57 protein-coding genes (2 of these 57 running past the window's edge) are annotated in these 55,812 nt (G+C 73.2%); 23 read left to right on the top strand and 34 right to left on the bottom strand.

All coding sequences use genetic code 11. The features are described from left to right. The 4 genes from DQ239_RS00550 to DQ239_RS00530 form a co-directional block, all read right to left on the bottom strand. On the bottom strand, positions 1-1,182 hold the 5' portion of the coding sequence (locus DQ239_RS00550; RefSeq protein WP_158544747.1) for an ABC transporter substrate-binding protein. 357 nt of this gene lie to the left of the window's left edge; 1,182 of the gene's 1,539 nt are visible here — the first part of the coding sequence; it begins with the start codon at positions 1,180-1,182; its stop codon lies off the left edge, out of view. A gap of 347 nt (positions 1,183-1,529) precedes the next feature. Continuing rightward, on the bottom strand, positions 1,530-3,206 hold the full coding sequence (locus DQ239_RS00545) for an ABC transporter substrate-binding protein (protein ID WP_113832321.1): 1,677 nt from the start codon (positions 3,204-3,206) through the stop codon (positions 1,530-1,532). 253 nt (positions 3,207-3,459) lie between these two features. Continuing rightward, complete coding sequence (locus DQ239_RS00540) at positions 3,460-5,136, bottom strand: ABC transporter substrate-binding protein (RefSeq protein ID WP_158544746.1); 1,677 nt, start codon at positions 5,134-5,136, stop codon at positions 3,460-3,462. A 193-nt stretch (positions 5,137-5,329) separates the two neighbouring features. After that, positions 5,330-6,601: a PucR family transcriptional regulator gene (locus DQ239_RS00530; RefSeq protein ID WP_113832318.1), complete on the bottom strand. Its 1,272-nt coding sequence runs from the start codon at positions 6,599-6,601 to the stop codon at positions 5,330-5,332. Positions 6,602-6,706: 105 nt separating this feature from the next. Between DQ239_RS00530 and DQ239_RS00525 the strand changes: the two genes are divergently transcribed. After that, positions 6,707-8,020 (top strand): acyl-CoA dehydrogenase family protein, encoded by a 1,314-nt coding sequence (locus DQ239_RS00525; protein WP_113832317.1) that lies wholly within the window; start codon positions 6,707-6,709, stop codon positions 8,018-8,020. Positions 8,021-8,096: 76 nt separating this feature from the next. On the opposite strand, the gene DQ239_RS00520 is transcribed toward DQ239_RS00525, so the two are convergent. The 4 genes from DQ239_RS00520 to DQ239_RS00505 form a co-directional block, all read right to left on the bottom strand. After that, complete coding sequence (locus tag DQ239_RS00520) at positions 8,097-8,642, bottom strand: hypothetical protein (protein WP_113832316.1); 546 nt, start codon at positions 8,640-8,642, stop codon at positions 8,097-8,099. A 74-nt stretch (positions 8,643-8,716) separates the two neighbouring features. Continuing rightward, positions 8,717-9,235: a hypothetical protein gene (locus DQ239_RS00515; protein ID WP_113832315.1), complete on the bottom strand. Its 519-nt coding sequence runs from the start codon at positions 9,233-9,235 to the stop codon at positions 8,717-8,719. Continuing rightward, entirely contained in the window at positions 9,232-9,819 is a 588-nt protein-coding gene (locus DQ239_RS00510; RefSeq protein ID WP_113832314.1) for a hypothetical protein, read from the bottom strand. The genes DQ239_RS00515 and DQ239_RS00510 overlap by 4 nt, the downstream gene beginning before the upstream one ends. A 38-nt stretch (positions 9,820-9,857) precedes the next feature. Then, complete coding sequence (locus tag DQ239_RS00505) at positions 9,858-10,325, bottom strand: PPOX class F420-dependent oxidoreductase (RefSeq protein WP_113832313.1); 468 nt, start codon at positions 10,323-10,325, stop codon at positions 9,858-9,860. Between the two features lie 173 nt (positions 10,326-10,498). Here DQ239_RS00505 and DQ239_RS00500 point away from each other — a divergent pair, with 173 nt between their 5' ends. The 3 genes from DQ239_RS00500 (at position 10,499) to pabB (ending at position 14,570) form a co-directional block, all read left to right on the top strand. Further along, complete coding sequence (locus DQ239_RS00500) at positions 10,499-11,743, top strand: AI-2E family transporter (RefSeq protein ID WP_233488591.1); 1,245 nt, start codon at positions 10,499-10,501, stop codon at positions 11,741-11,743. A gap of 81 nt (positions 11,744-11,824) precedes the next feature. Beyond that, positions 11,825-12,784 carry a PAC2 family protein gene (locus tag DQ239_RS00495; RefSeq protein ID WP_199582424.1) on the top strand — a complete coding sequence of 320 codons (960 nt, stop codon included), beginning with the start codon at positions 11,825-11,827 and terminating at the stop codon, positions 12,782-12,784. Then, positions 12,771-14,570 (top strand): aminodeoxychorismate synthase component I, encoded by a 1,800-nt coding sequence (gene pabB / locus DQ239_RS00490; protein ID WP_233488589.1) that lies wholly within the window; start codon positions 12,771-12,773, stop codon positions 14,568-14,570. The genes DQ239_RS00495 and pabB overlap by 14 nt, the downstream gene beginning before the upstream one ends. Positions 14,571-14,625: 55 nt before the next feature. Here the strand turns inward: pabB and DQ239_RS00485 are convergent, their stop codons facing one another. From DQ239_RS00485 to DQ239_RS00460, 6 genes are all read right to left on the bottom strand, one after another. Continuing rightward, positions 14,626-16,287, bottom strand: a complete 1,662-nt coding sequence (locus DQ239_RS00485) for a catalase (RefSeq protein ID WP_113832310.1) — start codon at positions 16,285-16,287, stop codon at positions 14,626-14,628. Positions 16,288-16,377: 90 nt separating this feature from the next. Then, positions 16,378-17,259: a formyltetrahydrofolate deformylase gene (purU, locus tag DQ239_RS00480; protein WP_113832309.1), complete on the bottom strand. Its 882-nt coding sequence runs from the start codon at positions 17,257-17,259 to the stop codon at positions 16,378-16,380. A 5-nt stretch (positions 17,260-17,264) separates the two neighbouring features. Continuing rightward, positions 17,265-18,209 carry a non-homologous end-joining DNA ligase gene (ligD, locus tag DQ239_RS00475; RefSeq protein WP_233488588.1) on the bottom strand — a complete coding sequence of 315 codons (945 nt, stop codon included), beginning with the start codon at positions 18,207-18,209 and terminating at the stop codon, positions 17,265-17,267. After that, on the bottom strand, positions 18,206-19,666 hold the full coding sequence (ligD, locus tag DQ239_RS00470) for a non-homologous end-joining DNA ligase (RefSeq protein WP_113832308.1): 1,461 nt from the start codon (positions 19,664-19,666) through the stop codon (positions 18,206-18,208). Before ligD (DQ239_RS00470) ends, ligD (DQ239_RS00475) begins: the two co-directional genes overlap by 4 nt. A 1-nt stretch (position 19,667) precedes the next feature. Next, a complete protein-coding gene (locus tag DQ239_RS00465; protein ID WP_113832307.1) occupies positions 19,668-20,660 on the bottom strand; it encodes a Ku protein in 993 nt (330 codons plus the stop codon). Positions 20,661-20,789: 129 nt separating this feature from the next. Then, the gene (locus DQ239_RS00460; RefSeq protein WP_113832306.1) at positions 20,790-21,374 is read right to left on the bottom strand and encodes a DUF1360 domain-containing protein; all 585 of its coding nucleotides are present in this window, start codon (positions 21,372-21,374) and stop codon (positions 20,790-20,792) included. Positions 21,375-21,556: 182 nt separating this feature from the next. Here DQ239_RS00460 and DQ239_RS00455 point away from each other — a divergent pair, with 182 nt between their 5' ends. Further along, the gene (locus tag DQ239_RS00455; protein WP_113832305.1) at positions 21,557-21,997 is read left to right on the top strand and encodes a hypothetical protein; all 441 of its coding nucleotides are present in this window, start codon (positions 21,557-21,559) and stop codon (positions 21,995-21,997) included. 258 nt (positions 21,998-22,255) lie between these two features. Further along, positions 22,256-22,654: an STAS domain-containing protein gene (locus DQ239_RS00450; protein WP_113832304.1), complete on the top strand. Its 399-nt coding sequence runs from the start codon at positions 22,256-22,258 to the stop codon at positions 22,652-22,654. 63 nt (positions 22,655-22,717) lie between these two features. Here the strand turns inward: DQ239_RS00450 and DQ239_RS00445 are convergent, their stop codons facing one another. Together DQ239_RS00445 and DQ239_RS00440 are read right to left on the bottom strand one after the other, a co-directional pair. Beyond that, entirely contained in the window at positions 22,718-23,704 is a 987-nt protein-coding gene (locus DQ239_RS00445; RefSeq protein WP_113832303.1) for a DNA topoisomerase IB, read from the bottom strand. 79 nt (positions 23,705-23,783) lie between these two features. Beyond that, complete coding sequence (locus tag DQ239_RS00440) at positions 23,784-25,625, bottom strand: SpoIIE family protein phosphatase (RefSeq protein WP_233488587.1); 1,842 nt, start codon at positions 25,623-25,625, stop codon at positions 23,784-23,786. Between the two features lie 217 nt (positions 25,626-25,842). Between DQ239_RS00440 and DQ239_RS00435 the strand changes: the two genes are divergently transcribed. From DQ239_RS00435 to DQ239_RS00425, 3 genes are all read left to right on the top strand, one after another. Continuing rightward, a complete protein-coding gene (locus DQ239_RS00435; protein ID WP_113832302.1) occupies positions 25,843-26,334 on the top strand; it encodes an ATP-binding protein in 492 nt (163 codons plus the stop codon). Further along, positions 26,331-27,299, top strand: a complete 969-nt coding sequence (locus DQ239_RS00430) for an RNA polymerase sigma factor SigF (protein ID WP_233488586.1) — start codon at positions 26,331-26,333, stop codon at positions 27,297-27,299. Before DQ239_RS00435 ends, DQ239_RS00430 begins: the two co-directional genes overlap by 4 nt. 196 nt (positions 27,300-27,495) lie before the next feature. After that, positions 27,496-27,930, top strand: a complete 435-nt coding sequence (locus DQ239_RS00425) for a rhodanese-like domain-containing protein (protein ID WP_113832650.1) — start codon at positions 27,496-27,498, stop codon at positions 27,928-27,930. A gap of 1 nt (position 27,931) precedes the next feature. On the opposite strand, the gene DQ239_RS00420 is transcribed toward DQ239_RS00425, so the two are convergent. From DQ239_RS00420 to DQ239_RS00410, 3 genes are all read right to left on the bottom strand, one after another. Next, a complete protein-coding gene (locus tag DQ239_RS00420) occupies positions 27,932-29,101 on the bottom strand; it encodes an SPFH domain-containing protein (protein WP_113832651.1) in 1,170 nt (389 codons plus the stop codon). Between the two features lie 77 nt (positions 29,102-29,178). Continuing rightward, positions 29,179-29,616, bottom strand: coding sequence for an NfeD family protein (locus DQ239_RS00415; protein ID WP_113832301.1), 438 nt, complete (start codon positions 29,614-29,616; stop codon positions 29,179-29,181). A gap of 51 nt (positions 29,617-29,667) precedes the next feature. Further along, entirely contained in the window at positions 29,668-30,192 is a 525-nt protein-coding gene (locus DQ239_RS00410) for a hypothetical protein (RefSeq protein ID WP_147251930.1), read from the bottom strand. An 87-nt stretch (positions 30,193-30,279) separates the two neighbouring features. Between DQ239_RS00410 and DQ239_RS00405 the strand changes: the two genes are divergently transcribed. Then, entirely contained in the window at positions 30,280-31,017 is a 738-nt protein-coding gene (locus DQ239_RS00405; RefSeq protein ID WP_113832299.1) for a hypothetical protein, read from the top strand. 50 nt (positions 31,018-31,067) lie between these two features. Continuing rightward, positions 31,068-32,516, top strand: coding sequence for an argininosuccinate synthase (gene argG, locus DQ239_RS00400; protein WP_113832649.1), 1,449 nt, complete (start codon positions 31,068-31,070; stop codon positions 32,514-32,516). A gap of 109 nt (positions 32,517-32,625) precedes the next feature. Here argG and DQ239_RS00395 read toward each other — a convergent pair whose 3' ends face one another. The 4 genes from DQ239_RS00395 to DQ239_RS00380 form a co-directional block, all read right to left on the bottom strand. Then, positions 32,626-33,768 carry a ferrochelatase gene (locus DQ239_RS00395; RefSeq protein ID WP_113832298.1) on the bottom strand — a complete coding sequence of 381 codons (1,143 nt, stop codon included), beginning with the start codon at positions 33,766-33,768 and terminating at the stop codon, positions 32,626-32,628. Positions 33,769-33,817: 49 nt separating this feature from the next. Continuing rightward, positions 33,818-34,591, bottom strand: coding sequence for an enoyl-ACP reductase FabI (gene fabI, locus DQ239_RS00390; protein WP_113832297.1), 774 nt, complete (start codon positions 34,589-34,591; stop codon positions 33,818-33,820). Next, entirely contained in the window at positions 34,591-35,295 is a 705-nt protein-coding gene (locus tag DQ239_RS00385; protein WP_113832648.1) for a beta-ketoacyl-ACP reductase, read from the bottom strand. The genes fabI and DQ239_RS00385 overlap by 1 nt, the downstream gene beginning before the upstream one ends. 68 nt (positions 35,296-35,363) lie before the next feature. Next, positions 35,364-35,792 (bottom strand): hypothetical protein, encoded by a 429-nt coding sequence (locus tag DQ239_RS00380; protein WP_113832296.1) that lies wholly within the window; start codon positions 35,790-35,792, stop codon positions 35,364-35,366. A gap of 79 nt (positions 35,793-35,871) precedes the next feature. On the opposite strand from DQ239_RS00380, the gene DQ239_RS00375 reads away from it, so the two are divergent. After that, on the top strand, positions 35,872-36,660 hold the full coding sequence (locus DQ239_RS00375) for a crotonase/enoyl-CoA hydratase family protein (RefSeq protein ID WP_113832295.1): 789 nt from the start codon (positions 35,872-35,874) through the stop codon (positions 36,658-36,660). 4 nt (positions 36,661-36,664) lie between these two features. Here DQ239_RS00375 and DQ239_RS21240 read toward each other — a convergent pair whose 3' ends face one another. The 5 genes from DQ239_RS21240 to icmF form a co-directional block, all read right to left on the bottom strand. Continuing rightward, positions 36,665-37,720 carry a transglycosylase family protein gene (locus DQ239_RS21240; protein ID WP_304541133.1) on the bottom strand — a complete coding sequence of 352 codons (1,056 nt, stop codon included), beginning with the start codon at positions 37,718-37,720 and terminating at the stop codon, positions 36,665-36,667. 249 nt (positions 37,721-37,969) lie between these two features. Next, positions 37,970-39,073, bottom strand: a complete 1,104-nt coding sequence (locus DQ239_RS00365; protein ID WP_113832294.1) for a hypothetical protein — start codon at positions 39,071-39,073, stop codon at positions 37,970-37,972. Further along, a complete protein-coding gene (locus DQ239_RS00360; protein ID WP_113832293.1) occupies positions 39,070-39,612 on the bottom strand; it encodes a sigma-70 family RNA polymerase sigma factor in 543 nt (180 codons plus the stop codon). The genes DQ239_RS00365 and DQ239_RS00360 overlap by 4 nt, the downstream gene beginning before the upstream one ends. Positions 39,613-39,708: 96 nt before the next feature. Further along, on the bottom strand, positions 39,709-40,470 hold the full coding sequence (locus DQ239_RS00355; RefSeq protein WP_113832292.1) for a helical backbone metal receptor: 762 nt from the start codon (positions 40,468-40,470) through the stop codon (positions 39,709-39,711). Continuing rightward, complete coding sequence (gene icmF, locus DQ239_RS00350) at positions 40,467-43,715, bottom strand: fused isobutyryl-CoA mutase/GTPase IcmF (protein ID WP_113832291.1); 3,249 nt, start codon at positions 43,713-43,715, stop codon at positions 40,467-40,469. Before icmF ends, DQ239_RS00355 begins: the two co-directional genes overlap by 4 nt. Before the next feature lie 284 nt (positions 43,716-43,999). Between icmF and DQ239_RS00345 the strand changes: the two genes are divergently transcribed. Together DQ239_RS00345 and DQ239_RS00340 are read left to right on the top strand one after the other, a co-directional pair. Next, a complete protein-coding gene (locus tag DQ239_RS00345) occupies positions 44,000-45,505 on the top strand; it encodes an NAD(P)/FAD-dependent oxidoreductase (RefSeq protein ID WP_113832290.1) in 1,506 nt (501 codons plus the stop codon). Positions 45,506-45,556: 51 nt separating this feature from the next. After that, a complete protein-coding gene (locus DQ239_RS00340) occupies positions 45,557-46,489 on the top strand; it encodes an alpha/beta hydrolase (RefSeq protein ID WP_113832289.1) in 933 nt (310 codons plus the stop codon). Positions 46,490-46,502: 13 nt separating this feature from the next. On the opposite strand, the gene DQ239_RS00335 is transcribed toward DQ239_RS00340, so the two are convergent. Both DQ239_RS00335 and DQ239_RS00330 read right to left on the bottom strand, forming a co-directional pair. Beyond that, on the bottom strand, positions 46,503-46,922 hold the full coding sequence (locus DQ239_RS00335) for a nuclear transport factor 2 family protein (protein WP_113832288.1): 420 nt from the start codon (positions 46,920-46,922) through the stop codon (positions 46,503-46,505). A gap of 59 nt (positions 46,923-46,981) precedes the next feature. Further along, entirely contained in the window at positions 46,982-47,485 is a 504-nt protein-coding gene (locus DQ239_RS00330; RefSeq protein WP_113832287.1) for a MarR family transcriptional regulator, read from the bottom strand. A gap of 106 nt (positions 47,486-47,591) precedes the next feature. Between DQ239_RS00330 and DQ239_RS00325 the strand changes: the two genes are divergently transcribed. The 6 genes from DQ239_RS00325 (at position 47,592) to DQ239_RS00300 (ending at position 51,085) form a co-directional block, all read left to right on the top strand. Beyond that, complete coding sequence (locus tag DQ239_RS00325; RefSeq protein ID WP_113832286.1) at positions 47,592-48,383, top strand: SDR family oxidoreductase; 792 nt, start codon at positions 47,592-47,594, stop codon at positions 48,381-48,383. 80 nt (positions 48,384-48,463) lie between these two features. Then, positions 48,464-49,045, top strand: a complete 582-nt coding sequence (locus DQ239_RS20215) for a DUF4232 domain-containing protein (protein ID WP_348519315.1) — start codon at positions 48,464-48,466, stop codon at positions 49,043-49,045. A 102-nt stretch (positions 49,046-49,147) separates the two neighbouring features. Next, positions 49,148-49,555, top strand: a complete 408-nt coding sequence (locus tag DQ239_RS00315) for a VOC family protein (RefSeq protein ID WP_113832285.1) — start codon at positions 49,148-49,150, stop codon at positions 49,553-49,555. 133 nt (positions 49,556-49,688) lie between these two features. Then, the gene (locus tag DQ239_RS00310) at positions 49,689-50,300 is read left to right on the top strand and encodes a LysE family translocator (protein ID WP_113832284.1); all 612 of its coding nucleotides are present in this window, start codon (positions 49,689-49,691) and stop codon (positions 50,298-50,300) included. 246 nt (positions 50,301-50,546) lie between these two features. Beyond that, complete coding sequence (locus DQ239_RS00305) at positions 50,547-50,747, top strand: hypothetical protein (protein ID WP_113832283.1); 201 nt, start codon at positions 50,547-50,549, stop codon at positions 50,745-50,747. Continuing rightward, positions 50,744-51,085, top strand: a complete 342-nt coding sequence (locus tag DQ239_RS00300; protein WP_113832282.1) for a type II toxin-antitoxin system PemK/MazF family toxin — start codon at positions 50,744-50,746, stop codon at positions 51,083-51,085. Before DQ239_RS00305 ends, DQ239_RS00300 begins: the two co-directional genes overlap by 4 nt. Before the next feature lie 132 nt (positions 51,086-51,217). On the opposite strand, the gene DQ239_RS00295 is transcribed toward DQ239_RS00300, so the two are convergent. Both DQ239_RS00295 and DQ239_RS00290 read right to left on the bottom strand, forming a co-directional pair. Next, the gene (locus DQ239_RS00295) at positions 51,218-51,535 is read right to left on the bottom strand and encodes a DUF6518 family protein (protein ID WP_233488585.1); all 318 of its coding nucleotides are present in this window, start codon (positions 51,533-51,535) and stop codon (positions 51,218-51,220) included. Further along, a complete protein-coding gene (locus DQ239_RS00290; protein WP_147251928.1) occupies positions 51,499-51,918 on the bottom strand; it encodes a hypothetical protein in 420 nt (139 codons plus the stop codon). Before DQ239_RS00290 ends, DQ239_RS00295 begins: the two co-directional genes overlap by 37 nt. A gap of 272 nt (positions 51,919-52,190) precedes the next feature. Between DQ239_RS00290 and DQ239_RS00285 the strand changes: the two genes are divergently transcribed. Continuing rightward, the gene (locus tag DQ239_RS00285; protein WP_113832279.1) at positions 52,191-52,976 is read left to right on the top strand and encodes an SDR family oxidoreductase; all 786 of its coding nucleotides are present in this window, start codon (positions 52,191-52,193) and stop codon (positions 52,974-52,976) included. Positions 52,977-53,068: 92 nt separating this feature from the next. Here DQ239_RS00285 and DQ239_RS00280 read toward each other — a convergent pair whose 3' ends face one another. Together DQ239_RS00280 and DQ239_RS00275 are read right to left on the bottom strand one after the other, a co-directional pair. After that, on the bottom strand, positions 53,069-53,425 hold the full coding sequence (locus tag DQ239_RS00280; protein WP_113832278.1) for a nuclear transport factor 2 family protein: 357 nt from the start codon (positions 53,423-53,425) through the stop codon (positions 53,069-53,071). Between the two features lie 127 nt (positions 53,426-53,552). After that, a complete protein-coding gene (locus DQ239_RS00275) occupies positions 53,553-54,404 on the bottom strand; it encodes an EamA family transporter (RefSeq protein ID WP_233488582.1) in 852 nt (283 codons plus the stop codon). A 118-nt stretch (positions 54,405-54,522) separates the two neighbouring features. Here DQ239_RS00275 and DQ239_RS00270 point away from each other — a divergent pair, with 118 nt between their 5' ends. Continuing rightward, positions 54,523-55,425 carry a LysR family transcriptional regulator gene (locus tag DQ239_RS00270; RefSeq protein WP_199582416.1) on the top strand — a complete coding sequence of 301 codons (903 nt, stop codon included), beginning with the start codon at positions 54,523-54,525 and terminating at the stop codon, positions 55,423-55,425. Between the two features lie 223 nt (positions 55,426-55,648). Next, a protein-coding gene (locus DQ239_RS00265) for an MmcQ/YjbR family DNA-binding protein (protein ID WP_113832275.1) crosses the window boundary here: on the top strand, positions 55,649-55,812 show its 5' portion. It continues 337 nt past the right edge of the window; the window shows 164 of its 501 coding nt (coding positions 1-164); the start codon lies at positions 55,649-55,651; its stop codon lies off the right edge, out of view.

Raw genomic sequence — 55,812 nt, 5'->3', positions numbered from 1 at the left:
GCGGGTGAGCATCTTCTGGATCCAGGCCGCCTGCTCCACCTGCTCGAGCTCGACCTGCGCGCCCAGCGCCGCGTACAACGACTGCACCAGCTGGGCGACCTCGTTCAGCGTCGGGTCCGGGGGGCAGCTGTACGTGAAGGAGAGATCCGTGCCCACCGGCAGGCCGTCGGAGCGGTCCGGGTCGTTGACGTACTCGTCGTAGAGCTCCTGCGCCTTCTCCGGGTCGTAGGACGGGTAGGCGTCGGCGACCTCCTCGGAGTAGTACGGGCTGTCCTCGCTGTAGAACTGGGTCGTCGGCGGCGTGACGCCGGCTCCCCCGAGGACCCCGATGATCGCCTCCTGGTCGAGGGCGTACGCCAGGGCCTGGCGGACCCGGACGTCGTCGAACGGCGGCTTGCTGGTGTTGACCGTCCCGCCGCCGGAGTTGCTGCCGAGGTGCTCGTAGTTGTCGACGCCGTCGAGATCGCGGGCGCGGATCACGGTGCTCTGCCGCAGCGACTGCATCACGTCGATGTCACCGCTCTGCAGGCTGGCCAGCCGGGTGTCCTCGTCGGGCATCGGGCGGAAGGTGATCCGGTCCAGGTGCGGCAGCCCCTCCTGCCAGTAGTCCTCGTTCTTCTCGACCACCAGCTGACTGTCCCGCTGCCAGCTCACGAACCGGAAGGGGCCGGTGCCGACCGGGCTGGCGCCGGCGTCCTCACCGGCAGCGGCCGCGGCCGTCGGGGAGAACGGCCACCCGGGCGGGGACACCAGGAGCTCGGGGAAGGCGGAGTTGGCCTGCGAGAGCCGGTAGACGACGGTGAGGTCGTCGACGACGTCGAGCGAGGTGACCTCGGCCAGCGATGCCGCGGTGTTCGCTCCCGGCGCCTTGAGGTAGTCGTCGAAGATGGTCTTCAGCGCCTGGGCGTCCAGCGGCGTCCCGTCGTGGAACCGGACGCCCGGACGCAGCGTCAGCGTCCACTCGGTGAGCTCCGCGTTGGGCTCCAGCGACTCGGCGAGGTAGGGCTCGAGCGCACCGTCCTCCGTGCGGTGCACGAGCGGGTCGTAGATCGCGTAGGCGACGTTGACCCCCGGCTGGTTGAAGACCCCCGACCCGGGCAGCCAGCTGTTCGTCTCCGCCTCCAGGCCGACGGTGATCTCCCCGCCGTCGACGGGGTCCCCGGTCTCCGAGGTGTCGGTCACGGCTCCCGCCTGGGCGTTCCCGCCCTCGTCGCTGCCGCCGCAGGCAGCCCCGCCCAGCAGGACACCCACCAGCCCGACAGCGGTGACGGCCCTCGCCCAGGGACCTCTGCCCGGGCGCCGATGTCCTCGCATGCGTTGTTCTCCCCGTCCGAAGGTGCGAGCCGACCGGCCGGCCACCGGCCGTCGGCACACGCGCGCCTCTGCGCGCCGTCGGATTGTGGACCACGCAGTGGGCTGCGTCACCCCTGCCGCCGGGAGCCCACGTGCCGGCGCGGCGCGCACCGGCCGGACGACGCACGACGGCCCGGGCATCGTGCTCGCCCGGGCCGCCGTGGTTCCGCCTCAGCTCAGTCGGTCACCCACACGTGACCCCACATGACCTGCGCGCTGGCGGCGCCGTTGCCCTCGGTGCCGTCGGGGAAGACCCAGCCGTCCAGGTTCTTCACCGCGTCCCGCGTGGCCATGACGGTCAGCGTGCCCCCGGTGAACGTGTTGGGCACGTTCTCGTTGAGGACCTCGCCGATGGCCTCGACCGCCGCCTTCCGCTCCTCGATGTCGGTCGTCGTCCTGAGGACCTCCAGCTGCTCGTCGATCGCCGGGCTCTGGAACGCCGTCATGTTCAGCGGGTTCTCCTGGAAGGCCTGGCTGAAGACGATGTACGGGTCGCGGTCGGCACCGACACGGGTGCAGCCGGCCTCGTAGTCCCGCGCCAGCATGTCCTGGATCCAGGCGGCCTGCTCGGTCTGCTGGAGCTCGACCTCGGCGCCCAGCGCGGTGAAGAAGGCCTGGTAGAGCTGCGAGAGCTCGTTGAGGCTCGGGTCCGGCGGGCACTGGAACGTGAACGAGATCGGCTCGCCGACGGCCTTGCCGTCGGAACGCTCCGGGTCGTTGACGTACTCGTCGTAGAGCTCCTGCGCCTTCTCCACGTCGTACTTGGGGTAGCTCTCCTCGAGCGCCTCCGAGTAGTACGGGCTGTCGGAGCTGAAGAACTGCGTCTGCGGCGGGGTGACGCCGGCACCGCCGAGCACCTCGATCAGGCCCTCCTGGTCCATGGCGTGCGCCATGGCCCGGCGCACCCGGACGTCGTCGAACGGCGGCTTGCTCGTGTTCATCGTCATGCCGCCGGAGTTGCTGCCCAGGTGCTCGTAGTTGCTGACGCCGTCGAGCTCGCGGGCGCGCACGACGGTGCCCTGCCGCAGCGACTGCATGACGTCGATGTCGTTGCTCTGCAGGCTGGACAGGCGGGTGTCCTCGTCGGGGATCGGACGGAACGTGATCGTGTCCAGGTGGGGCAGCCCCTCCTGCCAGTAGTTCTCGTTCTTCTCCACCACGAGGTTGCTGTCGCGCTGCCAGCTCACGAACTTGAAGGGACCGGTGCCCACCGGGCTCGCGCCGGCGTCCTCACCGGCGGCCGCGGCCGCGGTCGGCGAGAAGGGCCAGCCCGCCGCGGTGACCAGTTCGTCCGGGAACGCCGCGTTGGGGCCGGAGAGGCGGTAGACCACGGTCAGGTCGTCGACGACGTCCAGCGAGGTGACCTGCTCCAGGCTCGCGGCCAGCCGCGACGCCGGCGCGGTGAGGTACTCGTCGAAGATGGTCTTGAGCGCCTGCGCGTTCAGCGGGGTGCCGTCGTGGAACTGCACGCCGGGCCGCAGCGTCAGCGTCCACTCGGTGAGCTCCGCGTTGGGCTCCATCGACTCGGCGAGGTAGGGCTCGACCGACCCCTCCGCGGTGCGGTGCATCAGCGGGTCGTAGATCGCGTAGGCGACGTTCGTCCCCGGCTGGTTGAAGGTGCCCTCGCTGGGCAGCCAGCTGTTCGTCTCGGCCTCCAGGCCGACGGTGATCTCGCCGCCCTCGACCGGGTCGCCGGCCTCGCCGACGTCGCTGACCGCGCCGGCCTCGACGTCGCCGTTGCCGTCCGAGTCGCCGCCACCGCAGGCTGCGGTGCCCAGCAGGAGACCCACGATCCCCACCGAGACGAGCGCGCGCTTCCACGGGCCCCGCATCGGGCGCCTGTGCTGTTGCATGTGTCTGTACCCCTCGACCTGTTGCTCGTGACGCCCCGACGCCGGGCCTGGGAGAGGGCACGCCAGGGCGCGGGCGCACGGAGGCGCCCGGTCGAAGTGTCCCCGGGGGCCTGCGGAGAGTCATTGGGCGGGCCGCCACCGTCACCGACGGTGAGACCCGGCGCCCCGCACAGGGGGGTCGGTGTGCTAGCCGCCACGCAGCACGGCGGCCCGGGCGAGGATCCGCCCGAGCCGCCGTGGAGTGCGGGACGTGCTACTCGGTCGTCCAGACGTGGCCCCACATCGCGGTGCCGTCGGGTGTCCCGTTGCCCTCGCTGCCGTCCGGGAAGACCCAGCCGTCGACGTTCTTCACGACGTCGCGTACCGCGACCACCGTGAGCGTGCCGCCGGTGAAGGTGACCGGCACCTCCTCGGCGAGCACGAGGCTGATCTGCTCGGCCGCCGCCTTGCGCTCCTCGACGTCGGCCGAGCCGCGCATCGTGGCCAGGGCCTCGTCGATCCGCGGGTCGGAGAACTCGGTCACGTTGATCGGACCGGGCGTGAAGGCGCGCTGGAAGACGTAGTACGGGTCCCGCGCGGCACCGTGCCGCGTGCAGCCGGCGTCGTAGTCGCGGGCGATGGCCTGCTGGGTGTAGGCCGCCTGCTCCACCTGCTCCAGCTGGACGTCCATGCCGAGCCCGTTCCAGAAGGACTGGTAGAGCTGGGACAGCTCGTTCAGGCTCGGGTCGGGCGGGCAGGTGTAGGTGAAGCTCACCGGGTCCCCGACCGCCTTGCCGTCACTGCGCGCCGGGTCGTTGACGTACTCGTCGTAGAGCTCCTGCGCCTCGTCGGGCCGGTTCGTCGGCCAGGCCTCGGCCGCCTCCTCCGAGTAGAAGGGGTCCTCGGGCCCGAAGAACTGGGTCGACGGCGGGGTGAGCCCGGTGCCGCCCAGCACCTCGATGAGCGCCTCCTGGTCCAGGGCGAGGGCCAGGGCCCGGCGCACCCGGACGTCGTCGAACGGAGGCCGGCTGGTGTTGAAGTTCGACCCGCCGCTGTTGTTGCCGAGGAACTCGTAGTTGTCGACCCCGTCGATCTCCCGCGCACGGGCGACGGTGCTCTGCCGCAGCGACTGCATCGCGTCGATGTCGCCGCTCTGGAGGCTGGACACGCGGGTGTCCTCGTCGGGGATCGGGCGGAACGTGATCCGGTCCAGGTGCGGCAGCCCCTCCTGCCAGTAGTCCTCGTTCTTCTCCACGACCAGCTGGCTGTCCCGCTGCCAGCTGACGAACCGGAAGGGACCGGTGCCGACCGGGCTGGAGCCGGCGTCGGGACCGGCGGCGGCCGCGGCGGTCGGCGAGAAGGGCCAGCCGGCCGGGTCGGTGAGCAGGTCGGGGAACGCCGCGTTGGGCGCCTTCAGCGTGTAGGTGACGGTGAGATCGTCGACGACGTCGAGCGACTGCACCTCGGCCAGGTTGGCCGCGAGGTTCGAGCCCGGGGCGACCAGGTAGGTGTCCCAGATCGTCTTCAGGGCCTGGGCGTTGAGCGGGGTGCCGTCGTGGAACACCACGTCGGGACGCAGCGTGAGCGTCCACACGGTGAGCTCCGCGTTCGGCTCCATCGACTCCGCGAGGTAGGGCTGCGGCTCACCCTCGGGCGTCCGCTTCATCAGCGGGTCGTAGATTGCGTAGGCCACGTTGTAGCCGGGGTTGCCGAAGTTCGCCGTGCCGGGCAGCCAGCTGTTCGTCTCGGCCTCCAGCCCGACGACGATCTCCCCACCGTCGACCGGGTCGCCGGTCTCCGAGACGTCGACGACGGCACCTTCCTCGCCGTCGCCACCCCCGCCGTCGGAACCGCAGGCCGCCGTCGCCATCAGCAGGCCCACGATGCCCGCGGAGACCACGGCGCGGCCCGGCCGGAGCCACCGGCTCCCGGGTTGCGAAGAACTGCGCATGTCCACCCCTCGACGTCGCTCGTCAGCGGGGAGACCAGGCGTGCGAGCGGCTGCTCCCCCGGCTGTGCGCGCTCTCCGCGCTGCCGGAAAGTGTCCTCCCTCACAGTGACCGGAGTCACTAGACGTGATGTCGCTGTCACGGGGTCCCCGGCTATGCGAACCGCACAACGGCCGCCGGTGGCGGGCCCTCCGGTCAGGCGCTGCCGGCGTTGCCCAGCACCGAGGGGTCCAGCAGCCGGAGGGCCTCGACCGCCACGAACAGCCGCGCCACGCTGCGCGGGTCCTCCAGCGACTGGCCGCTGAGCTGCTCCAGCCGGGCGAGCCGGTTGCGCACGGTGTTGCGGTGGCAGAACAGCAGCCGGCCGGTCTCGGTGGAGTTGCCGTTCGTGGCCAGCCAGGTGGCGAGCGTGGCCAGCAGCGTCTGCTGCTCGGCCTCGGGCAGCTCCATCACCGCCCCCAGCAGGAGACGGGACACCTCGGTCGAGGTCTCGACCGACGAGGCCAGCAGCGCCGCCACCGGGTCGTCGTCGATCGAGGTCACCCCCACGGCGCCGGCCGGCAGGCAGCGGCGGGCCACCACCGCCCGGGCCACGGCGACCGAGGTCTGCAGCGCGTCGGTGTAGGAGCGGCTGAGCCCGACCCGCCCCGTCGCCATGGTGCCCAGCAGCTCGCGGATGGAGGTGACGGTCCGCCACTCCCCGATCGCCACGACGCCGACGGTGCCGTCCACGGTGCTCCGCCAGGCGGAGCGGACGCCGTGGCCGGCCAGGAAGTCCTCCACGCCGGCCAGCGCGGGGGCGCCGGCGGCGTCCCGCTCGGCGGAGACCGCGACGTAGGGCCCCTCCTCGGGCAGGCCCAGCCGCGTCAGGCTGCCGCCGAGGCGCGACCACTCCCCCAGCCGGCCGTCGACGAGCGCGTCGAGCAGGAGCCGCCGGCGTTCGCGGTCGGCCTCGGTCAGCGCGGTCAGCCCCTCGTCGTACCCGGTCGCCAGCGCGCGGGACTGCTCGTCGAGCACCGTCCAGAGCGACCCCGCCTGAGCCAGGAAGGCGGCCGTCTCCGCGGGCGCCCGGACCGCCGCGCGCGCGGCCAGCTCCCGCCACAGGACGGCGGCCGCCGCGCGCAGGCCGCGGAGCGCCACCGGCAGCGGGACGTGCTGCTCGGCCCGGCGCCGGCCGACCGCGGCGCACCCCGCGTCACCGGCCGGGCCCCCGGACCGCTCGTCGGAGAGCCGGACCAGCATCGCGGCGAGGTGGGCAGCGACGTCGGTGGTCAGCTCGCCGTCCCCGAGGCGCCGGTAGGCCGGCTCCTCGCTCCGGAGCTGCTGGGCGACCGCGCCGGCCAGCGCGGCGAGGTCCGCGTCGAGGAGCTCCCCGGCAAGGGCGGCCAGCACCGGCGGCGACGCCGCGTCACCGGCACGGCCGGGAGCGCAGGGTCGCGACCGGTCGGCCTCGTTCCGCTCGGGCACTGCGCCTCCGGGGATGCGTCGGGCGAACAGCCCATTAGTTAGAGCCTTGCACTTTTCCAGAGGAGCACTAGGTTCGGGTCCATCCGAGCGCCCGAAGGAGTGCGTATGGCCACCGAGTCCGCCACGGCCGAACAACTGGACACCCCGAGCCAGGTCCGCAGCGCCGTCAGGGCGTTCATCGACGAGCACTGGGACACGTCGCTGTCGCTCAAGGACTGGCTGGGCCGGCTGGCCGACTCCGGCTGGGCGGTTCCGCAGTGGCCTGCGCAGTGGTACGGCAAGGGTCTGACCAACGACCTGGCCGCCGAGGCCTACGACGAGTTCAAGAAGATCGGCGCCGTCGGGCCGCCGCCCGGGCTGTCCCGCATGCTCGCCGCGCCGACGATCATCTCCCACGGCACCGACGAGCAGCGCACGGCCTACATCCGGCGGATCCTCGTCGGCGAGGACGCCTGGTGCCAGCTGTTCAGCGAGCCCGGCGCCGGCTCCGACCTCGCCTCCCTGCAGACGAAGGCCGAGCTCGACGGTGACGAGTACGTCGTCAACGGCCAGAAGGTGTGGACGTCGGGCGCCATGGGTTCCGACGTCGGCATGCTGATCGCGCGCACCGACCCGGACGCGGTCAAGCACGCCGGCATCACCTACTTCGCCATCGAGATGAACCAGCCGGGCATCGAGGTGCGTCCGCTGCGGCAGATCACCGGCGAGGCGCACTTCGCCGAGGTCTTCCTGACCGACGCCCGCGTCAGCGCCGACAACATCATCGGTGGCCTGAACAACGGCTGGAACGTCGCCCGGACCACGCTGGCCAACGAGCGCGTCGGCCTGGGTGGCGGCGGATCGCTCGGGTTCCCGCTGTCCGCGCCCGGCGGTCGTCGCTCGGCGCAGCTGCTCGAGCAGTCGGTCGGCGAGTTCATCGACAACCAGAAGCGCCAGGCGTCCGGCGGGCGCGTGCCCGCCATGATGATGGTGCGCAACGGCGAGGCCCTGGCCAAGCTGGCGAAGAGCATGGGCCGCGACCAGGACCCCTCCGTGCGCCAGGGCATCGCCCGGGTGCACGCGCTGACCTCGGTCAACCGCTGGAACACGCTGCGGGCGCGGGCCGCGGTCGAGGCCGGTGGCCGCCCCGGCCCGGAGGCGTCGCTGGGCAAGCTGATGGTCTCGCGCATCACCCGCCTGTCCCGCGACGTCGGCATGGAGATCGCCGGGCCCGCGGGGATGCTCGCCGGCGAGGACGGCCCGCTGAACGGCGCGCTGGCCCTCCAGTTCCTGGGCGCGCCCGCGCCCTCGATCTACGGCGGGTCCGACGAGGTCCAGCACAACATCATCGGGGAGCGGGTGCTCGGCCTCCCCCGCGAGCCCGACGCGTCCAAGGATGTCCCGTTCCGCTCGCTGCGCACCGGCACCCAGGCGCAGTAGGCACCGCGCACGAGCACGGAGACCCGTGGTCCGGCCCGCGAGGGCCGGGCCACGGGTCTCCTGCGTCCGGGTCCGCTCAGGTGTCCGCGGCGTCGCTGGCGGCCTCGGGGCGGCCGCCGAACACGTCGGCGGCGACCTCGCGACGGGCCTCGGCGAGCCAGGTGTGCTGGTCGTCGGCCTGGTCGATGAGCCGCTCGAACAGCGCGACGTCGATGCGCCGGTCGACCTCGCCGAGGGCACGCAGCGTCTCGAAGCCGGCCCGCTTGGCGAGCACGGCGGTCGCGATGAACTCGAACTCGATGACGTCGCTCAGCGGGGAGCGGGACACCAGCCGGCCGTTGAGCTTGGCGCGGGTCAGCTTCTCCCCCACCCAGGTGGCGAGCTGCTTGTACTGCCGGACCGGCAGTCCCAGCGAGGACATGGTGGCGCGCAGGCCGCTGCGCTCCTCGCGCAGCTCGTCGAGCAGCTTCTCCAGGTGCGGCTCGTACGGCGTGCCCCGCCAGCGGCCGAGCATCCGGCTGACCAGCTCGATGCCGCCGGTGGCGGCGGCGAGGTGGTCGTTGCAGTAGACGCCGAGCAATTCGGGGTTGCGCAGCGATCCACCGGTGGACGACTCGGTCACGGTGCCTCCTGACGACGACGGGCTCGGAAGCATTGTCGTCGCCGGACCGCGAGGCCGCTCGCGGGAGCCGCCGGTCAGCCGCGCAGGAGCAGCACCAGGCCGGCGCAGGCGGCCGCCCAGAGCGCACTGGCCAGGGTGCCGACGATGAACCGTTCGGCGGCCGCCGGGGAGCGCAGCTCGGCGAACCGGCCCAGGCCCTTCACGGCGAGGACGACGGCCAGCCCCTCGGGCCAGCCGGCCAGCAGCGTGCCGGTGAGCGCGGCCCGTTCCAGCACGCCGATCCAGGCTCCGCCGCGCAGGATGTCCGGGTCCTGGGCGCCGCCCCCGACCCCGACCGCCGCCGGGTCGGCCGCGTGCAGGACGCCGATGGCCACCGGGCCGCCGCCGGCCACGGAGGCGAGCACGGCCAGCACGGTGGCCAGCCCCAGCTCGGTGTCGGTGGCGTCCCCGCCGGCCCAGGCGCTGGCCGCCGCGGCCGCGAGGAGGACGGCCATGGCGGCCGCCCGCCCCTGCGGGGCACCGCGGCCCGCCAGCGCGAACGCCAGCCCGGCAGCGCCGGTGAGACCCAGCAGCACCAGAGCGAGGACGTTCATCCCACCGCCCGGGCCAGCAGGCGCGCCGCGGTCGGTCGCAGTTCGCGCTCCAGGTCCCACAGCCCGGCCGCCAGGCGCTGGCCGACCGCCTGGCGGGAGATGCCCAGCGACGCCGCCGCCTCGGCCTGGGTGCGACCGTCCGCGACGAGACCGATCGCCTCCCACGCCTGGGGGCTGCGCCGTTCGACGACGGCGGCCAGTGCGCTCAGCACCGCCTGCGCGTCCTCGGCGTCCGCGGCGTGCGCGCCGCGGACCGCCACGTGCCCGGGACGCTGCTTGGCCGCCTCCACCGCCCGGCGGGCGCTGAGGAACGCCGGACCGGCCGCGGCGCGCGTGCTCGCCGGGAGCGGCGTCTGCACCGGCCCGGCACCGACCCCCACGCTCCAGGTGCCCTCGCGCAGCAGCTGGACCACGACGTCCACGACGACGCCCGGGTCGTCGAGGACACCCTGGAACTCGTCACCCGCCGTCCGCTCGAAGGACAGCACGGCGGGCACCGCTGCCTCGAGGCGGCGCAGCACGTCGGCGACCCGGTCCGGGGAACGCCGGCTGGCACGCTGGTCGACGGTCAGCACGAACGGCACCGGGCAAGCCTGACAGCTTTCATCGCTGGATGCAAGCCTTAGAGCTTGTCGACGATGTCCGGCGGGAAACCGCCCGTCGCGATCGGACCCCATCCGGTGACGGTGATCCGCAGCAGCGACTTCCCCTGACGCTGCATCGCCGCGCGGTACTCGTCCCAGTCCGGGTGCTCCCCGCTGATCGCGCGGTAGTACTCGACCAGCGGCTCGAGCGCCTCGGGCAGGTCGAGCACCTCCGCCTCGCCGTCCACCTGGACCCAGGGCCCGTCGAAGTCGTCGGACAGCACGCACAGCGACACCGCCGACGTGCGACGGGCGTTGGTGACCTTGGCGCGCTGGGGATAGGTGGAGATGACGATCCGCCCCTCGCCGTCGACCCCGCAGGTGACCGGCGAGAGCTGGACGCCGGCCTCGCGCCGGCGGGTGACCAGCACCGCCTTGTGGCGCGGTCGGAGGAACTCCAGCAGGGCATCGCGGTCGACGCGGTCGACGGTGGCGGTCTTCGGCATGGCCCGACGCTACGACGGGGGTGTGACGATCGCCGTCCGACCGGTCGGTCCGCCGCGGGTGTGCTCTGATTTTCCCCATGAGGCTCCGTGTGCCAGGTCTGAAGCTCCCTCGCCGGGACGACGCCGCCCGCACGGCCGAGGCGCCCCACCCCCCGGCGCCCCACCCCACCGGCGTGACCGCCGCACCGGTGACCGACGGCGTGACCGGCGGACCCCGCACCGAGGCGCCCGCCCCGGACGAGGGCCGGGGCGCCCGGATGCAGGCCGCCTCCCGGGTCCTGGCCACCGCCTCGGCCCAGTTCCTGCTCATCACCGCCGCGGTCGTCGTCCTCGGCTACGTGCTGGGCAAGCTGTGGGTGATCCTGCTCCCGATCGTCCTGGGGCTCCTGATCGCCACGGTGCTCTGGCCGCCCACGCGGTTCCTGCGCCGGCATGGCTGGCCGCCGGCCCTGGCGGCCAGCGTGGTGGTCGTCGTCTTCCTCGGCGCGTTCGGCGGGCTCATCGCGGCCATCGCACCGTCGGTCGCCGACCAGGTCGTCGAGCTCGGGGACCAGGCCTCCGGCGGTCTCCAGGACGTCCAGGAGCGGTTGCAGGGCCCCCCGTTCAACATCGACGAGCAGCAGATCGGCGACGCCGTCGACTCGGTCATCAACAACATCCAGGGCAACGCGCAGAACATCGCCAGCTACGTGGTGTCGGGCGCCTCGGCGGTCGGCAACGGGCTGATCAACCTGCTGCTGGCGCTGCTGCTGTGCTTCTTCTTCCTCAAGGACGGCACCCGGTGGGTGCCGTGGCTGTCGGCGCAGACCGGGCCGCGGGCCGCCCGCCACGTCGCCGCGCTGTCGTACAAGACGTGGTCGACGCTGTCGGAGTTCATCCGGCAGCAGGCGCTGGTCGGCTTCATCGACGCGTTCTTCATCGGCATCGGGCTGTGGATCTTCGACGTGCCCCTGGTGCTGCCCCTCGCGGTGCTGACCTTCTTCGGCGCGTTCATCCCGATCATCGGGGCCTTCGTCGCCGGCGCGTTCGCCGTCCTCATCGCGCTGGTCGACGAGGGCCTCACGACCGCGCTGATCATCCTGGGCATCGTGCTGCTCGTGCAGCAGCTCGAGGGCAACGTGCTGCAGCCGATCATCCAGGGGCGGGGCTTCAACCTCCACGCCGGCGTGGTCATCCTGGCGGTCACCGCGGGCGGCAGCCTGGCCGGCATCACCGGGGCCTTCCTGGGCGTGCCGGTGGCCGCGCTCATCGCCGTGGTCTACCGCTACATCCGCGACGAGCTGGACGGCCGGAACCCGGAGGTGCATCCCGGCGGCACGCGCGCCCGGCTCGAGGGCGGCGAGAACGGGGCCGTGCTGACCTCCGAGCAGGCGCCACCCGACGCCGACGTCCCCACCGGACCGGCCACCTCCGGTTGAGCGGTACGGGTGGTACCGGGAATGCCGTGGCGCGCCGGGAGGCTGCAGCGAAAGTGGTTTCGACGACGGAGGTATGACCGAGTGACGCAGCGACCCGAGGACCTCGTCGAACTCCTCCCCGCAGCCGACCGCTTCCTCGCCCGCGAGGAGGCGGCCGGTGGGCCCGAGGGCCGCCGCGGGCTGGTGCTCGTGCACGACATCGCCGGGGACTTCGACGCGGCGCACGCCGGCGCGCTGGCCGGCTCGCACCTGCTGGCCGGCCTCCCGCACGAGGTCATCGCCCGCTTCGACGCTGACGCGCTGGTGGACTACCGGGCGCACCGCCCGCGGGTGACCTTCAGCGGTGACCGGTACGAGACCTTCTCCGCGCCGGAGATCCAGCTCTACGCCGTCGAGGACGACGGCGGCTCCCCGTTCCTGCTGCTGCACGGCACCGAGCCGGACTTCCAGTGGGAGCGCTTCGTCGCCGCCGTCGGCCGGCTGGTCGAGCGGCTGGGGGTGACCTCGGTGGTGGCGCTGCACGCCATCCCGATGCCCGTGCCGCACACCCGCCCGGTCACCGTCACCGCGCACGCCACCCGCCGGGCGCTCATCGAGCACTACCCGATCTACTGGGGCGAGATGAGGATCCCCGGCAGCGTGGCCTCGCTGCTGGAGATCCGGCTCGGCGAGGCCGGCGTGGACGCCCTCGGCGTGGCGGTGCACGTGCCGCACTACCTCGCCCAGGCCACCTACCCGGCGGCCTCCCTGACGCTGCTCGAGCACCTCGAGCAGCTCACCGGCCTGCACGTGCCGGTCGAGTCGCTGCGCGAGGCCGCCGAGGCCCACCGCACCGAGGTCGACGAGCAGATCGCCCGGTCGGCCGAGAACACCGCGGTGGTCGCCGCCCTCGAGCAGCAGTACGACGCGTTCACCAGTGCGCGGGAGAACAGCGACCTGCTCAGCGAGGAGGGCGCGGTCCCGACCGCGGAGGAGATCGGCGCGGAGTTCGAGCGGTTCCTGGCCGACCAGGACCGCAAGCACCCCCGTGGCGGCGAGTGACCCCGCCGCCCCGGACGACGCCCGCCTGACCGGACGGGTGCAGGCCCGCTTCGACGACCTGGTCACCGGTTCCGCGCTGGCCTTCCCGGACGCCGACCGGGTCCTGGTCGCGCGGGAGCCGGCCGACGTCGTCCCCGTGCTGGCCGAGGTGGAGCGGGCGACCGCCGCCGGGGCCTGGGCGTTCGGCTACCTGGCCTATGAGGCCGCCGCGGGGCTCGACCCGGGCGCCGCGGTGCCCGACCGCTCCCCCGGCGAGACGCTCCCCCTGGTGGTCTTCGGGCTCGCCGGGCGGGCGCAGACGGAGCCACCGATCGCTCCCCCACCCGGCCGGCGGCGGGACTACGCGGCCGGGCCGTGGCGACGCGGGTGGACCGCGGCCGGCCACCGGGACGCCGTCGCCGCCGTCCGCGCCTCGATCGCCGCCGGTGACACCTACCAGGTGAACCTGACCGTGCGGATGCACGCGCCGGTCACCGGGGACCTGGAGCAGCTCTACGCCGACCTGGCGTACGGCCAGCGCGGGTCGTGGGCGGCCTACCTCGACCTCGGCAGCCACGTCGTCGCCAGCGCCAGCCCCGAGCTGTTCTTCGACTGGACCGGCGACCGCCTGCTCACCCGGCCGATGAAGGGGACCGCCCGCCGGGGCGCCACCACCGCGGAGGACGACGAAATCCGCCGGACGCTGCTGGCCAGCGACAAGGAGCGCGCGGAGAACCTGATGATCGTCGACCTGCTGCGCAACGACCTGGGCCGCATCGCCGAGGTCGGCACCGTCGAGGTGCCCGCGCTGTTCCGGGCCGAGCGGTACGAGACGGTCTGGCAGCTCACCTCGGACGTGACGGCGCGGCCGCGGCCCGACGTGGGGCTGGTCGACGTGTTCCGAGCCCTCTTCCCCTCGGGCTCGGTGACCGGCGCGCCCAAGCACCGCACGATGCAGCTGATCCGGGAGCTGGAGGACGGCCCCCGCGGCGTCTACTGCGGGGCAATCGGCGTCGTCGCTCCCCCGGGCCAGGCCTTCCGCGCCCGGTTCAACGTGGCGATCCGGACGGTGACGGTCGAGCGGGCCACGGGCACGGCGGTCTACGGCACCGGCGGCGGCATCACCTGGTCCTCCGACGCGGACGCCGAGCACGCCGAGCTGCTGGCCAAGGCGGAGATCCTCGGCCGGCCGTACGAGGAGTTCGCCCTGCTGGAGACGATGGCCCGACTGCCCGGGGGCGCTCTGCGGAACGTCGAGGGACACCTGGCCCGGCTGGCGGGGTCGGCGGACTGGGCCGGCTTCGCCCTCGACCTCGACGAGGTCCGCCGCGAGATCGCCCGCGTCTCCGGGGACCCGGCGCCGGCCCGCGTGCGACTGGTCCTGCACCGCGACGGCCGGCTGGAGGTCGAGGTCGGACCGCCACCGGCCCCGGTGGACGGTCCCGTACGACTGGCCGTGGACCCCGAGCCGGTCGACGCCGACGACGTCTGGCTCCGGCACAAGACCACCCGGCGGGCCGTCTACACCGAGCGTGCCGCCCGGTGGCCCGACGCCGACGACGTCGTCCTGACCTCCTCGCGCGGGGAGGTGACCGAGACGACGATCGCCAACCTGGCCGTCCGGACGGGCGGCCGCTGGTGGACGCCGCCGGTGACCTCCGGGTGCCTGCCCGGCGTGGAGCGCGGCCGGCTGGTCGCCGCGGGCCGGCTGCACGAGCGCCCGCTCACGCCGCAGGACCTGGCCACCGCCGACGAGCTCGCCGTCGTCAACTCGCTGCGCGGCTGGCGCCCCGCCGTCCTCCTCTGAACGCACGACGGGCCGCGACCGGTAACCCGGTCGCGGCCCGCCCGCTCCGTGGCTGTCAGCCGACGGTGACGTGCTCGTTCGGCACGCAGTGCGTCATGTCCCTGCCGGCGACGTCCCGCGGGCCGTTCTTGCCGAGGTTGGCCGCGCGCTGCAGCTCCTCCTCCGACAGCGTCTGCGTCTGCAGCGGCTCCAGCCCCCGGACGTCGTCCGCGGTGATGCCCAGGGCGTCGCCGACCCGCTGGCCCCACTCGTCGTCGGCCATGAAGAAGTGCCACACCATCCGCTCCTGGATGTCGCGGCGGCACTGCTCGAGGGCACCGACGAGGTTGGCGACCAGCTCGTCCTTCTCCCACTGCTCGGAGAGCTGGTAGCGCTCCCCGGCCTGCTGGTAGTCGTTGGTGCGCGGGATGCGGGCGCGGGTGAGCCGGCCGGTGATCACCGGGCCCTGCTCGTCGTGCGTCGGGTACTCCGCCTCGCGCAGCCCACCGAGGACCGACGGCTCGTAGTTCACGTGCGGGTTGGTGCCCTCGGCCCGGTCCACGCCGTAGGCCATCTGCCCGTCGCGCTGGTTGGTGGCGACCTTCGCCTTCGGCTGGTTCACCGGCAGCTGCAGGTAGTTCGGGCCGATCCGGTAGCGCTGGGTGTCGGAGTAGGAGAACGTCCGGCCGACCAGCATCTTGTCGTCGGAGAAGTCCAGCCCGTCGACCAGCACGCCCGTGCCGAACGCGATCTGCTCGTTCTCGGTGAAGTTGTCCACCGGCATCCGGTCCAGCGTCATCGTGCCGACCTTGCGGACCGGGAAGAGCTCCTGCGGCCAGGTCTTGGTGTCGTCCAGCGGGTCGAAGTCGAGCTCGGGGTGCTCGTCGTCGCTCATGAGCTGGACGTAGAGGTCCCACTGCGGGTGGTCGCCCGCGGCGATGGCGTCGTGCAGGTCCTTGGTGTGCGTGCCCAGGCTCTTCGCCTGCGCGGCCGCGGCGTCCGCGGCTCCCCAGGACTTGACGCCCTCCTTCGGGTACCAGTGGTACTTGACCAGGACGGTCTCGCCCTGGGCGTTGACCCACTTGTAGGTGTTCACGCCGAAGCCCTGCATGTGCCGGTAGTTCGCCGGCGTGCCGCGGGGGCTGAAGACCAGCGAGATCATGTGCAGAGCCTCGGGGGTCTGGCTGAAGAAGTCGAACGCGCGCTCGGCGACGTTGGCCTCGAAGGTGACCGGGTCGGGCTTCTGCGAGTGGATGAAGTCGGGAAACTTGATCGCGTCGCGGATGAAGAAGACGCCCAGGTTGTTGCCGACGAGGTCCCAGTTGCCGTCCTCGGTGTAGAACTTCACGGCGAACCCGCGCGGGTCGCGGGCCGACTCCGAGGAGTCCCGGCCGCCGGCGACGGTGGAGAACCGCACGGCGACGTCGGTGCGCTTGCCCTTCTCCTGGAAGAGCTTGGCGCGGGTGTACGTCGCGATCGGCTCGTCGCCGACGGTGCCGTCGGCCTCGAAATAGCCGAACGCGGTGATCCCGCGGGCGTGCACGACGCGCTCGGGGACGCGCTCACGGTCGAAGTGGCTGAGCTTCTCGAGGAACTGGTAGTTCTCCAGGGTCGCCGGGCCACGGGCGCCCACGGTCCGCTGGTTCTGGTTGTCGTAGACCGGGTGGCCCTGGCGGGTGGTCAGGACGGGGCGGTCGGACTCGCTCGGAGCCGGGCCCTGCGATGCGACGTCGGTCATGCGGATGCTCCTCCTCGGGTTCGCATCCCACCCCACACCATTGTTTTGAACGAGTCAAATCAAGGTGACCCGGATCGCCCCCGTCCGGGGTCAGGCGAAGACGATGGTGCGCGGCCCCTCGACGATCACGCGGTCCTCGACGTGCCAGGTCACCGCCTGCGCGAGCACCTGCCGCTCGACGTAGCGGCCCACCCGGCGCATGTCCTCGACCGTGGCGCGGTGATCGACCCGGGCGACCTCCTGCTCGATGATCGGGCCCGCGTCGAGCTCCGGGGTCACGTAGTGCGCCGTGGCCCCGATGAGCTTCACCCCCCGGTCGTGCGCGGCCCGGTAGGGGTTCGCGCCGACGAACGCCGGCAGGAAGCTGTGGTGGATGTTGATCAGCCGCTCGGGGAACCGCGCGCAGAACCCCGGCGACACGATCTGCATGTACCGGGCCAGCACGACCAGGTCGACGTCGCCGATCAGCTCCAGGGCCTGCGCCTCGGCATCGGCCTTGGTCTCCGGCGTCACCGGCACGTGGTGGAACGGGATGCCCGCGGCCTTCGCCACCGGCTCGAGGTCGGTGTGGTTGGAGACGACGGCGGTGATCTCGGCGCGCAGGTCGCCGGCCCGCACCCGGTAGACCAGCTCCTGCAGCACGTGGTCGGTCCGGCTGACGAAGACGGCGACGGTCGGCCGGTGCGCGGCCTCGGTCAGCCGCCAGGTCATCCCCCACTGGCGGGCCAGCAGCTCCAGGGCGCCCTCGAGCTGCGGACGGCGCGCGGCGAGCTCGGGCAGCACGAACTCCAGGCGCAGGGTGAACGTGCCGCCGAGCGGGTCGGAGGAGTGCTGCTGGGACTCGGTGATGTTCGCGCCGACGTCGGCCAGCAGCCGCGACAGGACGGCGACGATCCCCGGCTGGTCCGGGCAGCGCACCACCAGCCGCCCGACGTCGGTGGTGCTGGGGTCGGGCGGGCCTGCGTCGGACATGGCCGTCATCGTCCCTCGCGAACCTCCGGCAACGCCGCGCGGGTGGCGCCGGCGACGTCGAACAGGTCGCCGTACTCCTCGACCCGGGCCAGGACCTGATCGGTGGTGAACCGCAACTCCGCCGGGTCCAGCGAGCCGTCCCGCACCGCGTCGACCTCGTCCCAGCCGATCGGCGTGGACACCGTCGCGCCGGCCCGGGCGCGCAGCGAGTAGGGGGCGACGGTGGTCTTGGCCGGGTTGTTCTGGCTCCAGTCGATGAGCACCTTGCCCGGGCGCAGCACCTTCTCCATCCGCCAGACGACGTCGTCCGGCGTCTCCGCGGAGAGCTCCTGGGCCAGCGCCTTCGCGTAGCGGCTCGGGTGCTCGCGGTCGGTGGGGGCCTCGATCGGCGCGTACACCTGCATGCCCTTGGAGCCCGAGGTCTTCACCACCGGGTCCAGCCCGTCGGCCTCCAGCCGCTCCCCCAGTCGCTCGGCGACGAGGCAGCACTCGTAGATGCCGGTGTCCGGCCCGGGGTCGAGGTCGAGGACGAGCAGGTCGGGCAGCTGCGGCACCCCGTCGTCGTCCACCCGCCACTGCGGGACGTGCACCTCCAGCGCGGCGAGGTTCGCCGCCCAGGCGAGGTCGGCCACGGACTCGAGCACGACCATGTCGAGGGTCTCGCGACCACGGGAGCTGCCCGGGCTGGGGATGGTCACGCTGCGCACCCACCCGGGCGCGTGCCGGGCGCTGTTCTTCTCGAAGAACGTCTGCCCCTCGACGCCGTCGGGCCACCGGGTGAAGGTGACCGGACGCCCCGCCACGTGCGGCAGCAGCACCGGGGCGATGCGCACGTAGTAGTCGATGACCTGCGCCTTGGTGAACCCGACCTCGGGGAACAGCACCTTCTCCAGGTTGGACACCGACAGCGTGCGCCCGTCGATCTCCACCCGCTGCTTCGCCGGACTCACGGCTCCCTCACCACGTCGTCGGGCTCCAGGTCCTCCCGCACACCCCGCCACGACGGGTGCCGCAACCGGTCGTCGGCCGTCCAGACCGCGTAGGCCACCTCACCGACCAGGTCCGGCTCCACCCACCGCGCGTCGCGGGTGACCTCCCGCGGCAGCGCGTTCTCGAACGGCGTCGACGCGCGGGGCGTGAGGGTGCGCTGCAGGTGCCGCAGGTCGGCGTCGCTGAAGCCGGTGCCGACGTGCCCCACGTAGACCAGCCGGCCCTCGTCGTCCGGCACCCCGACCAGCAGCGAGCCGATGGTCCCCTCGCGGCGGCCCTGCCCCGGCCGCCACCCGCCGACGACGACGGCCTGGGTGAAGAAGTTCTTGACCTTGCGCCAGTCGGGGCTGCGCACCCCCTCGCGGTAGGGGGACCCGAGCCGCTTGGCGACGACGCCCTCGAGGCCGTTCTCCTCGCTGGCGGCCCGCACGTCGGCCCCGCCGCCGCGGAACCACGGGGTCAGCACCCAGCGGTGCCCGGCCGGGGCCAGCTCGTCGAGCAGCTCGCGGCGCTCGGCGTAGGGCCGCGCCCGCAGGTCCTCGCCGTCGAGGGCAAGGAGATCGAAGACCAGGTAGGTGACCGGTGCGGCGGCCGCCATCCGCGGCACCTCCGGGCCCGTCCGGTGCATCCGGTTCTGCAGCGCGCCGAAGTCGGGGCGGCCGGCGGCGTCCATCATCACGATCTCGCCGTCGACGACGGCGTCGCGCCCGGCGAGCGAACCCGGCAGCCGGGCCACCTCCGGGTAGCGCACGGTGATGTCGGTGCCCTTGCGGGAGGAGAGGGACAGCACCCCGCCGCGCACCGTGGCCACGGCGCGCACGCCGTCCCACTTGAACTCGTAGCCCCAGCGGGCGTCCTCGTCGACCGCCGGGAGCGCCCCGGCGGTGGCCAGCATGGGCACCGGGGCGGGCGGCGGTTCCGGCGGCGCGGTGGCGTCGAGCTTGCGGATGTTCCAGCTGCCGTCGGCGAGGGGGAACAGGGCGTACCGCCCGGTCAGCCGGTGGCCGTCGAAGGTGACGATGACGTGCCGCTCGTCCCACTTCTCCGTCGCGTAGCGCCCGGCGTCCCAGATCGTCACGGCTCCCCCGCCGTACTCGCCGGCGGCGATCGTGCCGGCGAAGGAGGCGTACTCCAGCGGGTGGTCCTCGGTGGGGACGGCGAGCCGGTTGCTGCCCGGCTCCAGCGGCGGCCCCTTGGGCACCGCCCAGCTCTTCAGGACGCCGTCCCGCTCGAGCCGCAGGTCCCAGTGCACCCGCTCCCCCGTCCGGCCGCGGGGCGTGTGGTGCTCCTGGACGACGAAGGTGTCGTCGTTCCCCTCCGGCAGCGGCTGCCCCGCGGGCGGGACCGGCTCGGCGGTGCGGGCCGGGTCCCGCTTGGCGCGGTACTCGGCCAGCGGGTCGGACGACCGGCCCGGCACGTCAGGCGCTGCGGCGGGCGCGCTTGGCCGGGGGCTTGTCGGCGCCCGCGCTCGTCTTCTTCGCCGCGGTGGTCTTCGTGGCGGTGGCCTTCTTGGCAGCAGCCTTCTTGGCGGGCTTCTCCGCGGCCGCCTTCTTCGCCGGGGCGCGCTTGGCGGGGGCCTTGGTCGCCGGGGCGTCGTCCTCCGCCGTGGAGTCGTCGGCGTCGTCGTCAGCTGCTGCGCCACCCTTGGCGCGCTCGACGCTGCGGCGCAGCGCGCTCATCAGGTCGACCACCGCGGCGCCGTCGTCGGCGACCTCCGGCGGCTGGGCCACGTCCCCGCCGCTCTGCTTGGCCTCCAGCAGCGCGGTCATGGCCTCGCGGTAGTCGTCGGTGAACTGACCCGGGTCGAACTCGCTGGTCATGGAGCCGATCAGCGCCTCGGCCATCGTCAGCTCCTGCGGCCGGACGGCGATGTCCTCGTCGAGGAACGCGAAGTCGGGACGGCGGATCTCGTCGGGCCAGCGCATCGTGTGCATGACGAGGACGCCGTCGCGCACCCGCAGGACGGCGAGGGACTCCCGCTGGCGGATGGCGATCTTGGTGATGGCCACCTGGCCGGCGTTCTCGAGGGCGTCGCGGAGCAGCACGTAGGGCCGGGCGGCCGGGCCGTCGGGCTCCAGGTAGTACGACTTCTCGAACATGATCGGGTCGATCTCGTCCTGGTCGACGAACTCCAGCACCTCGATCTCGCGGCGGGTGGTCAGCGGCAGCTCGTCGAAGTCCTCGTCGGTGAGGATGACGACCTGGCCGTCGGGCAGCTCGTAGCCCTTGGCGATGTCGCTGTACTCGACCTCCTCGCCGTCGATCGAGCAGACCCGCTTGTACTTGACCCGCCCGCCGTCGGCGGCGTGCACCTGGTGGAAGCGGATGTCCTTGTCCTCGGTGGCCGAGTACAGCTTCACGCCGATGCTGACCAGCCCGAAGGACACGGCTCCGCGCCAGATCGATCGCATGCCGCCCCTTCCCGAGGGGGACCCGAGGTGGGCCCCGTGCGACCCGTTCCGGGTCAAGATCACACGATAGGTCCGCGGGGCCGGTCCCGGCAGGTCGACCGGCTCCTCGTCTCCCCCGGTCGGAGGACGTCAGGCCTCGACGCCGTCGGCCTCCGCCGACCCCTGGGACGGCGACGGCCCGCCGTTCTGGATCGCGTCGTAGACGAACTGCAGGACGTCGGAGCCGGCCACCATCGTCATCGTCAGGGCGGCCAGCCGGGTGGCCTTGGGCGCGGCGACGTAGCCGAACACGAACCCCGTGCCCACCCACTGCGCCAGGCAGAACGGGCAGGTGAGCAGCTCCCCGACCGCGTGCTTGACACCGCCGTGCTCGCGCACCTCCTCCGCGATCTCCGCGTGCCCCGACGGCCCCTCGAAGCGGACGAACGGCGCCCGCAGCGGCGCGGTCACGGGGTCCTTCGCGATCCGCCGGGCCAGCCGGAAGGTGGCCACGGTCATCAGCGCGGCGTCGCCGAACGGGATCCGCTCGGGCAGCTCGGCGCGCGAGGACCGCACCGCCGCAGCAGCCGCCGACACCAGGCCGACGTAGACGCCCATCGCGCCCAGGTCCGCGCCCAGTGGGCGGGCCTCGCCCTGGGTGTACTCGCGCTTCTGCGTGCGGGCCCACCGGCGGACCGGGGCCCCGATCCGCTGCACCTCGTCTGCGATCTCCATGGGGCGGCGCTACCCCCGCCGTCTCCCGGCGAACCCGGGGGCGCCGTGCCGCACCGCACATCAGGCATGTCGGCGGGGGTCACGGGTAGGGGCGAGCCACGACGCCGGCCCCCTGGACCGGCCCACCGTCCCCCCGGGGACGACGAGCAGCGGGTGCGCCCGCGCGACGAACGGAGACGCCCATGACCGACCCCGGCACCACCGACGGGACCACCCAGACCGAGGGCCAGACCGCCCGCGACATCTTCCCCGAGGACGACGGCATCCCCGAGGTGGCGCAGGACGACTCCCCCACCATGGAGCGCGCCGAGGACCCCCAGTTCCAGGCGCTGCCCGGGGAGAGCCCGACCGCGTCGGCCGACTTCGGCACCACCGCCGCCGAGCAGGCCGAGGGCGAGTCGCTCTCCGGCCGGCTGGCCCGCGAGATCCCCGACGACGTCCCCGACGTGCGCCCCGCCGAGGACCCGCAGCGCGCGGACGTCCAGCTCGAGCAGGACCTGAACACGACCCCGGACAGCGACTCGGGCACCAACCGCACGGCCGACGACATGGAGGCCACCGGGGACGCCGCGATCGGCGGCGAGGGCCCCGAGGAGTCCGCGGTCCACCTCACCGACGGCTGATCCCGGGGTCCGCCCCCGGACCGGCCTCTGGACGCGACACCCGCCCCGAACTGCCGGGGCGGGTTGGCGCGCGCCCTCGGCGTTGTCTACCTTTGGTCCGCGGTTGAGCAGGCAGCCGTACCGGGGACGGTTCCCACGAGGATCCGGCTCCGGCCGCGTCGACCATGCGCGGCGATCCGGCCGTCCGCGCGCTGGACGCGCAGCGGTAGATTGACCGGGCGGTGTGCCCCTGCGCCGCCGCCGAGAGGAGCACCGTCCGTGACCACTTCCGACCTGCCCGCCGAGGGGCAGCCCGACGTGTCGACCGAAGGCACCGAGGCGCCCTTCGACGACGTGATCACGCTCTCCACCTCCACCGACGAGGACGGCGTGGTGACGGTGAAGGTCGTCGGCGAGGTGGACACCTTCACCGCTCCCGTGCTGCGCTCGACGCTGGACAGCCAGCTGGAGCAGTCCCCGCGCGAGCTGGTGATCGACCTGTCCGGCGTCCAGTTCCTGGGTTCGGCCGGCCTGGCCGTGCTCGTGGAGACGCAGAAGTCCGCCCGCAGCCGTGAGGTCGCCCTGCGCCTCATCGCCACGACGCGCGCCGTCACGCGCCCGCTCGAGGTGACCGGCCTGATCGACCTCTTCACGATCGCCGACAGCACCGCCCGCTGAACGGGGGCCTCGTCCCGAGGCCGATGACGACAGGCTCCTGCTCCGCAGGGGCCTGTCGTCGTTCTACGCCGAGAGCAGCTGGCAGACGGCCTGTTCCAGCACGCGCTGCACGTCCCGGTCGGCCCGGGCCTGCTCCGCCTTCCCGAGCGCCGCGGCCACGGTCTCGCCGTGCTCGAACCGGTCCACCACCCGCGGGTCGACGTAGCTGGCCTTGCACACCGCCGGGGTGTTGCCCAGCTGCTCGCTGACCTCCTTGTAGGCAGCGCTCACGATCTTCTTCCGCGCGGTCCGCGAGCTGGCCGGCGGCGCCTCGGCCAGCTTCGCGGCCATGAGCACCGTGGCGTTCCAGGTCCGGAAGTCCTTGGCGGTGATCTCCGCGCCGCTGATCTCCTTGAGGTAGGCGTTGATCTCGCCGCTGGTGACGTCCCGCCAGGTGCCGTCCTCCACCTGGTAGGCCAGCAGCTCCTCCCCCGTGCCCTCGGGCCGCTCCACGAGCTGGCGCACCACCGTGGCCGTGGGCCGGTCGGTGAGCTCGACCTCGCGCTCGATCCCGCCCTTGGCGGTGTAGGAGAAGTAGGTCCGCTCCCCCCGCACCCGCACGTGCTCGCGGCGGAGCGTGGCCAGGCCGTAGGTGCCGTTCTCCTCCGCGTACTGCTCGCTGCCGATGCGGAAGGCGCCCAGGTCCAGCAGCCGGATCGCCGTCGCCAGCACGCGCTCGCGGTTGAGCCCGCGGGTCCGCAGCGCCGCCACCACCTCGTCGCGGACGTCGGGCAGCTGGTGGGCGATCTCCAGCACCCGCTCGTGCTTCTCCGCGTCGCGCCGGACCCGCCACTGGTCGTGGTAGCGGTACTGGCGCCGTCCCGCGGCGTCGACCCCGGTGGCCTGGATGTGGCCGTTGGGCCACGGGCAGATCCACACGTCGCGCCAGGCCGGCGGGATCGCCAGCCCGCGGATGCGGTCCAGCCGGTCGTCCTTGATCAGCGCGCCGTCGTCGTCGTAGTAGGCGAACCCCCGGCCCGCCCGGCGGCGCCGGTACCCGACTCCGTTCACGTCACTCCGCCGCAGCCTCACGGACCGAAGATGGGCACGCACGGCCGGGCGCAAACGCGGGACGGCGAGCCGTCACCCGTCAGCGCAGGTCGACCAGCCCGCCGAGGCCGCTGACCTCGAGGACGTGGCGGGTCACCCCGCGCTCGGCCGCGTGCACCACCAGCCGCCACCCCTCGTCGCGGGCGATGCGCGCCACGGCCAGCACCACGCGCACGGCGGCGCTGCTGAACAGCGTCACCGCCTCGAGGTCGAGCTCCACCCGGGCGGTCCCGCCGTGGCTGGCCTCGAGCAGCCGGATCCGTAGCTGCTCGGCGTCGGCCTCGTCCACCGGCCCGGCCGCGCGCACGACGGGGCGCTCGCCGGACCGGTCGACGACGATCGTCGTGCCCTCGGCGCCCCCGCCCGGGGCGGGCTCGTCGTCCGGGGCGTGCCGCAGCCGCACCGTGAGGGTGACCGTGGTGCCGTCCCGGTCGTCCAGCGCGACTCCGTCCACGAGCTGCCGCATGATCAGCAGCCCCCGCCCCCGGTCGCCGGGGTCGTGGTCCGGCGGCCGCCAGGTGCCGTCGTCGTGGACGGAGACGGTGAGGACGCCGTCGGCGTCGACGTGCGCGCGCACCGACATCGGCCCGGGCTCCGTCCCGCGGTAGGCGTGCTCCGCGGCGTTGGCGCAGGCCTCGCCCACGGCGGCCATGACGCCGACCCGGTCGTTCTCGTTGATCCCCAGCTCGGCGAGCCAGGCGCCGAGCCGCCGCCGGATGCCGGGGAGGGAGGCGGGGACGGCGAGCAGGTCCAGCCGGAGCGGCTGGAGGCTGGCCGCCCGCCGGTGGGCGACCAGCACGGCGACGTCGTCGGGCGAGTCCTGCGGCGGCCGCACCAGCTCGGCGATATCGACGGCAAGGGTCGACGCCGTGGCGGGGTCGCCCGCGCCGGGGCGCCCCAGCACCTCGCGGGAGGCGGCGACCAGCCGGTCGAAGGCGTGCGACCAGTCCTCACCGGCCCCGGCCAGGGCGCCGTTGGAGAACAGCACCAGCGTCGCGCCCTGCTCGAGCACGTACTCGTGCACCGGCGTCCCGGAGTCGGGGAGGCTGCCCAGGGGCGGCCGCGGCGTGACCGGCAGGAACGAGGCGGTGCCGTCGCTCCCCACGGCCAGCGGCGCGGGGTGGCCGGCGGTCGTGTACGAGAGGTGGCCGGTGGTGGAGTCCAGGACGCCGTAGAAGACCGAGGCGCCCTCGACGTCGTCCATGAGGGTGGCGAAGGCGTCCAGATCGGCGAGGACGGCCGGGGGCTCGGGGTCGCGCAGCGCCGTGGAGCGCATCGCGCCGCGCAGCCGGCTCATGGCGCCCGCCGCGGGCACGCCGTGCCCGACCGCGTCACCGACCACGAGGGCCAGCCGGCCGTCGCCGAGGGGCACCGCGTCGTACCAGTCGCCGCCGGCGGCCCGGATCGACGTCGCCTGGTGGTAGCTGCCCGCCAGTGCCAGGTCGGGGAGCATCGGGAGGAACGGCGGGAGCAACGAGGACTGCGCGGCCTCGACGGCGTGCGCGGCCGGTGCCGGCCAGGGGGCGGCGCCGTCGTGCTCGAGGATGACCAGCGCGCCGATCTCCCCGGCGACGGGCAGCGCCCGCACGACGACCGTCACCGCGGGCCCGCCCTCGCCCAGCGGGCCGCGCAGGATCTCGGCCAGGCCGGTGGCGGTCACCTCCGCCGCCACCGAGGGCAGCGGTCGGCCGTCGACCGGGGGCACCTGATCGAGCCCGCCGCCGAGCCCACGGGCGCTGGCGTTCGCCCACTCCGTCCGCCCCGAGCCGGACAGGCAGTAGATCGCCGCCGCCGCGCCCTCCAACGCCTGGAGCAGCACCGCGGCCCCGTCCGGGCCGTGTGCCTGCTGAGGGTGTGGCTGCCCGTCGCTGTCGGTGCTCATCGATCGCCAGGGAACAACAGGCCCCGGACCTCGGCAACCGCGCCGCGGCAGGCCAGGTGGCTCGTTCCGGCGGCACGTTTGTCGGCACACCGCGAGCGGGTAGCAGTCGCCGTCGGCCCTTCCGGCGCCGAGGGCCGTGCGGCCCCGCCCGGGGCCGGGGGGAAGATGGACGCCACACGGCAGACGGCCGGGCGTCAGAACGAAGGAGCAACAACGGATGGTGGACTCGAGGGGCGCCCTCGCGCAGGACGGTCGGCGCGCGGAACGGCTGGAACTGCGTGTGCCGATCACGGCCATGCAGCTGCCCGCGGTCCGGGCGATGGCCGGTGACCTCGCCATCCGCATGGACTACGACCTCGACAGCGTCGAGGACCTCCGGCTGGCCGTCGACGAGGCGTGCGCGACGCTCGCCAACATCGTCGAGGGCGACGCCCGCATGACCGTCGTCTTCGAGACGACGCGCTCCGGGCTGCACATCGAGGCCTGGGTGCCCACCGCCGAGGGCGTGGACGTGCCGCGTGACGGGTTCGGGTGGGCGGTCCTCGCCACCCTCGTGGACGCCGTCGAGGGCCGGCCGGCCACGCAGGCCGAGGTCCCGGGCGGCGACGGGTCCGGCTCGCCCGTGGCGGTGATCGCCATGGACAAGTACCTGCCGGGGCAGCGGCCTCCGGAGCTCGCGAGCGGGCAGAATCTCTCGGTGGCCCGGTGACCCGGTCTCCCGCCACTGATCCGAAGTTGACGGCCATCCCCCGCGACGGCGGGACCCCCGAGCCCCGCGAGGCTCCGGAGGAGACACCCGCGGCCGAGCTGCCCGTGACCGGGGACTCCACCGAGGAGTCCGCCGAGGACTCCGCGACGGACGAGACGCCCGCCGGGGAGGCGCCTGCCGCCGAGGACGCGGCCCCCCTCTCGGACAACCGGCGTCGCGCCCAGCGCACCGCACCGCTGTTCGCCGAGCTGGCGACCCTGGACAAGGACGACCCGCGCCGGGAGCGGCTGCGGGAGATCCTGGTCGAGGAGCACCTGCCGCTGGTCCGGCACTTCGCCCGCCGGTTCAGCAACCGTGGCGAGCCGTTCGACGACCTGCTGCAGGTCGGCACCCTGGGCCTGATCGCCGCGATCGACCGGTTCGACCCGACGCGCGGTGTGGAGTTCCTCTCCTTCGCCGTGCCGACGATCACTGGCGAGATCAAGCGGCACTTCCGCGACCAGGGCTGGTCGGTGCGGGTGCCGCGCCGGCTCCAGGAGCTGCACCTGTCGCTGAACGCGGCGGTCGGCGAGCTGGCGCAGAAGAACGGCCGGGCGCCCACGCCCAGCGAGCTGGCCGAGCACCTGGGCATCCCGCGCGAGGAGGTCCTCGAGGGGCTCGCCGTCGCCAACGCCTACCGCAGCAGCTCGCTGGACGAGCGCCTGTCCGGCGACGACGACTCCCCCACCCTGGCCGCGACGCTGGGCGAGGAGGACGCCGCGCTGGAGGGCGTGGAGTACCGGGAGTCGCTGCAGCCGCTGCTGGCCACCATCCCGGCCCGCGAGCGCCGCATCCTCATCCTGCGGTTCTTCGGCAACATGACCCAGTCGCAGATCGCCGCCGACATCGGCATCTCGCAGATGCACGTGTCGCGGCTGTTGAGCCAGACCCTGGCCAAGCTCCGCGAGGGCCTGCTCAAGGACTAGGACACCGCGGTCCTTCGGACCGCACCGCGACCAGGAGCCGTCCCCGACCTGACATGAGCCGTTCCCCATGTCCCGGTCGGGGACCCTCCGGGCCCCGCGACCGGTCCACGTCGCTCGAACCCCTCTGGCAGATCTCCTGCGGTGGCTGGCGCCCGGGGCTCTCGTGCCGGGCCGCCCGGGCGGCGAGGGTGGCCGCATGACCGTCACCACCCCGCCCGACCAGGACGCGATCGCGCACTTCGCCGCGCGCCTGCGCTACGAGACCGACCCCTCCGACGTCGCCGCCGCGCGCACGGCCGGGGCCGACCTGCTGCTGATCGACGTCCGGAGCCGCGCCGCCTGGGACCAGGGACACGTCCCGGGGGCCCGCCACCTCCCCCTGCCCGAGCTGGTCGAGCGGCTGGGCGAGCTCCCTCCGCCGAAGGACGACCCGCACCTGGTCGTCTACTGCTGGGGCCCGGGGTGCAACGGCTCGACCCGGGGCGCCCTCGCGCTGGCGCGGGCCGGCTACCGGAACGTGCAGGAGATGATCGGCGGCTTCGAGTACTGGGCGCGGGAGGGGCTGGCGGTCGGCACGGCGACCGGGCGCACCCGGCACCCGGTCGACCCGTTCACCGCTCCGGTGCCCTGATCTACTCGGTGCGGGGCTCCCCGTTCTGCGGCAGCTCGGGGGTGATCTCCGACAGCGGCGGGGGCGTCGGCACCAGCGGGGTCGAGTCGGTGATGCTGGTCAGCTCGATCTTGGCCTCGGGCTGGTCGGCGGCGCTGGGCAGCTGCGACTCGAACCAGCTGCTGGTGTCGATGCCGCCGTCGGCAGCAGCGGGGCGCCCGTCCACGGGGGCGTCGACGTCCAGCCAGCTCTTGCCGTCGCCGGCGCCGCCGAGGTTGGCCAGGCCCTCGAGCGCCTTGCTGAACTCGCTGGGGACGATCCACATCTTGTTGGCGTCGCCCTGGGCGATCTGCGGCAGCGTCTGCAGGTACTGGTAGGCCAGCAGCCCCTGGTCGGGCTTGCCGTCGTGGATCGCCTGGAAGACGGTCTCGATCGACTTCGCCTGTCCCTGCGCCTGCAGGAAGAGCGCCGCGCGCTCGCCCTCGGCCCGCAGGATCCGGCTCTGCCGCTCCGCCTCGGCTTCCAGGATCGCGGCCTGCTTGCGGCCCTCGGCCGAGAGGATGGCCGAGGCCTTCTCGCCCTCCGCGGAGGTGATGGCGGCCTGCCGGTGCCCCTCGGCGGTGAGGATGACCGCGCGCTTGTCGCGGTCGGCGCGCATCTGCTTCTCCATGGAGTCCTGGATCGAGTGCGGCGGGTCGATCGCCTTGATCTCCACCCGGGCCACCCGCAGCCCCCACGGGCCGGTCGTGCCGTCGAGCACCTCGCGCAGCTGGCTGTTGATGCCGTCGCGGCCGGTCAGCGCGCCCTCGAGGTTGAGCCCGCCGACGACGTTGCGCAGCGTCGTGGTGGTCAGCTGCTCCATGCCGGTGATGTAGTTCGCGATGCCGTACACGGCCAGCTTGGGATCGGTGACCTGGAAGTAGACGACCGTGTCGATGCCGACCTGCAGGTTGTCCGCGGTGATCACCGGCTGCGGCGGGAAGGAGACGACCTGCTCGCGCAGGTCGATGGTCGCCCGCACGCGGTCGACGAACGGCACCAGGATCGACAGCCCGGGGGTCAGCGTGCGGCTGTAGCGGCCCAGCCGCTCGACCACCTTGGCCTGCGCCTGCGGCACGATGGTCACGCTCTTGGCCAGGACCAGGACCAGCAGCAGCGCGAGGACGATCAGGGCGATGAGTGCGGGTTCCACGGGGGCCTCCTCCATCGGGGCGTTCCTGACCGACCCTTCCACGTCGGCCCGGTCCAGTCACGGGGCCTGTGGACGGTTCACTCCAGGGCGTCGCCCACGACGGCGGTGGCGCCGTCGATCTGCAGGATGCGCACCGTCTCGCCGATGCCGAAGGCCTCGCCGCGGTGCTGGGTGCGGGCCGACCACTCGTCGGCCCCCATCCGGATCCGGCCGCCGGCGGTGTCGACCGCGCGGGTGACGACGGCGGTGCGCCCGACCAGCCCGTCCACCCCGTCCAGCTGCAGCGGGGTGCTGCTCTCCAGGTGCCGCTTGGCGATCGGCCGGACGACGGCCAGCAGCGCCAGGGACACCACGATGAACGCGATCAGCTGGAAGGCGACCGCCCCGCCGGCCAGCGCCACGGCGGCACCCCCGAGCGCGCCACCGGCGAACATCAGCAGCACGAGATCGAGCGTCAGCATCTCCCCGCCGGCGAACAGGCCGGCAGCGATCAGCCAGAGCACCCAGGCAGCCATGGCCGGAGTCTGGCAGAGCAGGAGCCGGCACGCGGCGCGCCGGTCGATGACTCACCGGCCGCGGCGACGCCGTCCCTGCGCCAGATCGCGACGCACCGCGGCCAGGTGCTCCTCGAGGACGGTGGCGCTCCGCCGCCGGTCCGCCCGGAACCACAGGACCTGCACGGCGACCAGCACGCCCAGGAAGGCGACGACGGAGGCGGGGATGTACCAGTCGGCCTGCGCGCGGAAGGTCGCCTGGCTGAAGCGCCAGTCGTGCGTGTTCCTCGGCGGGAGCCACACCGTGAGCACCCACGCGCCGGCCGAGACGACGAACGCCCGGACCGGGATGCGCGCCCACCGCCAGATCCGCGGCACCATGTACAGGGCCGAGGGCGAGGCCGCGGCAGCCCCCACCAGTGCCCCCACGCCGGCGCGCTGCCACCCACCGAGCGACTCCAGCCAGGGCCCGAGGACGTCGAAGGTCGGATCGTCTGCCAGCCACACCACGGCGAACACCCCGACCACCCCGAGCAGGCCGCCCCAGTTCGTCCTCCGGCCGGGCGGCGGCGCTGCTTGCGCACGACGTCGCGCCACGCCGCCCCTCCCTGTCGCTCCCGGGAGGAGCACTCGCGCCGATCCTGCCATCGGCGCCGCCGGTCGTCGGCGACGTAGCCTCGCCCGGTGCACGACTTCCCCGCCGGCCGCCTCGCGGCGTGGGCCACCGCCTGGCTCACCGGCCGCACCTCCTACGACGAAGCCCTCGACGCCGTCACCGGCGACACCGCCCACCGGGTGAGCGGGCTCCCCGGCACCGACGGCGCCGTCCCCCTGGGCGAGGCCCTCTCCGCCCTGCGTGGTCTCGGCGAGCGCCGACTGCGCCTGGTGCTGCCCGCGCCCGGCGACGTCCGCGGGCTCCCGGCGGTGCCGGGCCTGGCCGCCGCCGCCCTGGAGGCCGGGCAGGCGGCGGTCGGCGACGCCGTGGTGCTCGTGCCCGAACCGCTCGGCCCGGAGGTCCTGCAGTGGACGGCGTTCGGGCTGGACGGCGTGCCGCCCCCGCCCCCGCCGGTCGAGGGGACGCTGCGGGCGGCGTCGGGCGCGCTGGACCTCGCCGTGAGCGGCTCCGCCCGCACCCTGGCCGAGCTCGACCTGGCGCGCTGGCACCCCGAGGTGCCGGAGCTCCTCGCGGGGCTGGCCCGGCCGACGCCGTCCCGGGGCCTGCCGCCGGACTCCGACCCGCTCGCGCTGTCCATCCTGGGCCGGGCGCTGCGCGTCGCCGCCGTCCTCGACCTGGCGATGGCCGACGCCCCGGGTGGGGCGGTGAACCAGGCCCAGGCGGCCCGGCGCGACGCCGTCCTCCGGCCGCTCTCGGCAGCCGTGCGCGAGGCGGTGACGGCGGCCTACAACGCGCTGCCGCGCTGACCCCGGACCCGGTGCTGCATGGTCATGCAGAGTCGTGAATACTTGTGCTCGTGTCCAAGGTCCTCACGTCCCTCCCGGTCGGCGAACGCGTCGGCATCGCGTTCTCCGGCGGCCTCGACACGTCGGTCGCCGTGGCGTGGATGCGCGACAAAGGCGCCGTCCCGTGCACCTACACCGCCGACATCGGCCAGTACGACGAGCCCGACATCGACTCGGTCCCCGGCCGCGCCGCCGCCTACGGTGCCGAGCTGGCGCGCCTGGTCGACTGCCGGGCCGCGCTGGTCGAGGAGGGGCTGGCCGCACTGACCTGCGGCGCCTTCCACATCCGCTCCGGCGGGCGCAGCTACTTCAACACCACCCCGCTGGGCCGCGCGGTCACCGGCACGCTGCTGGTGCGCGCCATGCTCGAGGACGACGTCCAGATCTGGGGCGACGGCTCGACCTACAAGGGCAACGACATCGAGCGGTTCTACCGCTACGGCCTGCTGGCCAACCCGGGGCTGCGGATCTACAAGCCGTGGCTGGACGCCGACTTCGTCACCGAGCTCGGCGGGCGCAAGGAGATGTCGGAGTGGCTGGTCGCCCACGGCCTCCCCTACCGCGACAGCGCCGAGAAGGCCTACTCCACCGACGCCAACATCTGGGGCGCCACCCACGAGGCCAAGACGCTCGAGCACCTGGACACCGGCATCGAGAGCGTCGAGCCGATCATGGGCGTCCGCTTCTGGGACCCCGCGGTGGAGATCGAGCCGGAGACGGTGACCATCGGCTTCGAGCAGGGCCGGCCGGTCACCATCGACGGCAAGCCGTTCGCCTCCGCCGTCGACCTGGTGATGGCGGCCAACGCCATCGGCGGCCGGCACGGACTGGGCATGTCCGACCAGATCGAGAACCGGATTATCGAGGCCAAGAGCCGCGGCATCTACGAGGCGCCGGGCATGGCGCTGCTGCACATCGCCTACGAGCGGCTGGTCAACGCGATCCACAACGAGGACACCCTGGCGACCTACCACTCCGAGGGACGTCGCCTGGGCCGGCTGATGTACGAGGGCCGCTGGCTGGACCCCCAGGCGCTGATGCTCCGGGAGTCGCTGCAGCGCTGGGTCGGCATGGCCGTGTCCGGCGAGGTGACGATCCGGCTGCGGCGCGGGGAGGACTACTCGGTCCTCGACACGACCGGCCCCTCGTTCAGCTACCACCCGGACAAGCTGTCGATGGAGCGCACCTCGGACTCCGCGTTCGGGCCGGTCGACCGGATCGGCCAGCTGACCATGCGCAACCTGGACATCGCCGACTCCCGGGCCCGCCTCGAGCAGTACGCCCGGATCGGGATGGTCGGGGGCTCGGTGCAGGCCGCGATCGGGGCCGCGCAGGCGGCGTCCACCGGTCTCATCGACGCCTCGGTCCAGGGTGGTGCCGAGGCGATCGCCAGCCGCGGCCGGGTGTCCGAGCACGACGAGCTGCTCGACCGCGCGGCGATGGAGTCCGGCACCGACTGACGCCGACGCCCGAGGAACGCCACTTCCCGGGCGTTCCTCGTGCTCTGCGGGTCCTGCAGAACCCGCAGAGCACGAAGAACGCCCGCAGAGCAAGGGCGAACGGCGCGCCTCAGCTGGTGGGACGCGGGCGCGGGGGCACGAAGCAGCAGTTCGCCGGGCAGTTGGTGCCCAGCCTCGGCTCTCCCCCGGCGCGACGCTCGGCCAGCAGCTCGACCAGCGAGCCGACGAAGGCCGGGTGGGTACCCGCCGTCGCGGCGCGGGCGAAGGCCAGCCCCAGCTCCTCGGCGGTCTCCTTGGCCTCGTTGTCGAGGTCCCAGATCACCTCGAGGTGGTCGCTGACGAAGCCGACCGGGAAGAGGACCACGGCCTTCTCCCCCGCCTCGGCGAGCGCCCGCAGGTGGTCGTTGACGTCCGGCTCCAGCCACGGCACCGACGGCGGGCCGCTGCGGCTCTGCCACACCAGGTCGACCGGGCGCCCGGGCGCGACGCGGTCGACCACGATGCGCGCAGCGGCCTCCAGCTCGGCCTCGTAGGCGTGCCCGTCCGGCCCGGCGACGGCGGCCATGACGTCGGGGATGCTGTGCGCGGTCGCGACCAGCCGGGCGCCGTCCCGGACGCCGTCGGGGAGCCCGTCCAGCGCGGCGGCCAGCGCGTCGGCGTTGGCGCGCACGAAGCCCTCGGCGTCGAAGTAGTGCGGCAGCTTCTCCGCCGTCGGACCGCCGGGCGCCGCGGCGTCCCCGGTCATCGCGGCGCGGGCCCGGGCGACGTCCTCGTGGTACTGCCGGCACCCGGAGAACGAGGCGTAGGCCGACGTCGCCAGGACGTAGACGTGCTCGATGCCGTCGTCGGCCATCTGCTGCCAGACGTCCTCGACGTAGGGCGCCCAGTTGCGGTTGCCCCAGTAGACCGGCAGGTCGATGCCGGCGGACCGCAGCCCGTCCTCCAGCGCGGCGAGCAGCGCCTTGTTCTGGTCGTTGATCGGGCTGACGCCGCCGAAGTGGTGGTAGTGCTCGGCGACCTCCTCCAGCCGCTCGCGCGGGATGCCACGGCCGCGGGTGACGTTCTCGAGGAACGGCATCACGTCGTCGTGGCCCTCGGGGCCGCCGAACGAGAGGAGCAGCAGCGCCTCGCGGCGGCCGGCCGGGGCGGGGGCGGACGACGGCTCGACGCCGCCGTTGTTGCGGGCGGCCAGCGAGGGGTCCTCGTCGGGGCGCTGACCGGCAGGGGTGATGTCGACGATGGCGCGGGGCACGAGCTTCTTTCCTGTTGCGGAGCGGTGCTGGATGCGAGGGTCGGGGACGTCACACGCCGACGGCGTGGAAGCCCCCGTCGACGTGGACGATCTCGCCGGTGGTGGCGGGGAACCAGTCGGACAGCAGCGCGACGACGGCCTTGCCCGCGGGGGCGGTGTCGGTGACCGACCAGCCCAGCGGCGCCCGGCCCTCCCAGGCCTCCTCGAACTGGGCGCTGCCAGGGATCGACTTCATGGCCATGCTGCGGAGCGGGCCGGCGGCGACGATGTTGGACCGCACGCCCTGCGGCCCGAGCTCGCGGGCGACGTACCGGCTGGTCGACTCCAGGGCCGCCTTGGCCGCGCCCATCCAGCCGTAGACCGGCCAGGCGACGGAGGCGTCGAAGGTCAGGCCCACGACCGAGGAGGGGTTCGCGAGCAGCGGCCGGCAGGCCTGGGTGAGCGAGGCGTAGGACCAGGCCGACACCTGGAAGGCGGTGGCGGCGTGCTCCCAGGCGACCTCGGGGAAGCCCTCGCCCATCGCCTCCTGCGGCGCGAAGCCGATGGAGTGCACGACGCCGTCGAGGCGATCGACACCCAGCTCGCGGAGCCGGTCGGCCAGCGAGGAGAGGTGGTCGGGGTCGGTCACGTCGAGCTCGACGACGGCCGCCTCCTGCGGCAACCGCTTGGCGATCCGCTGGCACAGCGACAGCGCCCGCCCGAAGTTCGACAGGACGACGGTGGCGCCCTGCTCCTGGGCGATGCGCGCAGTCGCGAACGCGATCGACGCCTCGGTCAGGACGCCGGTGACGAGCACCTTCTTACCGTCGAGAATCCCGCTCATCAGTGACCCATCCCCAGTCCGCCGTCGACCGGGACGACCGCCCCGGTGATGTAGCCCGCCGCGTCGGAGGCCAGGAAGCGCACGACGCCGGCCACCTCCTCCGCCGAGGCGTACCGCCCCAGCGGCACCTGCCCCAGGATCTCCTGCTGCCGGGCCTCGGGCAGCGCCGCGGTCATGTCCGTGGTGACGAACCCGGGGGCGACCACGTTGGCCGTGATGTTGCGGCTCCCCAGCTCCCGGGCGATCGAGCGCGCGAGGCCGACCAGGCCGGACTTGGACGCCGCGTAGTTGGTCTGGCCGGCCGAGCCGAGCAGGCCGACGACGGAGCTCACGAAGATCATCCGGCCGGAGCGGGCGCGGACCATCTTGGCAGTGGCCCGCTTGGCCACCCGGTAGGCCGCGGTGAGGTTGGCGTCGACGACGTCGGCGAAGTCCTCCTCCTTCATCCGCATGAGCAGCCCGTCCCGGGTGATGCCGGCGTTGCTCACCAGCACCTCGACCGGGCCCTGGTGCGCCTCGATCTCGGAGAAGGCGCGGTCGACGTCCTCGCTGCTGGTGACGTCGCACTGCACGCCGAACAGCCCGTCGGGTGCGCCGCTGCCGCGGTGGGTGACGGCCACGGCGTCGCCCTGCTCGGCGAAGGACCGGGCGATCGCCAGGCCGATGCCTCGGTTGCCGCCGGTCACCAGCACCGATCTGCCCACGTGCACTCCCCTGCCGACGACGCCGCTGTCCTGCGTCGAACCTATCCCGTGGCTCCGCGCCGCACTCCCTACCGGCGGGTACCGCCCGGGGCGTCGGCACCGCGCCTGTCGCGCCGCAGCCAGCCGCCGCCGTACAGCGCCCACAGCACGAGCAGCGGCTGGAAGAACAGCCGGACCAGGCGCGCGCGGTCGGTGTCCAGGCCGAACGCGTCGGTGCCCTCCAGGTACTGCGCGACGTTGCCGGGGAAGATGGCGACGAAGAACGCAGCCAGCAGCCCGCCGATCAGCCGCTTCCGCCCGGGCAGCACGACGAAGGCGGCCCCCAGCGCGATCTCCACGACGCCGGAGCCGAGCACCGTGAGGCCCTCGTCCACGGGGAACCACGCGGGCACCTGCGCCCGGAACTCCTGCCGCTGGGTGGTCAGGTGCAGCACGCCCGCCCCCACCATGGCTGCGCCGAGCAGCAGCCGGGCAGCGGTGCGGGCCGGGGCGCTCATGGCCGCAGCCTAGGGACGCCGGTCGGCGGGCACCGGGCGCGCGTTGACACGGCCGTCGTCCCGCCCGTAGACAGCCCAGATGGCATCCGAGGACCCGCACCGCGTAGCGCTGGAGGTGGCCGACGGCGTCGCGACCGTCCGGCTCGACCGCCCCGACAAGATGAACGCCCTGGACACGCCGATGTTCGAGGCGATCGTCGCCACCGGGCGCGAGCTGATGGAGCGGGACGACGTTGGCGCGGTGGTGCTCACCGGCGCGGGGCGCGCGTTCTGCGCCGGCCTGGACTTCAGCGGGTTCGCGGCGATGGCCGAGCAGAGCGGGCCGCGCCAGGTCACACCGCGGGAGCCGCTCGGGGCGGCCGGGGCGCTGGCCCAGCAGGCCGTGCACGTGTGGTCGCTGGTGCCCGCACCGGTGATCGCCGCGGTGCACGGGTACGCGTTCGGCGGCGGGCTGCAGATCGCCCTGGGTGCCAACATCCGGCTGGTCGCCCCCGACGCGCAGCTGTCGCTGATGGAGATCCAGTGGGGCATCTGCCCCGACATGTGCGGCACCCAGCTGCTGCCCGAGCTCGTCGGCCGCGACGTCGCCAAGGAGCTCGCGCTGACCGGGCGCCGGGTGTCGGGCACCGAGGCGGTCCGGCTGGGGCTGGCCACCCGCGAGGAGGCCGATCCGCTGGCTGCCGCGCTGGCACTGGCCGCCGAGATCGCCGGGCACAGCCGCACCGCCACCCGGGCGGTCAAGCGGCTCGTCGATCTCGCCGGGCGGGTGCCGCTCGCCGAGGGCCTCGCCGCCGAGCAGCGCGAGATCGGGCAACTCATCGGCTCGCCCGAGCAGGCCGCCGTCGTCCGGGCCCGCCTCGGCGGCTGACCGCTCAGAGGTTGCGGCCGCAGGTGGGCCAGGCGCCCTTGCCCTGGGTCGCCAGCACCCGCTCGGCGACGGCGATCTGCTCCTCCCGCGTGGCGAGGTCGGCCCGCGGGGCGTAGGCGCCGCCGCCGTGGCCGGTCCAGGTGCCGGCGGAGAACTGCAGGCCACCGTAGTAGCCGTTGCCGGTGTTGATGGACCAGTTGCCGCCGGACTCGCACTGCGCGACGGCGTCCCAGTCGCGGCGGGAGACCGGCACCGGCGCGGGCGCCGCCGGTGCCGGTGCCGGTGCCGGCGCGGCGGCGACCGACGGCCGGGGCTCCGGAGGAGCGGGAGCGGGCTCGGGGGCCGGCGCGGGCGCCGGGCGGGCCGCTCGCGAGGCGGCCTGCTCGCGCTGCAGGTCCACGATCTCCGCGCGGGCCGACTCCAGCCGGGACCGCAGGTCGGCCTGCCGCGTCTGGAAGGCGGCGGACGCCTGCCGGGCCTCCGCCTGTGCCTCCTGCGCGGACGCCAGCGCGGCCGCGGCCTCCCGTTCGACGTCGGCGGCCTCGGCCAGCGCCCCGTCCGCGGAGGCGGCGCTCTCCTCGGCGTCCTGCTGCACGGCGGTGAACCGGTCGAGGGCGGCGCTGCGCCCCTGGCCGGCGGCATCGAGCAGCGCCGCGCGCTCGAGCATCTGCGCCGGACCGGTGGCGGTCAGCAGCGCGCGCATCCCGGCCGACGCGGTGCCGTCGATGTAGCTGCGCCGCGCGAACGCGGCCAGCTCCGTCCGCGCGGACTCGACCTCGGCCGCGGCGCCGTCGGCGGCGGCGCGGGCGCGCCCGGCGGAGGCCCGGACCTCCGCCAGCCGGGCCTGCTCGGCCTCGTACCGGCCGAGTGCGGCCGCGGCGTCGGCATCGGCCCGGTCCAGCGCGGCCCGCACGCTGCCCTCCTCGGTGAGCAGCTCGCCCACCTGGGCGGCGGCCGCGTCGGCGGCCTGCTGGGCGGCCGCGACGTCGTCGTCGGACGGGGCCGCGGCGGCCGTTCCGGTGGCTCCCGCCACCCCGAGCACGAGTGCGACGGTGACCACGACCGCCCGGCACCTCGCTGGTCGTGATCCGCTGATCCGCTGCACCCGCCACCCTCTCGTCGGCCGTCGCTCCCGGACCAGCGTCCCTGCGTTCGGGAGTCCGTGCACAGCTCGGCGCCGGCCCCGGCGCCCGTTTCGGCGGCCTGGCCTGGTCCTTCGCCGACCGGAAATTTCGCTCCGCCACGGGATGGCCCCGGGCGCGCCGCCGCCGTCCGCGGCCGGAGCGGCAGCGGACGACGGCGGCCGGGTTCACGGCGTGTAGGTGACCTGCTCGGCGATGAGCAGCATCTGCTCCCGGGTGAGCTCCTGCGGGCCCACGAGCAGGAACATCGGGCCGTCGGGGATCTGGCCGACCAGCTGCCAGAAGTCCGGGTTGCCCTGGCCCGCCACGAGCCTCAACCGGCCCTCGAGGCCCTTGACGGTCACCGGCTCGACCGGGGCCGCCAGTTCCGTGCCGGTGAGCGCGGTGTCGACCGTCAGCCCGCCCTCCCGGCCGATCAGGCTCAGGCGCAGCAGCAGCTGCGGATCGGTGTCGCTGACCAGGTCCAGGCTGCGGCTCTCCTCGTATCCCCCGATCGACCAGCCGGCCGGTGCCAGCCCGAACTGCAGCCCCACGGGCTGGGGCCGGTCGACGACGGACTTCGCCACGCCGACCGCCGCGGCAGACGTGCCGTAGACCCCCTCACCGAGCAGCTGGACCCACGTGCCGTCGCCCCGTTCCCAGAGCAGGGTCACGTAGCCGTTGCCGCCCCGGACCTCGGCCGGCGGGCCGTCGACGGTCACGGCCGCGGTGCCGGTGACCGGCTCGTCGAGCGACCAGTCGTCGGCGTCCGGCCACGTCCGTGGGTCCTCCTGGAAGAGCCGGACCAGGACCCGGTCGCCGTCCGGGGAGGAGTAGTCCGCGCTGTGGACCAGGGGTTGCCCGGGGTAGTAGGCGACCCCACCCCACCGGCTGAACGTCGCGGTGAGCCCGGTGGGCACCGGGTCGAGGGAGAACGGGAAGGTGGCCTGCTCGGCGGCCACGAGGCTGAGGCCGGCCGCGGGCGCCTCCGCCGTCGGGGACGGGAGCGCCTCCCGGGTCGCGGGCCGGTCGGCCGGGGTGACCAGGACGGCGACGGCGAACGTCGCGGCGATGGCCGTCACCGCGCCACCGGCGCGCAGGAGGACCTTCCGACGCGGGCGTCGCCGCACGTGTGCGTCGGCCACCAGCTGGCGGGCGGCGAGCACGGACGCCGGCTCGTCGGCCGTGGTCCGGAGCTCGGCGAGGAAGTGGTCGGGCAGGGCGGGCAGGTCGGTGTCGCGCACGACGGCGGCCCCGTCCAGGAGGGCGTCCAGCTCGCGGTCGGTGGTCATCGGAGGTTCTCCTCGGGGGAAGCGGACAGGGCGAGAGCGGTGCGGAGCCGGCCGCGGGCGCGATGCAGGCGCACCCGGACGGTGCCGGCGGGGAGGCCCAGCGCGGTGGCGACCTCGGCGGGGCTGAGCCCTTCCCAGGCGACCAGCGTGAGCAGCTCGCGGTCCTCCTCGGACAGGGCCAGCAAGGCGGTGCGCACCCGCCGGGCGTCGACGGACTGCTCGTGCACGACCGCCGGGTCCGGTACGGCGCCGGGATCGAACGCCGCGGCCAGGCGCTCGCCCAACCGGCCGGCGCGTCCGGTGCCGCGCAGGGAGTTGGCCAGGCAGTTCCGCGCGATGCCGAACAGCCAGGGGCGGGCGTCGCCGGGATCGGGCGGCAGCTCGGTCCGGCGTCGCCACGCGGTCGCGAACGTCTCGGCGACGACGTCGAGTGCGTCCTCGCGGGACGCCGCGCGCCGGAGCGCGTAGCCGAGGACCGCGGTGCCGCACGCGCGGTACACCCGTTCGAAGTCGTCACCGAGCTGGTCGGGGCGGGTCATGTCTGGTGGTGGCCCTTGCATCGCGATCACGTGGAGTACATGTCCGGTTGCGCTCCAGCGTTACAGGGCGGTCCCGGGAACTCCTCGCCGGGCAGCTCACCCCCGGACGGCGGCCAGCAGTCGCCTCCGGGCCTCCGCCAGCGAGGGGCCGTACCAGGTGAGGTCGCGCCCGGAGACCAGCACCGTCCGGACGCCGGGGAACGCCTCGGGCCCGTCGTCGGCGGTGAAGGCGTACGGCTCGTCGGGCAGCAGCACGGCGTCCAGACCGGCGTCGCGCAGCCGGGCCGGGTCGACGCGGGGGTAGCGCTCGGCGTCGTCGGCGAAGGCGTTGCGGAGCCCCAGCCGGGCCAGCACGTCCCCGGCGAAGGTGCGGCTGCCCACCACCATCCAGGGGTCCCGCCAGATGGGGACGGCGACCCGCAGCTCCGGCTCCGGTGCGGGCTGCGCCCACTGCGCCGCGGCGGTGCGCAGCCATTCCGGCCCCCCCACGTCCAGCACCTCGGTGACCAGCCGGCGCATCGAGGTCAGCGCCTGGTCGAGGGACTCGATGACGGTGACCCATACCGGGATGCCGGCCGCGCGGAGGCGCTGCACGTCCAGCTGCCGGTTCTCCTCCCGGTTGGCGATCACCAGGTCGGGGGCGAGCGCGGCGATCGCGGCGCGGTCGGGGTTCTTGGTGCCTCGCACCCGGGCCACGTCGAGGCCGGCGGGGTGGGTGCACCAGTCGGTGGCGCCCACGAGCCGGTCGGGCACCGTGACCGCCAGCGCCTCGGTCAGCGACGGCACGAGCGAGACCACCCGCCGCGGCGGCCGAGGCAACCCGACCGCCGTCCCCAGGTCGTCGTGGAGGCCCGTCATACGTTGCGGCGGTACTGGCCGCCCACCTCGAAGAACGCCTCGGTGATCTGCCCCAGGCTGCACACCCGGACGGTCTCCATCAGCTCGGCGAAGACGTTGCCGCCCTCCATCGCCACTCGCTGCAGCCGGGCCAGCGCCGCGGGTGCCTCCGCGGCGTGGGCCGCGTGGAAGGCCGCCAGCCGGTCCAGCTGCGAGCGCTTCTCCGCCTCGGTCGCCCGCGCCAGCTCGACGGGGGCCGGCGGGGCGTCGCCGCGGTCGGGCGCCAGGAAGGTGTTGACGCCGATGATCGGCAGGCTGCCGTCGTGCTTGCGGTGCTCGTAGAGCATCGACTCGTCCTGGATGCGGCCGCGCTGGTAGCCGGTCTCCATCGCACCCAGCACTCCCCCGCGCTCGGCGATCCGGTCGAACTCCGCCAGCACCGCCTCCTCGACCAGGTCGGTGAGCTCCTCGATCACGAACGAGCCCTGCAGCGGGTTCTCGTTGCCGGCCAGCCCCCACTCCTGGTCGATGATCCTCTGGATGGCCAGGGCCCGGCGCACGGACTGCTCGCCCGGCGTCGTCACCGCCTCGTCGTAGGCGTTGGTGTGCAGGCTGTTGGCGTTGTCGTAGATGGCGCACAGCGCCTGCAGCGTGGTGCGGATGTCGTTGAAGTCCATCTCCTGCGCGTGCAGCGACCGGCCCGAGGTCTGCACGTGGTACTTGAGCTTCTGCGACCGCTCCCCCGCGCCGTACTTCTCCCGCATCGCGACGGCCCAGATGCGGCGGGCGACGCGGCCGATGACCGAGTACTCGGCGTCCATCCCGTTGGAGAAGAAGAAGGAGAGGTTGGGCGCGAAGTCGTCGACGTCCATCCCGCGCGCGAGGTAGCTCTCCACGTAGGTGAACCCGTTGGCCAGGGTGAAGGCGAGCTGGCTGATGGGGTTCGCCCCGGCCTCGGCGATGTGGTAGCCGGAGATGGAGACCGAGTAGAAGTTGCGGACGCCGTGGTCGATGAACCACTGCTGGATGTCGCCCATGCAGCGCAGCGCGAACTCGGTGGAGAAGATGCAGGTGTTCTGGCCCTGGTCCTCCTTGAGGATGTCGGCCTGCACCGTGCCGCGGACGGTGGCCAGCACCCAGGCGCGGATCTCCTCGGCCTCGGCGGCGTCGGGCTCGCGCCCCTCCTCCTCGCGGAACCGGGCCAGCCGCTGGTCGATCGCGGTGGTCAGGAACATCGCCAGGATCGTCGGCGCCGGCCCGTTGATGGTCATGGACACCGACGTCGTCGGCGCGCAGAGGTCGAAGCCGTCGTAGAGCGCCGTCATGTCCTCGACCGTGGCGATCGAGACCCCCGAGGTGCCGACCTTGCCGTAGACGTCCGGGCGCGGGTCGGGGTCGCGGCCGTACAGGGTCACCGAGTCGAACGCGGTCGACAGCCGGGTCGCCTCGCTGCCGGCCGACAGCAGCCGGAACCGCCGGTTGGTGCGAAACGCGTCGCCCTCGCCGGCGAACATCCGGGCCGGCGCCTCCCCGGCGCGCTTGAACGGGAAGACGCCGGCGGTGAAGGGGAAGGCGCCGGGCAGGTTCTCCGCGCGGAGGAAGCGCAGCAGCTCGGCGTCGTCCCGGGTGCGAGGCAGCGACACCCGGCGGACGGCGGTGCCCGACAGCGTGGTGCGGGTCAGCGGGGTGCGGACCTCGGTGCCGCGGACCGCGTAGCCGTACTCCTCCCCCGCGTACGCCTCGACCACGGCGGGCCACCCGTCGAGCAGCCCGCGCACGTCGGGCAGCAGCTCGGCCGCGGCCGCTTCCGCGGCGAGGCGGGCGGCCTCGGCGGCGGCCCCGTCGAGTACCTCGGCCGCGGTGGTGAGGTGCTGCCGGCGGCGCGCCACGTCGGCCTGCGCCGCGGTGACGGCGCGGTAGCCGCGCACCGCCTCGCTGATCTCGGCCAGGTAGCGGGACCGCTGCGCGGGGACGACGCTGGTCAGCCCCGACGAGGCCCGGACGTCGACGTGCGGGAGGACGCCGGTGCCGACGGGCAGCCCGGCGTCGGTCAGCAGCCCGCGCAGGTGCTGGTACAGCGCGGTGACGCCGTCGTCGTTGAAGCGCGCGGCGCTGGTGCCGAAGACCGGCATCTCCTCCCACGGCACCCCGAACGCCTCGCGGTTGCGCACCAGCTGGCGGGCGACGTCGCGGCGGGCGTCCTCCGCCCCCCGCCGCTCGAACTTGTTGATCGCCACGACGTCGGCGAAGTCGAGCATGTCGATCTTCTCCAGCTGCGAGGCGGCGCCGAACTCCGGCGTCATGACGTACAACGAGACGTCGCTGAACGGGACGATCGCGGCGTCGCCCTGCCCGATGCCCGGCGTCTCCACGATGACCAGGTCCACGCCGGCGGCCTGGACCGCCGCGATCACGTCGCCGAGGTGCTCGGGCACCTGGGCGCCGGCGGTGCGGGTGGCCATCGAGCGGAAGAAGGTGCGGGAGCCGGCGACGTCCAGGGCGTTCATCCGGATGCGGTCGCCCAGCAGCGCCCCGCCGCCCCGCCGCCGCGTGGGGTCGACGGCGAGGACGGCGACGCGCAGCTTGTCCTCCTGGTCCAGCCGCAGCCGGCGCAGCAGCTCGTCGGTCAGCGAGGACTTCCCGGAGCCGCCCGTGCCGGTGATGCCGAGGACCGGGACGCGGCGACGCGCGGCCGCGGCGCGGAGCTCCTCGGCCAGCCGGGGGGAGCGACCGCTCTCGAGCACCGTGACGGCCCGGGCCAGGGCGGCGGGGTCGCCCGCGAGCACCGCGTCGACGTCGGGCTCCCGAGCCGCGAGGTCGACGTCGCAGGCGCGGATGAGCTCGTTGACCATGCCGGGCAGGCCGAGGCGCTGGCCGTCCTCGGGCGCGAAGATGGTGACGCCCCGCGCCCGGAGCGCGGCGATCTCGTCGGGCACGATGACGCCGCCCCCGCCGCCGAACACCTGCACGTGTCCCGCCCCGGCCTCGGCCAGCCGGTCGACGAGGTAGCCGAAGTACTCGACGTGCCCGCCCTGGTAGGAGGAGAGGGCCACGCCCTGCACGTCCTCCTCGAGTGCCGCCCGGACGACGGCGTCGACGCTGCGGTCGTGTCCGAGATGGACGACCTCCGCGCCCTGGCTCTGCAGCATCCGCCGCATGATGTTGATCGATGCGTCGTGCCCGTCGAAGAGGCTCGCTGCGGTCAGGAAGCGCACGGGGTGGACCGGCGTGTGCAGGGGCGGCGCCTGGCGTGTGGTCGCGGTCACGTCCGCACCGTACGGCGGAACTAGTAGGACGTCCACGTATCTCCGGCGTGCCGTCTCTGGCCTCACTCCCCGGTGCAGCCGCGCGGGCCGACGTTCCGCCGGGGTGAGGCGCGGCGGAACGTCACGTCGAGCGGCTGGACCCCGGCTCCCGGGCAAGGGCTCAGCAGCGCTGGACGATCGGAGGGCGCCCGGCACGGATCGCAGAACCAGAGCGGCGTTCTAGCAATGCGGGGATCGCCCGCGTAGGTTGCGACGTACATCACGTGCCCCGCAGGGAGTTGCCCATGACCACCATCGAGGCCGCCGCCGGCTCCGCTCCGACCTCCGACGTCCAGCACGTCGACGTGCTCGTCGTCGGCGCGGGCATCTCCGGCATCGGCGCCGCCTACCACCTGCAGCAGGAGCAGCCGGGGCGCAGCTTCCTGCTCCTCGACGCGCTCGACGCGCGGGGTGGCACGTGGCGGACGCACCGCTACCCCGGTGCGCGGTCCGACAGCGACCTGTTCACCTTCGGGTACGGGTTCAAGCCGTGGCGCGGGCCCTCGATCGCGACCGCCGACGAGATCCTCGCCTACCTCGACGAGGTGATCGAGGAGAACGACCTGGCGCAGCACATCCGCTACCGGCACCGGGTCACCGCCGCGAGCTGGTCGTCGGAGGAGCGCCGCTGGACCGTCGAGGTCACCCGGGAGGACACCGGCGAGCAGCTGCGGTTCACCACCGACTTCCTGTGGATGTGCCAGGGCTACTACGACCACGACAAGCCCTTCCAGCCGCAGTGGGAGGGCATGGACGCGTTCCGCGGCCAGATCGTGCACCCGCAGAAGTGGCCCGACGACTTCGACGCCACCGGCAAGCGGGTCGTCGTCATCGGCTCGGGCGCGACCGCGGCGACGCTGATCCCCGCCATCGCCGAGACCGCCAAGCACGTGACGATGCTGCAGCGCTCGCCGACGTTCTTCCTCGCCCGGCCGAAGGTTTCCGAGCTGCTCGAGCAGCTGCGGGCGCTGGACATCCCCGACGAGTGGATCCACGAGATCATGCGCCGCGCCTCCTTCAAGCTGGGCGAGGAGCTGTGGCGCATGTCCATCGACACCCCGGACGCGCTGCGCGAGTACCTCATCGGGGAGATGCGCCCGCAGCTGCCCGAGGGCTTCGACATCGACAAGCACTTCAACCCGACCTACCGCCCGTGGCAGCAGCGCCTGGCCGTCGTCCCCGAGGGCGACATGTTCACCGCGCTCCGCGAGGGCCGCGCGTCCGTCGTCACCGACACCATCGAGCGCTTCACCGCAACAGGCATCCGGCTGACCTCGGGCGAGGAGCTCGAGGCCGACGTCGTCGTCACCGCCACCGGGTTCGACCTGTCGCTGTTCGGCAACGTCGCCTTCACCGTCGACGGCGAGCCGGTGGACTTCACGCAGCAGGTCACCTACCGCGGCCTCATGATCACGAACGTGCCGAACATGGCCTACGTCTTCGGCTACTTCCGGGCCAGCTGGACGCTGCGCGCGGACCTGGTGAGCCAGTTCGTCTGCCGGCTGCTGACCAAGATGGACGAGCAGGGCACGCCCGTCGTCGTCCCCCAGCTGCGGCCCGAGGACGCCGACATGCCGCTGCTGGACTGGTCGGACCCGGAGAACTTCAACCCGGGCTACGTGATGCGCTCCCAGCACCGGATGTTCAAGCGCGGCGACCGGGAGCCCTGGACGCACCACAAGGAGTACACCGAGGAGCGCGCCGTCCTGCCCGCGGCCGACCTCGACGACGGGCTCGTCTACCGCCGCTGATCCCCCGCCACCCCACGTCCCGACCCACCCTCCAGGACAGGAGAACCACCCGTGCCGGTCGACCCGCACATCGCCGCACTGCTCGCCATGGCCGAGCAGTCCGACCTGCCGCCCATGTACGAGAACGCGCCGGACGTCGGCCGCGCCCAGTACCTGGCGATGACCGCCGGGCTGCGCAGCCCCGAGCACGTCGTCCCCGTGGCGAGCACCGAGGACATCACCGTCCCCGGCGCCGAGGGCGACCTGCCGGCGCGGGTCTACCGGCCCGAGGGCGAGGGCCCCTTCCCCACCGTGGCGTTCTTCCACGGCGGCGGCTGGGTCATCGGCGACCTGGAGACCCACGACAACATGGCCCGGCACGTCTGCCGCGACGCCGAGGCCGTCGTCGTCTCCGTGGACTACCGGCTGGCCCCGGAGCACCCCTTCCCGGCCGCCGCGGACGACGCGATCGCCTCGGCGCGGTGGATCGCCGCGAACCGGGACCGCTTCGGCGGGGACGACCGGCTCGGCGTCGCCGGTGACAGCGCGGGCGGCAACCTGGCCGCCGTCGTCGCGCAGACCCTGCACGCCGAGGGCACGCCGCTCACCGCGCAGCTGCTCATCTACCCCGCCGTCGACGCCGAGGGCGAGTACGCCTCCCGGGTCGAGAACGCCCGCGGCTACTTCCTCGAGCAGCCGACCATGGACTGGTTCTACGGCCACTACGCCGGAGCCTGGGAGGACGCCAAGGACCCGCGACTGGCCCCGCTGCACGCCGACCTGACCGGCCAGCCGCCGGCGGTGATCGTGACGGCGGAGTTCGACCCGCTGCGCGACGAGGGCGAGGCCTACGGCGAGGCGCTGAAGGCCGCGGGCGTGGAGGTCGACGTCACCCGGTACGACGGCCTGATCCACGGCTTTTTCGACATGGGCGGCCTCTCCCCCGCCGCGAAGTCGGCGATCGAGGAGAGCTGCGGGAAGTTCCGGAAGCTCCTCCACGGCTGACAGCAGGACCCCGTCAGTCGCCGGTGGTGGGCGGCTCTGCACCAGGCCTCTGCGGCGGGGCCGCCCACCACCGGGCACGCCAGTCCGGCGCGTCCCATCCCTCGAACACGTAGATCGACTCTGCAGCCACCTTGTCGCCGCGGAACTCGAGGATGTCGAGGGCCTGCTGCCAGGGCCCGCCGTCGTACCGGAACAGCAGCTCGGCGATCCAGACGTCGGCTGCCCCGCGGAGGCGCCGCACCTGGTACTCGACGCGGGCCGGGTAGCGGCTGCGCCAGGGGAGGAAGGCGGCCACGCCCTCGAAGCGCTCGCCGGACTGCGGGAACTCCAGGACGGCGTCGTCGAGGTAGATGCTGTGCGCGGCCGTTTCGTCGCCCGCCGCGCTGTGGGTCAGGTAGTGGTCGAGCACCGCTCGGACGGCGGCATGTTCCATGGGCGGCGATGGTCCTCGCGCCGCCCGCCGCGCTCAATGTCCGCGGTCGCGGGGTCGCGTCACGCCTCGGCCGAGGTCTCCCCGGCCCGCCACGGCTCCCCCGGACCGGCGGCGGTGAGGATGCGCCGGCTGATGTCGACGAGCTGCCGGCGCTGTGCCGCGGTGAGGGGCGAGAGCACCAGCTGCCGGACGGTCGCGACGTGCCCGGGCATGGCCTGCTCGACGGTGTCCTGGCCGAGGTCGGTGAGGGTCGCCAGGGTGTAGCGGCCGTCGGTCGGGTCGGTCGCGCGACGGACCCACTGCCGCTGCTCCAGGCGGGTCACGGCGCGGGACAGCCTCGTCAGCGAGCTGTTCGCGTAGCCCGCCAGCACGCTCAGGCGCAGGGTGCGCTCAGGGGCCGTGGAGAGCGCGTACAGCACCCCGTACTCGAAGTGGGTGAGCCCGGCGTCGCGCTGCAGCTGGGCGTCGAGCAGGGGCGGCAGCCACTCCAGCACCGTCGCCAGGCCGGACCACGTCCGCAGTTCGTCGTCGGTGAACGCACCCGGGCCGGCGGCCTCAGCCATGTCGTGGGCGGCGGGGACGGCACATGCCCCGAGCCTAGTTCACTTGCTCAGGCAAGTCACCTGTAGCTTCACTTGCCTGAGCAAGTGATCGGGACGAGGAGTGGACATGGATCTGCAGCTGGCGGGCAAGCGGGCGTTCATCAGCGGGTCGACGCGGGGCATCGGCTACGCCGTCGCCCGCGCCCTGGCCGCCGAGGGCGCGGCGGTGGTCCTGCACGGCCGCACCCCTGACGGCGTCGACGACGCCGTGCGCCGTCTCCGTGCGGACGAGAACGGCGCCGAGGTGACAGGGGTCGCCGGGGACGTCGCGGACGACGACGAGGTGCGCCGCCTCGTCGGTGCAGTGGGCGACGTCGACGTCCTGGTGAACAACGTCGGAGTCTTCGAGCTCCGGGACTTCACGGCGAGCACGGACGAGGACTGGCGTCGCGTGCTGGACGTCAACCTGATGAGCGCCGTCCGGCTGTCGCGGCAACTGCTCCCCGGGATGCTCGAGCGGGGGTGGGGGCGCATCGTCATGGTGAGCAGCGAATCGGGGGTCGACGTCCCTGCGGACATGATCGACTACGGGGTCAGCAAGGCCGCGCTGCTCGCCCTGGGCAACGGCCTGGCCAAGCTCACCCGCGGCACCCAGGTCACCGTCAACTCCGTCCTCGGGGGCCCCACGTACAGCGACGGCGTCGCGGCCGCCGTCCGCCACGTCGCCGAGCTGCAGGGGCTCTCGGAGGAGGACATGAAGGCGGCCATCGCCGCCGGCAACACCAGCTCGCTGGTGCAGCGCTTCCTCCAGCCGGCCGAGCTGGCCAGCCTGGTCGCCTACCTCGCCAGCCCGCTGGCCTCGGCCACCAACGGCGGCGCCCTCCGCGCGGACGGTGGCCGCCTGGTGCAGATGCTCTGAGGAGGACCACCACGGGACACATCGCTGCTCGATCCGCACCGCTGCATGCCCAGGGCGGGCCGTCCTGCCAGGATCACCGGGTGCATGACCACGAGCGCCGAGCGCGACGGCACCCGCGGATCCGGTTGTCGTTGGTCCTGGCAGCCGTGCTGGCGGCGGGCGGATGCACCGACCCGTCTGCCGAGGCTGACGGCGCCGCGACGTCGAGCGCGTCGGGAACGGCGCCGTCGACGGCGTCGGACTCCTGCCCGGCCTCGGGGGCGCGGGTCGGCGTGGGGCCGGTGGATGCCGCGACGGGCGAACGGGCGGTGACGCTGTCGCTGGTCAACTGCGGCTCCGCTCCGCACCCGGTTACGGGCTATCCCGGCCTCGAGCTGCTCGACGAGGAGCGGCAGCCGATCGAGGTGGAGGTGGTCGAGACCCCGGACCCGATCGGCACCGGTGCGGTCACCGGTCCCACCCCGCTGACCCTCGGGCCCGGCCAGCGGGCGCAGGCGGTGCTGCTGTGGCGGAACACGGTGGAGCTGGGGGCGGCGAATACGCCGGGCTCGTACCTCGCCGTCACGCCGTCGCCGCAGGAGCAGCTGCAGGTCGTGGCCCTGCAGGTCGACCTGGGAACCACCGGGCGGCTCACCGTGGGCCCCTGGACGCCGGCGACCTGACGAGGAACCGGTCGAGCAGCGGCGCCAGCCGCCCAAGGCCCCTGAACCGGTGCCGTTCCCGCTACCTTCGCCTCGTCACCGCCGAGCGCGAAGGAGCTCCCGATGCCGTCTCGACTCAACCCCTACCTCGGCTTCGCGGGCAACGCCCGGCAGGCCATGGAGTTCTACCGGGATGTCTTCGGCGGTGAGCTGGCGGTCGACACCTACGGCGGGAGCGGGATGGCCGCTCCGGGCGACGAGGACAAGGTCATGCACGCTCAGCTCGAGACGCCCTCGGGCTACACGCTCATGGCCTCCGACGCACCGGCCGGCATGGAGGCCCGTGGCGGCAGCGACATCTCCGTCAGCCTCAGCGGGGACGACGCCGAGCTGCGCGGCTACTTCGAGAAGCTCTCCGACGGCGGTTCGGTCACCATGCCGCTGGAGAAGCAGGTGTGGGGCGACGAGTTCGGCATGTGCGTCGACCCCTTCGGCGTCCAGTGGATGGTCAACATCAGCTCGACCGCGTGAAACTGGGCGTCGGCCGCGCTGGTCCCCGCCGGTGAGCCCGGACCGGACAACGCGGTCACCGTCGGGCCTGGGTCGACGATCCGGACGCAGGACGCGGAGGTAGCGTGCGGTCACCGACGGGAAGGGCTGGGCGATGACTGTCGCGTTCCTGGTGACGACGCTGGTGGTAGTGGCCACGCCGGGGACGGGCGCGGTGTACTCGATCGCCGCCGGCCTTGCACGCGGCGCCAAAGCGGGCCTCGTGGCCGCTTTCGGGTGCACGCTGGGAGTCGTCCCGCACATGGTCGCTGCGATCACCGGGTTGGCGGCGATCCTGAACGCCAGCGCGGTCGCCTTCCAGACGGTCAAGTGGCTCGGTGTCGCCTACTTGCTGTACCTGGCATGGCAGACGATCCGTGAGACGGGCGCCATCACGACCGACACCGACGCCCGCCCGGTGCCCTCGTGGCGGGTGATCCGCACCGCGGTGCTGATCAACCTGCTGAACCCGAAGCTCACGATCTTCTTCTTCGCCTTCCTGCCGCAGTTCGTGCCCGCGGGAGCCGCCAACGCCGCCTGGCACATGACCGGGTTGAGCGTGGTCTTCATGGCAGCCACGTTCGTCGTGTTCGCCCTGTACGGGGTGTTCGCCGCCACGATGAGAGCGCAGGTCATCAGCCGCCCGAGGGTGATGGCCTGGCTGCGCCGCAGCTTCGCCGCCACCTACGTGCTGCTGGCCGGCCGCCTGGCCGTGGAGGGCCGCTGAGCGATCCTTACTCGGGCACTTGACGGCCAGGCCCACGTTGGGTCGTCTGTTTTTCCGCAGCCGCCCAGCCTGCCGAACAACCCGGCTGGTGCCGGCAGGCAGACTCAATCGCTCATGCTCGCGCTGAGCGCCGCAGTCCGGGGGACGCTCAGATAGCTCGGCGGTGCTGCGCCAGCCCAGCCGGAAGAGGGTTGGTTGCTGGAGGATTCTGTACGACATTTGTCGAACGCTCGGTAGAGTGAGCCCATGCCTCCATCGATCGGCTTTCGTCCGACGCCTGACGACGAGCGCATCCTGCGTGAGGCGGCGAAGCCTGGCGAGAGCACCTCCGACACGCTGCGCCGCGCGCTACGGCTCCTAGACCACGAGCGCTGGTTGACACAGTTCCGCGCTGACAGCGAGGCACTGAAGGGCGAGGACGTCAACACGGAGCCAGAGGCCTGGTGATCCGCGGGGCGGTCTACCGGATCGATCTGGGTCGCCCGCGAAGCCACGAGCAGGGTGGGAGGCGATTGGGCTTGGTCCTGTCCCCGTCGGACTCGCCGTTGTCCGTGGTCACCGTGATCCCGACCTCCACCTCCGCTGGCACGTCCATCCATCGTCCTGAGCTCGAGATCGCTGGTCGGCTCTCGCGCCTGCTGGTCGACCAGATCCGCTCGATCGACGTGGCCTACGTCATCGGCGACCCCGTCGACTACCTCACTCGGGATCACCTCGCCGAGGTCGAGTTGGCGGTAGCCCACTACCTCGGAGTACAGGCCGCCAGCCCACCCCAGTCCCCATAGGTCGTCGCCCGTCGAGAGATCTTCCACCGGTCACGCACTCCAAGCCGCGAATGCGTGGAAAGTTCAGACCCAGCCGTTCGCGGTGGGCGACGACTCGATCGTTGAGAGCCGACGACTGTCGCAGGAACGGGTTCAGAGACCCTCGATGAGGAGCTGCTCGAGGAAGTCGGGCGCGGAGACCACGACGAAGCCGGCGACGGTCGCGCCGACGGTGAGCAGCAGAGTCAGCAGCGAGCCGCGATTGCGCCGGGTCGCGACCGTGAACAGGACGATGGCCAGCACGATGTCGGTAGCCACGGCCACGTCCATCCCCCAGCCGGACAGCCGCCGGTAGGCATCCCCGAGGAGCAACCCGAGCGGCACGGCGGTCGCGACAGCTCCTCGCCAGTCTGGGCGGCCGGCAGTGGAGCCGATCAGTCCAAAACCGACACCTGCGACGGCGGCGAGCACCAGCCACAGCTGGATGTCGCCCCAGTTGATATGACGCTGGCCGAATCGCCCCAGCGAATGTCGTGGCCAACCTTGAGGCCGATGAAGAAGGTGACCACCCCGGCGGCAAGCGACGTGACGGAGGCGCCGATCGCCACCATGGGCGGCCGGCCAAAGGCGACCGCAACGGCCAGCGCCACCCACGGGCCCAAGACGTGCGCCAGCGGCCGCCACGGGTCGTTGTAGTAGGCGTAGACGACCACGACAGCCAGGGCCACCGCGACCAAGGCCGCGGGCACGAGCGCCCGAACCAGCTCGCCCGCACGGCTGAATCCTGCCCGCCGCGCGTCTCGACTTGTCTCCATCACGGGCCCCCGTTCACGATCCGTGGCCGTGTTCGCCATCCCGCATAGGGTGGCAGGGCCGGCCCGCACGGGTGAGCGTGCAAGTCGCACAGCAGTCACTACAAGACTGACCGGCCTTGCTTGCGTCCCGTGACGCCAGGCCTACGGCCTCACGAGCGGCTGAGCGCACGCACCTGAGGCTGTACTGAACATGGCGGGAGAGACCGGGCCCCGTCGTTGACGGGGCGTGCCCACCACCTTCGAGGTGTACCGCACGCCGATCGTCCATGAGGACGGCCCCGGCAGTACGAGTAGGGGCCTACCCTGCACGGATGACGCTTGACGGCCGCGCTGTACTGGTCACCGGGGTCAGCCGTAGCGGCGGCATCGGTGCGGCGGTCGCCAATCGTCTGGCGGCCGATGGGGCGACGAAGTTGTTCTTGACCGGTTGGGCGCCGCACGACAGTGGCCAGCCCTGGGGCGAGGATCCCGGCGGTGGCCAGGGTGTCGCTGAGGTGCTGCGCGGCGACGGGGTCAGCGTGGAGTTTCTGTCAGCGGACTTTGCAGACCCCGACGCCGCGCAGCAGGTGATGGCGGCGGCTACCTCGGCGTTCGGGCGAGTGGACGCGCTGGTGGCCAACCATGCGCGCAGCTCGCGGCAGTCGCTGGCGACGCTGACCGCAGGCGAGCTGGACGCCTCTTTTGCAGTGAACGCCCGTGCGACGCTGCTGCTGATGCGTCACTTTGTCGAGCAGCACGATGGGTCGCCGGGCGGGCGGGTGGTGCTGTTCACCTCCGGGCAGTACCACGGGGCGATGCCTGAGGAGCTGCCCTACATCGCCTCCAAGGCAGTCGTCCAGCAGCTAACCGCCTCGCTTGCGGTTGAGCTCGCGCCACGCCAGATCACCGTTAACTGCGTCAACCCCGGGCCCAACGACACGGGCTACGCCACTGGGGAGCTGCGCCGCCGAGTGGAGCACGCGATGCCCGCAGGACGGTGGGGGCGACCGGAGGACACCGCGCGCCTCGTCTCTTGGTTGCTCAGCGACGAGGCAGACTGGGTGACCGGCCAAACCATCGCCTCCGACGGCGGTTGGTCTGCCCGCGGCTCGAGCTGACCGCGCCGTAGGCCGAACCCGCTACGGCCACGTTCTGCGCGACTTCAGCAGCGCGACTCGCTGTCTCGCCGGGGATCGCTCAGCGGGAATGGTCAGGACCCGGAGGACGAGGCGGTCCAATACTCGACGAACCGGCCGTCTGCCACGCGCAGGATGTCGTTGCCGAAGAAGGAAATGTTGCCCTCCGGGGTGACGCCGCGACCGGTCCAGCGAGCGGCGACCAACTCCCCGTCGATGATGGGCCCCACCGCTAGCTCAAAGGTGAGCTCGGTGAACATGCCGCGGGTCTCGGCGATGGTGGCGGCCAGTTCGTCGGGCCCGTGGACGTCCCGGTTAGGCCAGTGCCCGACGAAGTCCTCACCAACGAGTTGCTCGGCTGCGCCTGGATGGCCGGCCCAGAGCTCATCGAGCCACCGGCGGTACAGATCCCGGGCTGAAGACGAGGTCATGGGGCCAGACCACCGGAGCGGCGGTTGCCCCGCAAGCCGAACCCTGCTGCGGCGGTGTGTCCGCGGATGAGCGCTCCGGTGACGACCGGTCTGCCGGCCATGCCGGTGGCACCAAACACGGCGAGCGTCATGGGTGGCGTGGGCCTTTCGTGAATGGTGCAGTCTGCTGCCCGGCGAGAAGGGCGGCTAGGGCGAGGACGAAGCCGGTGGACTGCAGGGGCGTGAGTTTTTCGCCGAGCAGACACAGCCCGAGGGCTGCGGCGACGAGCGGAGAGAGCAGGACGAGCAGGGCCGTGGCGGTCACGGGGAGCCGGCGGATGCCCGCGAACCAGAGGGTGTAGGCGAGGAGTCCGCCGACCAGCCCGAGCCACAGGTACCCGCCGATCGCGGGCGCGTCGACCTGACCAGGGACGCCCTCTAAGAGCAGGCTCGGGAGCAAGGCCAGGCCTCCGGCGGTGAGCTGCCATCCGGCGAAGGTGAGTGCGCCGACACCGTCGGGGCGGCCCCAACGCTTGGTGAGCGTGATGCCCAGGCCCACGGACGCCGCGCCGGCCAGGCCAGCGAGGACACCGATCGGGTCGAGCGCGGCGTCGGGCCCGAGGACGACCAGGGCCACGCCGAGCACGCCGACGACTCCCCAGCCCACCCGCCAGCCAGAGAGTCGTTCGCCGAGGACGACGACGGCGAGAAAGGCCACGATGATCGGCTGGATGGCTCCCAGCGTCGCCGCGGCGCCGCCGGGCAGCCGCTCCGCGGTGACGAAGAGCAGCGGGAAGAAGGCGCCGATGTTGAGCGTGCCCAGCACCGCGGCCTTCCACCACCAGTCGCCGTGGGGCAGGGTGCTCGAGATGGCTAGCGCCAGGAGTCCGGCCGGCAGGGCTCGGACCAGCGCGGCAAACATCGGATGACCGGCCGGCAGCAGCTCGGTGGTCACAATGTAGGTGGTGCCCCACACCGCCGGGGTGACGGCGGTGAGCACCGTCAAACCAGCGCGACCTGGGGCTCGGGTCTGGGCCTCAGGGGCCGTCGTGGCGCTCACCCACTCATCGTGTTGCCGCCCGCACCGATGAGTCCAATGCATTGTTGTCATCGCATCGATGTACCGGCACGATCATCCGGTGGAGTTGCGGCAGCTGAGGTATGTGGTGGCGGTGGCGGAGGAGGCCAGCTTCACGCGCGCCGCTGCACGGTGCTTCGTCGTACAGTCAGCGCTCAGTCACCAGGTCAAGGCTCTCGAGACGGAGCTGGGTGTGGCGCTGTTCGCCCGCACCAGCCGGCGGGTGGAGCTCACCGCCGCGGGTGAGGCGTTCCTGCCCGCGGCGCGGGTGAGTCTGCAGGCCGCGGATCGCGCCGCGGTCGACGCGGCGGCCGCGGCCGGACAGGTGCGCGGACGCCTGACGGTCGGCGTCATCCCGACGGTGACCGCCGTCGACCTGCCCGCCACGCTGGGACGCTTCTACCAGGCGCACCCGCAGGTCCGGATCACCCTGCAGGTCGGCGGCAGCGATGACCTGCAAGCAGCCATCGCACGCGGTGAGGTCGACGTGGGCCTGCTCGGGCTGCCGAAGAGTCGGGAACCAAGAGGCGTCGCCTGGCGACTGCTGGCCAGCGACCAGCTGATCGCCGTTGCCAGCCGCGACCACCGGCTCGCCGAACGCCACGAGGTGCGGCTGGCCGACCTCGCGCAGGAGGTCTTCATCGACTTCCCGGCCGGAACCCCCGGACGCGTCCAGAGCGACCTGGCTTTCTCCGCGGCAGGACTCGACCGCGACGTCGCCTTTGAGGCCATGGCCACCGACCTCATGATCGGGCTGGTTCGCCAGAACCTGGCAATCACGCTCTTGCCCTCGAAGTTCTCACCCACGGAACCCGGGCTGGTCGCAATCCGCGTCGTCGACGGGCCCGCCCGCGCCGAGTACCTCGCCTGGAGCGACTTCAACCCCAGCCCCGCCGCCCGAGCATTCCTCGCCGTCATCGAGCCCCCGAGCCAATCGCCGTGAGCTGCGGGACACTCCAGCCGTGGGTCGCCTGCCCCGAGGTGGCGGAGGTAATCGCAGCGACCACCGTCTACCGGTGCTGGCTGGGCGGTGGCAGCCCGGCAGGGTGGTGGAGTATCGATAACCCGCACCGACTGATTCGCGCACCGCCGCGAGGATCGCCTCGGTATGGCCCGCCGCGGCCAAACCCGGCAGGCTCGACCCATCAACGCGCCGGGAGGCCGCGATGCCGCATACGCGGATGTTCGACGAGGACGACCCGACCCTGGCCCGGCTCAGGCACCTGGCGCTGGCATTCCCAGACGCCGCCGAGAAGGTGTCGCACGGGCGCCCAACATTCTTCACCACCAAGGTGTTCGCCTACTACGGCGGGTCGGTCAAGCGGGCCGG

This window comes from Blastococcus sp. TF02-09 (assembly GCF_003319105.1).
Taxonomy (GTDB): Bacteria; Actinomycetota; Actinomycetes; order Mycobacteriales; family Geodermatophilaceae; genus Blastococcus.
Note: the sequence above shows the minus strand (reverse complement) of the source record. Positions and strands in the feature narration are given on the sequence as shown.

Excerpts from the sequence above, each read along its gene's own strand:
- purU (WP_113832309.1), bottom strand. The coding sequence starts at position 17,259 with ATGTCCGACGCAGGCCCGCCCGACCCCAGCACCACCGACGTCGGGCGG.
- DQ239_RS00415 (WP_113832301.1), bottom strand. The coding sequence starts at position 29,616 with ATGGCTGCCTGGGTGCTCTGGCTGATCGCTGCCGGCCTGTTCGCCGGC.
- DQ239_RS00375 (WP_113832295.1), top strand. The coding sequence starts at position 35,872 with ATGGCATCCGAGGACCCGCACCGCGTAGCGCTGGAGGTGGCCGACGGC.
- DQ239_RS00425 (WP_113832650.1), top strand. The coding sequence starts at position 27,496 with ATGACCGTCACCACCCCGCCCGACCAGGACGCGATCGCGCACTTCGCC.
- DQ239_RS00325 (WP_113832286.1), top strand. The coding sequence starts at position 47,592 with ATGGATCTGCAGCTGGCGGGCAAGCGGGCGTTCATCAGCGGGTCGACG.
- DQ239_RS00545 (WP_113832321.1), bottom strand. The coding sequence starts at position 3,206 with ATGCAACAGCACAGGCGCCCGATGCGGGGCCCGTGGAAGCGCGCGCTC.
- DQ239_RS00485 (WP_113832310.1), bottom strand. The coding sequence starts at position 16,287 with ATGACCGACGTCGCATCGCAGGGCCCGGCTCCGAGCGAGTCCGACCGC.
- fabI (WP_113832297.1), bottom strand. The coding sequence starts at position 34,591 with ATGAGCGGGATTCTCGACGGTAAGAAGGTGCTCGTCACCGGCGTCCTG.
- DQ239_RS00380 (WP_113832296.1), bottom strand. The coding sequence starts at position 35,792 with ATGAGCGCCCCGGCCCGCACCGCTGCCCGGCTGCTGCTCGGCGCAGCC.
- DQ239_RS00270 (WP_199582416.1), top strand. The coding sequence starts at position 54,523 with ATGTACCGGCACGATCATCCGGTGGAGTTGCGGCAGCTGAGGTATGTG.
- DQ239_RS00315 (WP_113832285.1), top strand. The coding sequence starts at position 49,148 with ATGCCGTCTCGACTCAACCCCTACCTCGGCTTCGCGGGCAACGCCCGG.
- DQ239_RS00465 (WP_113832307.1), bottom strand. The coding sequence starts at position 20,660 with ATGCGATCGATCTGGCGCGGAGCCGTGTCCTTCGGGCTGGTCAGCATC.
- DQ239_RS00360 (WP_113832293.1), bottom strand. The coding sequence starts at position 39,612 with ATGACCCGCCCCGACCAGCTCGGTGACGACTTCGAACGGGTGTACCGC.
- DQ239_RS00285 (WP_113832279.1), top strand. The coding sequence starts at position 52,191 with ATGACGCTTGACGGCCGCGCTGTACTGGTCACCGGGGTCAGCCGTAGC.
- DQ239_RS00330 (WP_113832287.1), bottom strand. The coding sequence starts at position 47,485 with ATGGCTGAGGCCGCCGGCCCGGGTGCGTTCACCGACGACGAACTGCGG.
- DQ239_RS00525 (WP_113832317.1), top strand. The coding sequence starts at position 6,707 with ATGGCCACCGAGTCCGCCACGGCCGAACAACTGGACACCCCGAGCCAG.
- DQ239_RS00515 (WP_113832315.1), bottom strand. The coding sequence starts at position 9,235 with ATGAACGTCCTCGCTCTGGTGCTGCTGGGTCTCACCGGCGCTGCCGGG.
- DQ239_RS00505 (WP_113832313.1), bottom strand. The coding sequence starts at position 10,325 with ATGCCGAAGACCGCCACCGTCGACCGCGTCGACCGCGATGCCCTGCTG.
- DQ239_RS00345 (WP_113832290.1), top strand. The coding sequence starts at position 44,000 with ATGACCACCATCGAGGCCGCCGCCGGCTCCGCTCCGACCTCCGACGTC.
- DQ239_RS00355 (WP_113832292.1), bottom strand. The coding sequence starts at position 40,470 with ATGACGGGCCTCCACGACGACCTGGGGACGGCGGTCGGGTTGCCTCGG.
- DQ239_RS00305 (WP_113832283.1), top strand. The coding sequence starts at position 50,547 with ATGCCTCCATCGATCGGCTTTCGTCCGACGCCTGACGACGAGCGCATC.
- DQ239_RS00335 (WP_113832288.1), bottom strand. The coding sequence starts at position 46,922 with ATGGAACATGCCGCCGTCCGAGCGGTGCTCGACCACTACCTGACCCAC.
- DQ239_RS00365 (WP_113832294.1), bottom strand. The coding sequence starts at position 39,073 with ATGACCACCGACCGCGAGCTGGACGCCCTCCTGGACGGGGCCGCCGTC.
- DQ239_RS00460 (WP_113832306.1), bottom strand. The coding sequence starts at position 21,374 with ATGGAGATCGCAGACGAGGTGCAGCGGATCGGGGCCCCGGTCCGCCGG.
- DQ239_RS00435 (WP_113832302.1), top strand. The coding sequence starts at position 25,843 with ATGGTGGACTCGAGGGGCGCCCTCGCGCAGGACGGTCGGCGCGCGGAA.
- DQ239_RS00310 (WP_113832284.1), top strand. The coding sequence starts at position 49,689 with ATGACTGTCGCGTTCCTGGTGACGACGCTGGTGGTAGTGGCCACGCCG.
- DQ239_RS00290 (WP_147251928.1), bottom strand. The coding sequence starts at position 51,918 with ATGGCGAACACGGCCACGGATCGTGAACGGGGGCCCGTGATGGAGACA.
- DQ239_RS00540 (WP_158544746.1), bottom strand. The coding sequence starts at position 5,136 with ATGCGCAGTTCTTCGCAACCCGGGAGCCGGTGGCTCCGGCCGGGCCGC.
- DQ239_RS00280 (WP_113832278.1), bottom strand. The coding sequence starts at position 53,425 with ATGACCTCGTCTTCAGCCCGGGATCTGTACCGCCGGTGGCTCGATGAG.
- DQ239_RS00440 (WP_233488587.1), bottom strand. The coding sequence starts at position 25,625 with ATGAGCACCGACAGCGACGGGCAGCCACACCCTCAGCAGGCACACGGC.
- DQ239_RS00455 (WP_113832305.1), top strand. The coding sequence starts at position 21,557 with ATGACCGACCCCGGCACCACCGACGGGACCACCCAGACCGAGGGCCAG.